Source organism: Brevibacillus gelatini (genome assembly GCF_003710935.1).
GTDB classification, from domain to species: domain Bacteria; phylum Bacillota; class Bacilli; order Brevibacillales; family Brevibacillaceae; genus Brevibacillus; species Brevibacillus gelatini.
In genome coordinates this window covers 54,642-105,843 of sequence record NZ_RHHS01000013.1, presented here as the reverse complement: position 1 = coordinate 105,843, position 51,202 = coordinate 54,642, and the positions used below count along the sequence as shown (strand labels likewise).

Annotated in this window: 103 protein-coding genes and 2 tRNA genes (2 of these 105 only partly in view); all 105 read left to right on the top strand. The window is 34.2% G+C overall.

What is annotated here, in order from left to right:
* Positions 1–101, top strand: partial view of a hypothetical protein gene (locus EDM57_RS05050; RefSeq protein ID WP_122903679.1) — the end only. Its footprint begins 274 nt before the window's first position; only the last 101 of its 375 coding nucleotides appear in the window; its start codon lies off the left edge, out of view; it ends in the stop codon at positions 99–101.
* A gap of 36 nt (positions 102–137) precedes the next feature.
* Complete coding sequence (locus tag EDM57_RS23190; RefSeq protein ID WP_170163388.1) at positions 138–305, top strand: hypothetical protein; 168 nt, start codon at positions 138–140, stop codon at positions 303–305.
* Between the two features lie 48 nt (positions 306–353).
* Complete coding sequence (locus tag EDM57_RS05045; RefSeq protein WP_122903678.1) at positions 354–626, top strand: hypothetical protein; 273 nt, start codon at positions 354–356, stop codon at positions 624–626.
* Between the two features lie 50 nt (positions 627–676).
* On the top strand, positions 677–823 hold the full coding sequence (locus EDM57_RS23185; protein WP_170163387.1) for a hypothetical protein: 147 nt from the start codon (positions 677–679) through the stop codon (positions 821–823).
* Positions 824–981: 158 nt separating this feature from the next.
* Positions 982–1,209, top strand: a complete 228-nt coding sequence (locus EDM57_RS05040) for a hypothetical protein (protein WP_122903677.1) — start codon at positions 982–984, stop codon at positions 1,207–1,209.
* A 35-nt stretch (positions 1,210–1,244) separates the two neighbouring features.
* Positions 1,245–1,382, top strand: a complete 138-nt coding sequence (locus EDM57_RS23180; protein WP_170163386.1) for a hypothetical protein — start codon at positions 1,245–1,247, stop codon at positions 1,380–1,382.
* Between the two features lie 147 nt (positions 1,383–1,529).
* Complete coding sequence (locus EDM57_RS05035; protein ID WP_122903676.1) at positions 1,530–1,814, top strand: hypothetical protein; 285 nt, start codon at positions 1,530–1,532, stop codon at positions 1,812–1,814.
* Positions 1,815–1,894: 80 nt separating this feature from the next.
* Positions 1,895–2,377, top strand: a complete 483-nt coding sequence (locus EDM57_RS05030) for a hypothetical protein (RefSeq protein ID WP_122903675.1) — start codon at positions 1,895–1,897, stop codon at positions 2,375–2,377.
* A gap of 121 nt (positions 2,378–2,498) precedes the next feature.
* Positions 2,499–2,735: a hypothetical protein gene (locus tag EDM57_RS05025; protein WP_122903674.1), complete on the top strand. Its 237-nt coding sequence runs from the start codon at positions 2,499–2,501 to the stop codon at positions 2,733–2,735.
* A 109-nt stretch (positions 2,736–2,844) separates the two neighbouring features.
* Positions 2,845–3,099 (top strand): hypothetical protein, encoded by a 255-nt coding sequence (locus EDM57_RS05020; protein ID WP_122903673.1) that lies wholly within the window; start codon positions 2,845–2,847, stop codon positions 3,097–3,099.
* A gap of 129 nt (positions 3,100–3,228) precedes the next feature.
* Positions 3,229–3,483 carry a hypothetical protein gene (locus tag EDM57_RS05015; RefSeq protein ID WP_122903672.1) on the top strand — a complete coding sequence of 85 codons (255 nt, stop codon included), beginning with the start codon at positions 3,229–3,231 and terminating at the stop codon, positions 3,481–3,483.
* 126 nt (positions 3,484–3,609) lie between these two features.
* Positions 3,610–3,825, top strand: coding sequence for a hypothetical protein (locus tag EDM57_RS05010; protein WP_122903671.1), 216 nt, complete (start codon positions 3,610–3,612; stop codon positions 3,823–3,825).
* A gap of 330 nt (positions 3,826–4,155) precedes the next feature.
* Entirely contained in the window at positions 4,156–4,515 is a 360-nt protein-coding gene (locus EDM57_RS05005; protein WP_122903670.1) for a hypothetical protein, read from the top strand.
* 249 nt (positions 4,516–4,764) lie between these two features.
* Positions 4,765–5,775, top strand: a complete 1,011-nt coding sequence (locus tag EDM57_RS05000) for a DUF262 domain-containing protein (RefSeq protein ID WP_122903669.1) — start codon at positions 4,765–4,767, stop codon at positions 5,773–5,775.
* A 501-nt stretch (positions 5,776–6,276) separates the two neighbouring features.
* The gene (locus EDM57_RS04990; RefSeq protein ID WP_122903667.1) at positions 6,277–8,730 is read left to right on the top strand and encodes a hypothetical protein; all 2,454 of its coding nucleotides are present in this window, start codon (positions 6,277–6,279) and stop codon (positions 8,728–8,730) included.
* A gap of 21 nt (positions 8,731–8,751) precedes the next feature.
* A complete protein-coding gene (locus tag EDM57_RS04985) occupies positions 8,752–9,861 on the top strand; it encodes a zinc-ribbon domain-containing protein (RefSeq protein ID WP_122903666.1) in 1,110 nt (369 codons plus the stop codon).
* 80 nt (positions 9,862–9,941) lie between these two features.
* Positions 9,942–10,094: a hypothetical protein gene (locus EDM57_RS23175; protein WP_170163385.1), complete on the top strand. Its 153-nt coding sequence runs from the start codon at positions 9,942–9,944 to the stop codon at positions 10,092–10,094.
* A gap of 34 nt (positions 10,095–10,128) precedes the next feature.
* Positions 10,129–10,464, top strand: a complete 336-nt coding sequence (locus EDM57_RS04980) for a hypothetical protein (protein WP_122903665.1) — start codon at positions 10,129–10,131, stop codon at positions 10,462–10,464.
* Between the two features lie 252 nt (positions 10,465–10,716).
* A complete protein-coding gene (locus tag EDM57_RS04975; RefSeq protein ID WP_122903664.1) occupies positions 10,717–10,938 on the top strand; it encodes a hypothetical protein in 222 nt (73 codons plus the stop codon).
* Positions 10,939–10,975: 37 nt separating this feature from the next.
* A complete protein-coding gene (locus EDM57_RS23170; protein WP_170163384.1) occupies positions 10,976–11,149 on the top strand; it encodes a hypothetical protein in 174 nt (57 codons plus the stop codon).
* A gap of 194 nt (positions 11,150–11,343) precedes the next feature.
* Positions 11,344–11,559 (top strand): hypothetical protein, encoded by a 216-nt coding sequence (locus tag EDM57_RS04970; protein WP_122903663.1) that lies wholly within the window; start codon positions 11,344–11,346, stop codon positions 11,557–11,559.
* A gap of 66 nt (positions 11,560–11,625) precedes the next feature.
* A complete protein-coding gene (locus EDM57_RS04965) occupies positions 11,626–12,036 on the top strand; it encodes an ImmA/IrrE family metallo-endopeptidase (protein ID WP_122903662.1) in 411 nt (136 codons plus the stop codon).
* Between the two features lie 38 nt (positions 12,037–12,074).
* Positions 12,075–12,350 (top strand): hypothetical protein, encoded by a 276-nt coding sequence (locus tag EDM57_RS04960; protein ID WP_122903661.1) that lies wholly within the window; start codon positions 12,075–12,077, stop codon positions 12,348–12,350.
* A 34-nt stretch (positions 12,351–12,384) separates the two neighbouring features.
* Positions 12,385–12,552 (top strand): hypothetical protein, encoded by a 168-nt coding sequence (locus tag EDM57_RS23165; protein ID WP_170163383.1) that lies wholly within the window; start codon positions 12,385–12,387, stop codon positions 12,550–12,552.
* 56 nt (positions 12,553–12,608) lie between these two features.
* A complete protein-coding gene (locus EDM57_RS04955; protein ID WP_122903660.1) occupies positions 12,609–12,818 on the top strand; it encodes a hypothetical protein in 210 nt (69 codons plus the stop codon).
* 175 nt (positions 12,819–12,993) lie between these two features.
* Complete coding sequence (locus EDM57_RS22960; RefSeq protein ID WP_148039092.1) at positions 12,994–13,569, top strand: hypothetical protein; 576 nt, start codon at positions 12,994–12,996, stop codon at positions 13,567–13,569.
* Positions 13,570–13,730: 161 nt separating this feature from the next.
* The gene (locus tag EDM57_RS04950) at positions 13,731–14,243 is read left to right on the top strand and encodes a hypothetical protein (protein ID WP_122903659.1); all 513 of its coding nucleotides are present in this window, start codon (positions 13,731–13,733) and stop codon (positions 14,241–14,243) included.
* Positions 14,240–14,380: a hypothetical protein gene (locus EDM57_RS23160; RefSeq protein WP_170163382.1), complete on the top strand. Its 141-nt coding sequence runs from the start codon at positions 14,240–14,242 to the stop codon at positions 14,378–14,380. Before EDM57_RS04950 ends, EDM57_RS23160 begins: the two co-directional genes overlap by 4 nt.
* 26 nt (positions 14,381–14,406) lie before the next feature.
* Positions 14,407–14,535 carry a hypothetical protein gene (locus EDM57_RS23860; protein ID WP_281274209.1) on the top strand — a complete coding sequence of 43 codons (129 nt, stop codon included), beginning with the start codon at positions 14,407–14,409 and terminating at the stop codon, positions 14,533–14,535.
* Positions 14,536–14,630: 95 nt separating this feature from the next.
* Positions 14,631–14,706, top strand: a tRNA-Ile gene (locus EDM57_RS04945).
* A 1-nt stretch (position 14,707) separates the two neighbouring features.
* Positions 14,708–14,783, top strand: a tRNA-Arg gene (locus tag EDM57_RS04940).
* Between the two features lie 36 nt (positions 14,784–14,819).
* Positions 14,820–14,990 carry a hypothetical protein gene (locus tag EDM57_RS23155; protein WP_170163381.1) on the top strand — a complete coding sequence of 57 codons (171 nt, stop codon included), beginning with the start codon at positions 14,820–14,822 and terminating at the stop codon, positions 14,988–14,990.
* A gap of 22 nt (positions 14,991–15,012) precedes the next feature.
* The gene (locus EDM57_RS04935; protein WP_122903658.1) at positions 15,013–15,306 is read left to right on the top strand and encodes a hypothetical protein; all 294 of its coding nucleotides are present in this window, start codon (positions 15,013–15,015) and stop codon (positions 15,304–15,306) included.
* Between the two features lie 640 nt (positions 15,307–15,946).
* The gene (locus EDM57_RS04930) at positions 15,947–16,618 is read left to right on the top strand and encodes a hypothetical protein (RefSeq protein WP_122903657.1); all 672 of its coding nucleotides are present in this window, start codon (positions 15,947–15,949) and stop codon (positions 16,616–16,618) included.
* Positions 16,619–16,853: 235 nt separating this feature from the next.
* Entirely contained in the window at positions 16,854–17,258 is a 405-nt protein-coding gene (locus EDM57_RS04925) for a type II toxin-antitoxin system PemK/MazF family toxin (protein WP_122903656.1), read from the top strand.
* Between the two features lie 176 nt (positions 17,259–17,434).
* Entirely contained in the window at positions 17,435–17,701 is a 267-nt protein-coding gene (locus EDM57_RS04920) for a hypothetical protein (RefSeq protein ID WP_122903655.1), read from the top strand.
* Positions 17,702–17,998: 297 nt separating this feature from the next.
* Positions 17,999–18,337, top strand: a complete 339-nt coding sequence (locus EDM57_RS04915) for a hypothetical protein (protein ID WP_122903654.1) — start codon at positions 17,999–18,001, stop codon at positions 18,335–18,337.
* A 202-nt stretch (positions 18,338–18,539) separates the two neighbouring features.
* On the top strand, positions 18,540–18,752 hold the full coding sequence (locus tag EDM57_RS04910) for an AbrB/MazE/SpoVT family DNA-binding domain-containing protein (protein ID WP_122903653.1): 213 nt from the start codon (positions 18,540–18,542) through the stop codon (positions 18,750–18,752).
* A 32-nt stretch (positions 18,753–18,784) separates the two neighbouring features.
* Positions 18,785–19,039 carry a hypothetical protein gene (locus EDM57_RS04905; RefSeq protein ID WP_211338218.1) on the top strand — a complete coding sequence of 85 codons (255 nt, stop codon included), beginning with the start codon at positions 18,785–18,787 and terminating at the stop codon, positions 19,037–19,039.
* Positions 19,040–19,117: 78 nt separating this feature from the next.
* Positions 19,118–19,768 carry a hypothetical protein gene (locus tag EDM57_RS04900; protein WP_122903652.1) on the top strand — a complete coding sequence of 217 codons (651 nt, stop codon included), beginning with the start codon at positions 19,118–19,120 and terminating at the stop codon, positions 19,766–19,768.
* Between the two features lie 377 nt (positions 19,769–20,145).
* Positions 20,146–20,361, top strand: a complete 216-nt coding sequence (locus EDM57_RS04895; RefSeq protein WP_122903651.1) for a hypothetical protein — start codon at positions 20,146–20,148, stop codon at positions 20,359–20,361.
* A gap of 43 nt (positions 20,362–20,404) precedes the next feature.
* Complete coding sequence (locus EDM57_RS04890) at positions 20,405–20,653, top strand: hypothetical protein (RefSeq protein ID WP_122903650.1); 249 nt, start codon at positions 20,405–20,407, stop codon at positions 20,651–20,653.
* 43 nt (positions 20,654–20,696) lie between these two features.
* Entirely contained in the window at positions 20,697–20,975 is a 279-nt protein-coding gene (locus EDM57_RS04885) for a hypothetical protein (RefSeq protein ID WP_122903649.1), read from the top strand.
* Between the two features lie 32 nt (positions 20,976–21,007).
* Entirely contained in the window at positions 21,008–21,199 is a 192-nt protein-coding gene (locus EDM57_RS04880; protein WP_122903648.1) for a hypothetical protein, read from the top strand.
* 29 nt (positions 21,200–21,228) lie between these two features.
* Positions 21,229–21,591, top strand: coding sequence for a hypothetical protein (locus EDM57_RS04875; protein ID WP_122903647.1), 363 nt, complete (start codon positions 21,229–21,231; stop codon positions 21,589–21,591).
* A gap of 24 nt (positions 21,592–21,615) precedes the next feature.
* The gene (locus EDM57_RS04870) at positions 21,616–21,951 is read left to right on the top strand and encodes a recombinase family protein (protein ID WP_122903646.1); all 336 of its coding nucleotides are present in this window, start codon (positions 21,616–21,618) and stop codon (positions 21,949–21,951) included.
* A gap of 51 nt (positions 21,952–22,002) precedes the next feature.
* The gene (locus tag EDM57_RS04865; RefSeq protein ID WP_122903645.1) at positions 22,003–22,440 is read left to right on the top strand and encodes a hypothetical protein; all 438 of its coding nucleotides are present in this window, start codon (positions 22,003–22,005) and stop codon (positions 22,438–22,440) included.
* 246 nt (positions 22,441–22,686) lie between these two features.
* Positions 22,687–22,935, top strand: coding sequence for an AbrB/MazE/SpoVT family DNA-binding domain-containing protein (locus EDM57_RS04855; protein WP_122903643.1), 249 nt, complete (start codon positions 22,687–22,689; stop codon positions 22,933–22,935).
* Positions 22,936–22,966: 31 nt separating this feature from the next.
* Complete coding sequence (locus EDM57_RS04850) at positions 22,967–23,194, top strand: hypothetical protein (RefSeq protein WP_122903642.1); 228 nt, start codon at positions 22,967–22,969, stop codon at positions 23,192–23,194.
* Positions 23,195–23,227: 33 nt separating this feature from the next.
* A complete protein-coding gene (locus EDM57_RS04845) occupies positions 23,228–23,599 on the top strand; it encodes a hypothetical protein (protein ID WP_122903641.1) in 372 nt (123 codons plus the stop codon).
* A gap of 496 nt (positions 23,600–24,095) precedes the next feature.
* Positions 24,096–24,281 carry a hypothetical protein gene (locus tag EDM57_RS04840; RefSeq protein ID WP_122903640.1) on the top strand — a complete coding sequence of 62 codons (186 nt, stop codon included), beginning with the start codon at positions 24,096–24,098 and terminating at the stop codon, positions 24,279–24,281.
* A 36-nt stretch (positions 24,282–24,317) separates the two neighbouring features.
* Positions 24,318–24,461, top strand: a complete 144-nt coding sequence (locus tag EDM57_RS23150) for a hypothetical protein (RefSeq protein ID WP_170163380.1) — start codon at positions 24,318–24,320, stop codon at positions 24,459–24,461.
* Positions 24,462–24,509: 48 nt separating this feature from the next.
* Positions 24,510–24,671: a hypothetical protein gene (locus tag EDM57_RS23145; RefSeq protein WP_170163379.1), complete on the top strand. Its 162-nt coding sequence runs from the start codon at positions 24,510–24,512 to the stop codon at positions 24,669–24,671.
* A gap of 35 nt (positions 24,672–24,706) precedes the next feature.
* Positions 24,707–24,940, top strand: a complete 234-nt coding sequence (locus EDM57_RS04835) for a hypothetical protein (RefSeq protein ID WP_122903639.1) — start codon at positions 24,707–24,709, stop codon at positions 24,938–24,940.
* Positions 24,941–24,971: 31 nt separating this feature from the next.
* Positions 24,972–25,211: a hypothetical protein gene (locus tag EDM57_RS04830; RefSeq protein WP_122903638.1), complete on the top strand. Its 240-nt coding sequence runs from the start codon at positions 24,972–24,974 to the stop codon at positions 25,209–25,211.
* Between the two features lie 28 nt (positions 25,212–25,239).
* Positions 25,240–25,677: a hypothetical protein gene (locus EDM57_RS04825; protein WP_122903637.1), complete on the top strand. Its 438-nt coding sequence runs from the start codon at positions 25,240–25,242 to the stop codon at positions 25,675–25,677.
* 117 nt (positions 25,678–25,794) lie between these two features.
* Positions 25,795–26,157 carry a hypothetical protein gene (locus tag EDM57_RS04820; RefSeq protein WP_122903636.1) on the top strand — a complete coding sequence of 121 codons (363 nt, stop codon included), beginning with the start codon at positions 25,795–25,797 and terminating at the stop codon, positions 26,155–26,157.
* A 33-nt stretch (positions 26,158–26,190) separates the two neighbouring features.
* Positions 26,191–26,439 (top strand): hypothetical protein, encoded by a 249-nt coding sequence (locus tag EDM57_RS04815; protein WP_122903635.1) that lies wholly within the window; start codon positions 26,191–26,193, stop codon positions 26,437–26,439.
* Between the two features lie 21 nt (positions 26,440–26,460).
* Entirely contained in the window at positions 26,461–26,679 is a 219-nt protein-coding gene (locus EDM57_RS04810; protein WP_122903634.1) for a hypothetical protein, read from the top strand.
* Positions 26,680–26,714: 35 nt separating this feature from the next.
* Positions 26,715–26,954 carry a hypothetical protein gene (locus EDM57_RS23650; protein WP_246005738.1) on the top strand — a complete coding sequence of 80 codons (240 nt, stop codon included), beginning with the start codon at positions 26,715–26,717 and terminating at the stop codon, positions 26,952–26,954.
* A 61-nt stretch (positions 26,955–27,015) separates the two neighbouring features.
* Positions 27,016–27,591 (top strand): hypothetical protein, encoded by a 576-nt coding sequence (locus tag EDM57_RS04800; RefSeq protein WP_122903633.1) that lies wholly within the window; start codon positions 27,016–27,018, stop codon positions 27,589–27,591.
* Positions 27,592–27,613: 22 nt separating this feature from the next.
* Positions 27,614–27,784 (top strand): hypothetical protein, encoded by a 171-nt coding sequence (locus EDM57_RS23140; RefSeq protein WP_170163378.1) that lies wholly within the window; start codon positions 27,614–27,616, stop codon positions 27,782–27,784.
* A 113-nt stretch (positions 27,785–27,897) separates the two neighbouring features.
* Complete coding sequence (gene tnpA, locus EDM57_RS04795) at positions 27,898–28,299, top strand: IS200/IS605 family transposase (RefSeq protein WP_122903632.1); 402 nt, start codon at positions 27,898–27,900, stop codon at positions 28,297–28,299.
* A gap of 6 nt (positions 28,300–28,305) precedes the next feature.
* A complete protein-coding gene (gene tnpB / locus EDM57_RS04790; protein WP_122903631.1) occupies positions 28,306–29,409 on the top strand; it encodes an IS200/IS605 family element RNA-guided endonuclease TnpB in 1,104 nt (367 codons plus the stop codon).
* Positions 29,410–29,871: 462 nt separating this feature from the next.
* Complete coding sequence (locus EDM57_RS23555) at positions 29,872–30,627, top strand: SprT family zinc-dependent metalloprotease (RefSeq protein ID WP_211338217.1); 756 nt, start codon at positions 29,872–29,874, stop codon at positions 30,625–30,627.
* Positions 30,628–30,662: 35 nt separating this feature from the next.
* A complete protein-coding gene (locus tag EDM57_RS04780) occupies positions 30,663–31,031 on the top strand; it encodes a hypothetical protein (RefSeq protein WP_122903630.1) in 369 nt (122 codons plus the stop codon).
* 299 nt (positions 31,032–31,330) lie between these two features.
* Positions 31,331–31,513 (top strand): hypothetical protein, encoded by a 183-nt coding sequence (locus EDM57_RS04770; protein WP_122903628.1) that lies wholly within the window; start codon positions 31,331–31,333, stop codon positions 31,511–31,513.
* Between the two features lie 32 nt (positions 31,514–31,545).
* Positions 31,546–31,692 carry a hypothetical protein gene (locus EDM57_RS23135; RefSeq protein WP_170163377.1) on the top strand — a complete coding sequence of 49 codons (147 nt, stop codon included), beginning with the start codon at positions 31,546–31,548 and terminating at the stop codon, positions 31,690–31,692.
* A 107-nt stretch (positions 31,693–31,799) separates the two neighbouring features.
* A complete protein-coding gene (locus tag EDM57_RS04765; protein WP_122903627.1) occupies positions 31,800–33,137 on the top strand; it encodes a helix-turn-helix domain-containing protein in 1,338 nt (445 codons plus the stop codon).
* Positions 33,138–33,488: 351 nt separating this feature from the next.
* On the top strand, positions 33,489–33,980 hold the full coding sequence (locus tag EDM57_RS04760; RefSeq protein WP_122903626.1) for a hypothetical protein: 492 nt from the start codon (positions 33,489–33,491) through the stop codon (positions 33,978–33,980).
* 102 nt (positions 33,981–34,082) lie between these two features.
* Entirely contained in the window at positions 34,083–34,325 is a 243-nt protein-coding gene (locus EDM57_RS04755; protein WP_122903625.1) for a hypothetical protein, read from the top strand.
* Positions 34,326–34,414: 89 nt separating this feature from the next.
* Complete coding sequence (locus EDM57_RS04750; protein ID WP_122903624.1) at positions 34,415–35,029, top strand: homing endonuclease associated repeat-containing protein; 615 nt, start codon at positions 34,415–34,417, stop codon at positions 35,027–35,029.
* Positions 35,030–35,164: 135 nt separating this feature from the next.
* Positions 35,165–36,475: a DNA sulfur modification protein DndB gene (locus EDM57_RS04745; protein WP_122903623.1), complete on the top strand. Its 1,311-nt coding sequence runs from the start codon at positions 35,165–35,167 to the stop codon at positions 36,473–36,475.
* Positions 36,476–36,478: 3 nt separating this feature from the next.
* Entirely contained in the window at positions 36,479–37,507 is a 1,029-nt protein-coding gene (locus EDM57_RS04740; RefSeq protein ID WP_122903622.1) for a phage lytic cycle repressor MrpR family protein, read from the top strand.
* Positions 37,508–37,605: 98 nt separating this feature from the next.
* Complete coding sequence (locus EDM57_RS04735) at positions 37,606–38,298, top strand: hypothetical protein (protein ID WP_122903621.1); 693 nt, start codon at positions 37,606–37,608, stop codon at positions 38,296–38,298.
* Positions 38,276–38,812 (top strand): accessory gene regulator B family protein, encoded by a 537-nt coding sequence (locus EDM57_RS04730; protein WP_122903620.1) that lies wholly within the window; start codon positions 38,276–38,278, stop codon positions 38,810–38,812. Before EDM57_RS04735 ends, EDM57_RS04730 begins: the two co-directional genes overlap by 23 nt.
* Positions 38,809–38,937, top strand: coding sequence for an AgrD family cyclic lactone autoinducer peptide (locus tag EDM57_RS04725; RefSeq protein ID WP_122903619.1), 129 nt, complete (start codon positions 38,809–38,811; stop codon positions 38,935–38,937). The genes EDM57_RS04730 and EDM57_RS04725 overlap by 4 nt, the downstream gene beginning before the upstream one ends.
* 26 nt (positions 38,938–38,963) lie before the next feature.
* Complete coding sequence (locus tag EDM57_RS04720) at positions 38,964–39,302, top strand: LytTR family transcriptional regulator DNA-binding domain-containing protein (protein ID WP_122903618.1); 339 nt, start codon at positions 38,964–38,966, stop codon at positions 39,300–39,302.
* 153 nt (positions 39,303–39,455) lie between these two features.
* Positions 39,456–40,235: a LytR/AlgR family response regulator transcription factor gene (locus EDM57_RS04715; protein ID WP_122903617.1), complete on the top strand. Its 780-nt coding sequence runs from the start codon at positions 39,456–39,458 to the stop codon at positions 40,233–40,235.
* A 110-nt stretch (positions 40,236–40,345) separates the two neighbouring features.
* On the top strand, positions 40,346–41,179 hold the full coding sequence (locus tag EDM57_RS04710; RefSeq protein ID WP_122903616.1) for a sensor histidine kinase: 834 nt from the start codon (positions 40,346–40,348) through the stop codon (positions 41,177–41,179).
* A gap of 286 nt (positions 41,180–41,465) precedes the next feature.
* Complete coding sequence (locus EDM57_RS04705) at positions 41,466–41,855, top strand: hypothetical protein (RefSeq protein WP_122903615.1); 390 nt, start codon at positions 41,466–41,468, stop codon at positions 41,853–41,855.
* A complete protein-coding gene (locus tag EDM57_RS04700) occupies positions 41,839–42,231 on the top strand; it encodes a YhjD family protein (protein ID WP_122903614.1) in 393 nt (130 codons plus the stop codon). Before EDM57_RS04705 ends, EDM57_RS04700 begins: the two co-directional genes overlap by 17 nt.
* Before the next feature lie 152 nt (positions 42,232–42,383).
* Positions 42,384–42,779: a hypothetical protein gene (locus EDM57_RS04695; protein WP_122903613.1), complete on the top strand. Its 396-nt coding sequence runs from the start codon at positions 42,384–42,386 to the stop codon at positions 42,777–42,779.
* Between the two features lie 14 nt (positions 42,780–42,793).
* Positions 42,794–43,150 carry a hypothetical protein gene (locus EDM57_RS04690; protein ID WP_122903612.1) on the top strand — a complete coding sequence of 119 codons (357 nt, stop codon included), beginning with the start codon at positions 42,794–42,796 and terminating at the stop codon, positions 43,148–43,150.
* Between the two features lie 78 nt (positions 43,151–43,228).
* The gene (locus tag EDM57_RS04685; RefSeq protein ID WP_148039091.1) at positions 43,229–43,579 is read left to right on the top strand and encodes a hypothetical protein; all 351 of its coding nucleotides are present in this window, start codon (positions 43,229–43,231) and stop codon (positions 43,577–43,579) included.
* A gap of 39 nt (positions 43,580–43,618) precedes the next feature.
* The gene (locus tag EDM57_RS23130; RefSeq protein ID WP_170163376.1) at positions 43,619–43,789 is read left to right on the top strand and encodes a hypothetical protein; all 171 of its coding nucleotides are present in this window, start codon (positions 43,619–43,621) and stop codon (positions 43,787–43,789) included.
* Between the two features lie 27 nt (positions 43,790–43,816).
* Positions 43,817–43,969, top strand: a complete 153-nt coding sequence (locus EDM57_RS23125) for a hypothetical protein (RefSeq protein WP_170163375.1) — start codon at positions 43,817–43,819, stop codon at positions 43,967–43,969.
* A gap of 35 nt (positions 43,970–44,004) precedes the next feature.
* Positions 44,005–44,403, top strand: coding sequence for a hypothetical protein (locus EDM57_RS04680; RefSeq protein ID WP_122903610.1), 399 nt, complete (start codon positions 44,005–44,007; stop codon positions 44,401–44,403).
* A gap of 38 nt (positions 44,404–44,441) precedes the next feature.
* Positions 44,442–44,657: a hypothetical protein gene (locus EDM57_RS04675; RefSeq protein WP_122903609.1), complete on the top strand. Its 216-nt coding sequence runs from the start codon at positions 44,442–44,444 to the stop codon at positions 44,655–44,657.
* Between the two features lie 30 nt (positions 44,658–44,687).
* Complete coding sequence (locus EDM57_RS04670; protein WP_122903608.1) at positions 44,688–45,047, top strand: hypothetical protein; 360 nt, start codon at positions 44,688–44,690, stop codon at positions 45,045–45,047.
* 320 nt (positions 45,048–45,367) lie between these two features.
* Complete coding sequence (locus EDM57_RS04665; RefSeq protein WP_122903607.1) at positions 45,368–45,553, top strand: hypothetical protein; 186 nt, start codon at positions 45,368–45,370, stop codon at positions 45,551–45,553.
* 631 nt (positions 45,554–46,184) lie between these two features.
* A complete protein-coding gene (locus tag EDM57_RS24025) occupies positions 46,185–46,556 on the top strand; it encodes a hypothetical protein (protein WP_122903606.1) in 372 nt (123 codons plus the stop codon).
* Positions 46,522–46,941 (top strand): hypothetical protein, encoded by a 420-nt coding sequence (locus tag EDM57_RS04655; RefSeq protein ID WP_122903605.1) that lies wholly within the window; start codon positions 46,522–46,524, stop codon positions 46,939–46,941. Before EDM57_RS24025 ends, EDM57_RS04655 begins: the two co-directional genes overlap by 35 nt.
* A gap of 43 nt (positions 46,942–46,984) precedes the next feature.
* Complete coding sequence (locus tag EDM57_RS04650) at positions 46,985–47,482, top strand: hypothetical protein (RefSeq protein WP_122903604.1); 498 nt, start codon at positions 46,985–46,987, stop codon at positions 47,480–47,482.
* Positions 47,483–47,516: 34 nt separating this feature from the next.
* Complete coding sequence (locus tag EDM57_RS04645) at positions 47,517–47,843, top strand: BC1872 family protein (RefSeq protein ID WP_122903603.1); 327 nt, start codon at positions 47,517–47,519, stop codon at positions 47,841–47,843.
* A 24-nt stretch (positions 47,844–47,867) separates the two neighbouring features.
* Positions 47,868–48,188, top strand: coding sequence for a hypothetical protein (locus tag EDM57_RS04640; protein ID WP_211338216.1), 321 nt, complete (start codon positions 47,868–47,870; stop codon positions 48,186–48,188).
* A 34-nt stretch (positions 48,189–48,222) separates the two neighbouring features.
* The gene (locus EDM57_RS04635; protein WP_122903602.1) at positions 48,223–48,630 is read left to right on the top strand and encodes a hypothetical protein; all 408 of its coding nucleotides are present in this window, start codon (positions 48,223–48,225) and stop codon (positions 48,628–48,630) included.
* 36 nt (positions 48,631–48,666) lie between these two features.
* Positions 48,667–49,071: a hypothetical protein gene (locus EDM57_RS04630; RefSeq protein ID WP_122903601.1), complete on the top strand. Its 405-nt coding sequence runs from the start codon at positions 48,667–48,669 to the stop codon at positions 49,069–49,071.
* Positions 49,072–49,104: 33 nt separating this feature from the next.
* Positions 49,105–49,299 (top strand): hypothetical protein, encoded by a 195-nt coding sequence (locus EDM57_RS04625; RefSeq protein WP_122903600.1) that lies wholly within the window; start codon positions 49,105–49,107, stop codon positions 49,297–49,299.
* The gene (locus EDM57_RS04620) at positions 49,283–49,810 is read left to right on the top strand and encodes a hypothetical protein (RefSeq protein ID WP_122903599.1); all 528 of its coding nucleotides are present in this window, start codon (positions 49,283–49,285) and stop codon (positions 49,808–49,810) included. Before EDM57_RS04625 ends, EDM57_RS04620 begins: the two co-directional genes overlap by 17 nt.
* 20 nt (positions 49,811–49,830) lie before the next feature.
* Positions 49,831–50,112 carry a hypothetical protein gene (locus tag EDM57_RS04615; protein ID WP_122903598.1) on the top strand — a complete coding sequence of 94 codons (282 nt, stop codon included), beginning with the start codon at positions 49,831–49,833 and terminating at the stop codon, positions 50,110–50,112.
* A complete protein-coding gene (locus tag EDM57_RS04610; RefSeq protein WP_122903597.1) occupies positions 50,113–50,355 on the top strand; it encodes a hypothetical protein in 243 nt (80 codons plus the stop codon). It begins immediately after the preceding gene.
* On the top strand, positions 50,348–50,599 hold the full coding sequence (locus EDM57_RS04605) for a hypothetical protein (protein WP_122903596.1): 252 nt from the start codon (positions 50,348–50,350) through the stop codon (positions 50,597–50,599). Before EDM57_RS04610 ends, EDM57_RS04605 begins: the two co-directional genes overlap by 8 nt.
* A 32-nt stretch (positions 50,600–50,631) precedes the next feature.
* Positions 50,632–50,832 carry a hypothetical protein gene (locus tag EDM57_RS04600; RefSeq protein ID WP_122903595.1) on the top strand — a complete coding sequence of 67 codons (201 nt, stop codon included), beginning with the start codon at positions 50,632–50,634 and terminating at the stop codon, positions 50,830–50,832.
* Between the two features lie 37 nt (positions 50,833–50,869).
* Positions 50,870–51,202, top strand: the 5' portion of a protein-coding gene (locus EDM57_RS04595; protein WP_122903594.1) for a hypothetical protein. 96 nt of this gene lie beyond the right edge of the window; the window shows 333 of its 429 coding nt (coding positions 1–333); the start codon lies at positions 50,870–50,872; its stop codon lies off the right edge, out of view.

Sequence of the window (51,202 nt, the reverse complement as noted above, 5' to 3'; positions counted from 1 at the left end):
AAAGATTGTTTCAAAAGTATTACTTCCATACTGAAATCAAAAATAAAATTATTGATCTTGCTTTGAAGTTGGAATTATCAACTAATACACTAAACAATTAAAGGCGGTTTTTTATAAAATAAATGGAGGTATGTAAAATGAATGCTGCAATGACTGTTTTTATTAAAGGTAAAAAGGTTGTAATGCCTAGTAGCACAAAATGGAATGTTGGCGATATTTTTAGAGCAAATGGTACAGTAAATGAATGTGTAAGAATAAAACAGTTTGGAGAATACACAAGTTATAGATTTAAGGAAACCAGATAAAAGCGGTTGATTTCGATTTATAAAACTAAAATAAATGGAGTGATAATGATGAAAGTAATTCTTACGGTAGATTTAGCAAACGGTGCCGTTTCAATACGTGAGCATGATATAGAGGATGTACAAAGTTTTATTGAGCAATGTAATAAAAAACAAATGGTTAAATTGGGATACACAATAATGACACCCAACAGAGAATTAATTTACAGACATAAAGGTATTAATTCTAACCAGATAAAAGCGTCGGAAAAATACAAAATAAAAATAATAAATAACTTACGTACACGAAAAGACATCGTATATAATGTAAACAAGAGGAAATAAGTAATAAGTAGCGAATAAACAAGATATGAAAACATAGGGAGGAATTTAAAATGACAGTTGCAGAATTGATTGAGCAACTCTCGAAATGTGACCAGAATGCAGATGTTCTTATCGCCTACAGTAACGGTATCCAGCTTTCTACGATTGAAAAGACGGAGGATAAAGGGAATAGGGTTTATATTGTGGAAAGTAAATAAGGAACTGGAAAGAGCAGCGAAAAAACTGCTCTTTTTCTTTTTGACATGAAATCGGTTTTTATTGGATGTATTAAAAATAAAAATAATAAAAATAGTTGACAACTATAAAATGGCATGGTTTAATATAATTAAAGATAAATTAAAGGGGGAAATGATAAATGGCAAAAACAAACACTGACACATGGAAAAAGCATGTACCATATGAAATCGAAAGTCGATTCATTGAAGTGGGCAACGAAAACTTTACACTATCTGAAGCAATCGAAGAGGCAAAATACATAATAGACATGATCCAATCAGGCGGCAGCAGCTACAATGATGATGAAGATGAAGGAAAAGCAACACTCAAGAAATGTAAAACATTCCTGAAGAAATACAAAGCTTAATCATAAAACATATAATTGAAATGGAGGAAATCAAAATGATTAACAAAAAATCTCAAATCATAAAACAAATTAAAGACTTGAAATCTGCCATCTGGGAAACACAAGATCAAGTTATTAGGGCAAACATGGAAAAAGGGCTTGAAGAGCTTTACAGACAACTTGACGAATTGTAAGAGACTGCTTTATGCAGTCTCTTCCCTTTTTCTCATCAAATCGGTTTTTATTGGATGTAATAAAAATAAAAATAATAAAAAGCTTGACATATATAGCATTTATCCTTTATAATAGAATCATAGGGAAATACTTAGGAGGCGGTTAAAATGGCAGATAAATATGGATGGAATAAAATGCAAAGTAGCTCACAATTTAAAGGGAATGTAAGCAAAGTTAAAAAGTATGCCTTCTATCGGGAAACAGTAAATGAAAATATTACAATGTGGATTGAACCCTCAAAAACAATTGACGCTTACCTTGTAATAAAATCAACAAAAGACGATAATAAACCTTTTGACCAAAGATATGAGAGAAAAGTAGTTGCTCAATTTGACACTGCAAAAGAGGCCAAGGAATGGACAAATAAAGAATATGCACATATGTTTGAATGAGCCACTCATAAAATTGTGGCTTTTCTTTTCCCCAATAAAAGAATTTTTAATTCGATTAAGAATAAATGGAGGTAATACATATGTACAATAAAATTGCGCGGATCAACGTATATAATAAAACTGATGAGGAATACAAGCAAATTAGACAGGAAATCAATACAGACATGAAGCAAAACAATGTTCCAGTATATGATATAAATCTAAATAAATTCGTCGAATTTCGTGGACATTGGGAAAATTGGTGCTTGCCTAATATCCCATACGAAAAAGCCATTGAATACGCTAATAAATATAGTTTAGATGTCGATTTAATTAAAAATATACTTGATAAATCGCAAATTGAACCTTTACAAGTTGGCGATAAAGTAATGTACCAAACAGACAGCATTTTCGGCACTGTCTTAAATAAAGGAACGGTATACGCTAAAACCAATGATACCGTAACCGTTAGACTTTACAGAAGCAAGACAAAAGGACATGTATTAAAAGTTGGTCAAATTGGATCAATCCAAAAAGGCTGGGACGTTTATAGGGGCATGTATAAAGAATTAGGCGTTATCTAAAGAGCAGATAAAAGCGGTCTTCATCGGAAAAATACAAAATAAAAATAATAAAAATATATTGACTTCATTGTAGGCAGTTGGTATAATATCTTTAAAAGATAATACATAGGAGGAATATACATTGAAAAAGTATAATAAAACTCTGTTTGATATAACAAAAGGACTGTCTGAAGAGGTTTATTGGATTGATGTTTTTGGTGATTATCCTGAGAATAAAGAAGAACGCAAATTGATTCGAACTTACTTAGAAAGGGACGAACTGCAAGGTCTTAGAAGGACATTTGACACAGAAGAGGATGCGAAAAAAGCTATTGATGATCTTGTAGAAAAACTCAATCAACTAAAACCAGCAAACTAGGCTGGTTTTAGTTTTTTAAATAAAAATATAAAATAAAAACATTGACATCATTTTGCGAACCCCTTATAATTGTAATCAAGAAGGAAATACATATTTGGAGGCGGTAAAAATGGAATTGAAACTTACTTTAAGTGAATCACAAATGAAGGAAGTCGCCCAAGGCTTAACTCTTGAACAGCTATTAGATATTATAATACATAAGGCATTTTTAACTGGAGAGTACGAACTGGGCTTGAAAATTAGCCAATTGAAACACGAAAAAGATAAAGAAACTGTAGTGATCGAAGCCGAAGGATGCGAACCAGATCAGGAAGCAAGAGAATACGAGGAAGAATTGGAATATCTAAAATATAATCAAGAGTAATATTTACCAGTTAAAAGCTGGCTTTTTCTTTTGATTTTTAAAAACAAAAATATATAAAATAGGTGTTGTAATATGTCATGATGTCAGTTATAATATAATCAACAAGGAAATACATAGGAGGCATTTCAAATGAAAAAGAAATACTGGGAAAACGGAGTAAATGAAATTATTGCATCTGTGTTAAATGGGAAAAGAACAATTCAGCAAGCGAAGTTTTATATGGAACAAAAATATGTAGGAGATAATAGAAGATCTTTTAATCACGCTGCATTTGAGGCGACTTCAGATGATATCACTGCTGAATTAACGGTATATAACCTGTTGAAAGATGCAATAAAGCTAGGTCATGGAAACGATACAAGTCTTGATTGTGTATTTAGATAAGATCAGCTAATGACTGGTCTTTTTTCATTCAGTCTTTTATTAATCAAAAAAATGTGTAAACTATATTTACAACTTAGGGAAAATCCCTTATAATGGAATTAAGAAAACGATGGAGACAGAAATAAAATGATACACAAAAGCAAGTGGGAAGGCGAGTATAAATACAAAGGTTTTATCATATGGAACGCTGGGGAAAGGGATTGGATAGCAGAGCCTGAAAACTGGAGTGTAAAGGCAATAGAGAAGTTAAAATACACATTGCCACAACTTGAGACGATAAGCGCAGCGAAGAAATGGATTAGAGGAGTTGGAGTAAAATTGAATGAGTCGGATTATTTGTAGACCAGTCTAATCATTAGTCTGGTCTTTTTATTTTCCGCTAAAAGAATGTGTTCATTCGAGCATGCAGTCATCAAGGGGAATAAGCCAGCATTTATGCTGGCTTATTTGTTTCCCATGCGCCTAACATAGACACAACTCTAGGGGAAAACTCAAACGGAAGTTAGCCGCTCCCTCCTACTCGATTGATCTGATATTAACTAAGGGGGCGAGATTGCTACTATTAATCATCAAAAATCTATTATTTTTTCATTTTAGTGTTTGACAACATATAACACTCATGGTATATTTGTTATAGACAGTAAAACAAAACAAAACGAAGGGTGATAGGTTATGAAAACGTTCAAAATGCGCAATCAAAATCATCAAGGGCATGTAGCAGGGGATGCAGGGAAGTATTTGAAATTCACTGGCTTGGATTTGATTGATGCTATTAAAAGAAACTTTAAAGAAATTCTTGATGCTTCAGCTTATTATAGTAAACCTTTTAGTTATCCAATGACAGTAACTATTATTCCACCAGATCGTAATCTGATTTCAGACAAAATGCTTGTACATATCAAGCTCGAATGGATGTGGGCTATGCGCTTAGGGGAAGATCCAACAAAACATACTCACTTTTTCTACATTGATGTAGAAGACGAATCAGACATCCCAAATAGTACAGAAACATTTGTAATTTTGGGAAACTAGTTCCCCCACTTGTTGGGGTAGAGGAAGCTGCGGAACTACTCGGATGGTCAAAGCAGCAGGTAAACATTTACAAAACACGCGCGGAAAAATATCGAAAAGAGCTTCTAGAAGGTAAGCGAAAATCTCTACCCCGATATATTTTTCCCGAGCCAATACAATACCTAGCAAGTGGGGCTATATGGAAAAGAGAACAAATTGAAGAGTATAGGGACTTACGAAAGAATATAAACCCAAAAGGAGACGAGTAATATGCTGAGAAAATCCGTAAGCTGGAATGTTAAGCAAATCTGCACCATGATTAACAAAGGGACAATCACATTTGACCATCCGCTGCAACGCCCAGCAGATCAATGGACTATTGCTAATAGTACACTCCTTATTGACTCATTGCTTACCATGTTTATCCCAGATGTTTATGCTGTGCAACTCTCAGAAGAAGTTGACGGCAAGAAAGTAAATAAATACGCAATCATTGATGGGAAGCAACGTTTGACTCGTATCCATGAATACAAGCAGGATTTGTGGGCGTTAGATACCCTGCCTCCAATTGTTTTGGAATCTACTGGTGAAGAATATGATATTTCTGGGTTGAAATTTTCGGAGCTGCCCGAAGAAGTACAAGAAGAGATTAATGGCTATACTGTCACTATCAAAGCGATTGAAATTCAAGAAGGGGAAGATGAAGAGGAGATCATTGAAAAGATTTTCTACAGATTGAACAATGGTGTTAGCATGGCTAGACAGCATCTTTGCCTTGTATCTGCAAGCAAGCAAGTACAAAAATTTGTTAGTGAAATTGTTTCTACTCATAAGTTATTCACAGAAGTTTCGCATTTTACAACTGGAGGAGTTAAAAAATCAGATAAAGAAATGGCAGTTTTGCAAACAATAATGTTGGCTAGTGGATTGGACTTTAAATCATTTGCTTCAAGAGATGTTGAAGATTTTTTCAAAGAAAATAAAGATTTGGATGACAGCGTGATGAATAAGACCAAGCAAGCGTTTGATATGCTTGTAGACGGTTTTAACGAGTATAACAAGTTTATCACAAAGATCAACCTAGTATCATTTGCAGGGTTTATTGTTGAGCATAATTTTGACCAAAAGACAATTGACTTTTTGAAGTATTATGCTCAGACAAGTAAAAAAGGAGATGCTTACCGGAAATATTGTGGTGCAGGCAATGTTAAATTGGATAATGTCAAAAAGAGACTGGCTGCTTTATCAAATTTGTATGCTGAATATATTGGACAATTGTAGTTTAAATAGTGTATAACTCATCTAAGAGTTTATGTGCTTCTTTGTAAACTCTTAGATGAGTATAAAATAAAAATTAAAAATATTGACCAGAGATTTGATAATTGATATAATAAAGATAGTTAAAGAATGTATAGCGCAAAGGAGTAGATCGGTCAGAGAAGATTTTTTAATCACCCAAAAATAAATAAAAATATTAGGAGAAATACAATATGAAATGTCTCGATAGCTGGTTCTACAAAGGATATTTCATCTGGTATTACCCAGGTGGCTACATAGTGGAAGACACAAACGGAAAATTCATTCCAACACTTAAGAAAGCCAAAAGAGCTATAAACGTTAAGTTGCGCCGAGAGAAAAAGCATAAGAAAAACTATTCAAGTTTCCTGAAAAAGTAAAGAACAAAGCAACTGGACAGAGCCAGTATAAACAGCGCCTTAAGCTCTGAGCGTTGAGAAGGTGAATACCTTCTCAGGTGGTAAGTATAAAAGGAGGTTGTCGCATATGAAATATCAAACAGACACAATTGTAAAAATGAAAGGATGTCCAGTTAAAAAGGAAAATGGGGTGTTTGAAATTGACCGCATTTGGATTGAAAATGATACCGCATTCGTCTATAAACTTAAGAAAGATGGCACACGAGCAAAAAACGGCCTGAACATCTTTAAATTCTCCCATATGGATAAATACGGCACAATCATTTCCAAGGAGGAATTGACTTCCGCTATCTCTGAAGTTAACAAGACACTTAAAGAAAGTAAAGATAACGAAACAGTCTATACATATCAGGAGACAGACCGGAAAGAACTGCAAAAAGGTGATTATATCCAAGTAGTAAAACCTATTCAGACATTTAACAGTATTTACGCAATCCCAATAGGAGTTATTTACACTATTTCCGCTTGTGAAGGTCAAAACGCTAATAAATATGTTTGGAAGCGTATCGGCAAAAAAGGACAGATATTGAGCGGTAACTCTGGAGCATTTAATATCATCAGTTTTTCCACTAAGACTGTAGAAAGATTGCTTGCGGAAGGATATATCGTCATTGTTGAACAAGTACAGCAGACACGAAAAAAAATGAATCAACAACAAGAAACAGAACAGTCAACAGTCGAACAGGCTACAGAACAAGAAGAACAAACAGACAACCAAGTAGAAACGCAAGAAGAGCCAGTGAAAAAGCATCACATCCAATCTGTGCAGGTGACACGTTTAGAGGGTTATAAATGGGATTGTAAGACGGTCGCAGTCTCCACAATTGTAGAAGCCAACAAAGTCATTCAGGAAATGGCATGGTCAGCGCCTTCTGATGGTTCATATGACAAAACGCAATTTGTAATAACCTTTACAGATGGAAGCACCTATACAGGTAGAATTGACCTGCAATACAAACATACTAGTGGCTATGACTTAGAAAGGCATGTAATGAGACACATCAGCTACATGATCGAACAGGGAACAGATGAACAAAATGAACATGGCAGAGATTTCCTCACTAGGTACGTGCTTAGTGAAGAACCTGTCAAAATTGAAGAAGTGAGAACAGAACATCCTACGCAAGTACAAGTAGAACAAGAACAGCAAGCCGAAATAACAGGCACTATAGATGACAACGGGCTTATTGTGTTAACTAATGAACAGGCCACTGAACTAGAGAAAAGATTTGTTTATGATAAGGCTACCAAGCAAGAACAAGAACTATTGAAACAGTACCATTTGCAATTGCAAGAACAGGCTATGAAATACGCTCAAACGCTGCCTGATAACTACGAATCATTGATTGATGATAATAAATTATATCAAGTTGTATCTTGCTTCCCTGCTGATGGCGGTTCTGCTGGTATTTATGAAATTGAAGTTACGGGCAGTGAATTAAAACACATGCTCTGGAGAAAGGTAGATATTTTGAATATAATTACACCTTTGGAAGCAGAACAGCAACCAGAACAGCATGAGGCAATGGAACATGAAGAGAACCAAGAACAGCAAACGGAACAAGTACCAGATAACGCTATAACAGTTACACTCAATCAACAATTGCAGGGTATCGAGATTGCTTTCACTGAAAAACCATCGCAAGAAGTCATCGAACAACTAAAAACAAACGGTTTCCGCTGGTCAAAGTTTAAAAAAATTTGGTTCACTAAACAATCAGAAAAAGCGCTTGCCTTTGCACAGTCATTATCCGGTCAAATGCTCAATAACAGCGACACTATAACAGATTCAGCACAAGAACAACAAACTTATTCTTATCCTGAGATAAATATTAATGACCTAGAGAAATACACTGTTTCCGATGAATTGCAAAGAATGGTTCATTCTTCCTCGCTATTTGAAGTTGATTATAAAAAGGATTGTGCAGTAACCTTCCAGCAATTCCAGAACGAAGCATTGGAAGTACTAGCGTTAACGGATGATCCTAGAATGACTTACTACATCAAAAAATATCTACAATCTTTTAAAAAGCGTTATTATGAACAGTATCTAAAAATATTAAATCATCGTGCATCAAATCCATCATGGGCGGTTACGGGTAGAGGGGGATTGAACGTCAGCCGCTATAACAAAATGCAGGATAGATATGACAAGTATCTAGGGGAGGCTGTCAAACTATCCGAAGAGTTCAAGAAGAAAATGCGTAATTTTAGATGGCAAATTAAACGAGACAAAGAACAACAAGTGAAGCAATTCATTGAACAGGAATTGAACAAGACCGAGAACAGCCTCACATTCCAGACCGAGAAACGGGAAATCAATGTAGGACGATATACTGAAATAGTCAGAGCATACATTCATGGCGAATACATGATTGCGAAATCATTCGGCTGTTTCCGTATCTTCAAAAATGGTCAAGAGGTTCACAGCATGAAGACTTCAGACCGCCTAGACGATGCTAAGAAAATGGTTGCATTTATGATCTGTAAGGAGGAAGAGCAAGATAAAATATTGATATAAGTATGAGGGAGGGGAGAAAGTATGGCAATATTAGAAAAAATAGTTGAGGTTACTATAACACCAAATAATATAGCATATTATGAAAAGTTAAATTACATAATACCTAAATATATCGATAAACAGGGAGAAAGTAGATATAGAAGGGGAGCAAAAATATATGTAAATGTGGATCATTTGCCAAAGAATAGTCATATTTTAGTACATAAAATATGTGATTATTGCAATAAGATATTAAAAAATCCCCAAACATACCAAAATGTCATTAGAAAAAGAGGGGAAACTGGAAAAGATTGTTGTGATGAATGTAAGTCTATAAAAATTGTTGAGAGTAAAAGTAAAAAAGTTCCAAAGGGGAAAAGTTTGTTAGAAAAATTCCCAGAGATAGCAAAAGAGTGGCATCCAGTCAAAAACAGTAAATCACCAGATGAAGTATATGCAAGTGGATCAATAGTCGCATCGTGGATTGGCTCTTGTGGTCATGAGTGGAATGCTAGAATTAACGACAGAACATCAAACAACAATGGTTGTCCTTATTGTGCAGGGCAACGAGTATATGAGAATAATTGCTTTGCAATATTACATCCTGAACTATTGACTGAGTGGAACTATGTAAAAAATAAAGAAAGTCCTTTTGAGTATACATCTAAAAGCGGGAAGTATGTATGGTGGAAGTGTAAAGAATGTGATTATGAATGGCACACTTCAATTGCCCATAGAACTATGCTAGGTCAAGGCTGTCCAGTGTGTAAAAGTTCAAAAGGTGAAAAGAAAGTAGTAGAAGTTTTGAAAAAGCATAATATTTTTTACATACCACAAATTAGGATTGAAGATTGCAGAGATACATTACCGCTAATATTTGATTTTGTAATTTATTATAATAATGAACTGATTTTTATTGAATATGATGGGGTACAACACTATAAACCAACTACTTTTGGTGGAATAACAAAAGAGGAGGCTAAAAAATTACTAAAAGAAACACAAAAAAGGGATAAAATTAAAAACAATTATTGTAAAGAGAACAATGTGAAGTTAATTCGAATACCTTATTGGGAATATGACACTATTGAAGATGTTTTATTACGAGAACTAAGAATAAATACTATGGAAAATACTAATATTTTTAAATAGCAAGTAAAAATAATCATCCAGCCTTGTCTTGATTTATCAGGATAGGGCAGGATAACCCAAAATAACAGGGAGGGTTTCAAATGACTGGAATAGCACACAGGAGAGGTATTCTAGGGAAAGACCAGTGGACATATAACGGCAAGACAGGAGACGGACTAGAGATATACGAACACAAGGAGAAGGGCTGGATCAATCTATACAACCCGAAAACAGGGGAAATGATTGAGGATTAAATAAATTAAATTAAATAAAAGGTGGCGTGTATAAATGAGTACTATTTTCAAATACTTGACAACGATGCTACTAGTGGTGGGAATTGTATTTTGTACATCATCTTTTGCATCTGCATGTGGTAATTACGCAGTATTTATCTACAAAATCACCAAAGTCGAAAATGGACAATATTGGGGAAGTGGTGTATCTGACAGCAGCAACATATACTTTGTTGAAGAAAACATTTTCTCAGACATAACCAATAAAGAGATAGCAGTTGGTGATATAGTGATTGCTTATTTTGATCCTGATAACACGGTTGATGGATTGATAGGTATAGAGAGAACAGAAGGTGTAAGAACAGAAACAGCACTAAATAAGAGGGGCTAAAAATGAGTCAAGATAAAGTAGATTATGTTCTCGGTGAAGTCATTATGCCAGTTTTGCTTTTTATAGCTATTATTGCTGCGTGTTTTATTTGAAAATAAAATAAAAATATAAAAAGATTCGGTTGAGTATCTAAGAGCTTTGGTGTATAATAAATATATCAAATAGTCATAACAGCTAAGGAGCATCGCTAATTAATAGCAGAAAAAGCTGAATTAATCTATATTTTTATTCAAAATTGAGGAAGCAATGAAAATGAAAGTGACAAGAGAAATGGCAAAAGAATTATTAAACAAATATGAGGTTTTCAAACTGGATGCTGGAGTAAATGAAATTATGGTAGAGAACAAAAATGACTGTTTATACCTAACGATTCAATGGAAAATCGGTAACAATAGAACTGAAAACAAGTATGTAACTGAAGATGATGTGATTGATTGGCTGCATAGAAACTATGAATTAATTCAAGTATCCTAATAAATTGATCCTTTTAAAGAAAAAAGGAGGGGAAATCATGATTGAGTTTACTGTTGATTGGCTCGGAGTATCCAAAAGAGGTATGGCAAAAGCAGGGGAAGATGGAAAATTTCTCATGGACACAGTGCAGATCGAAGGAATTGAAATGAACAGAAGTAATAAAGCATTATTTGTCTTACATATTGCTGGTGGTAAAGTAAAAATACATTAATAAGGAAGAGATAGATATGGAATATAAATGCTCAGTTTGTCATTCAGTTAAGGATGAAGTGACTCTACCGAATGGATGGAAAAAAGCATTTTATGGCTATGTTTGTGTAAATTGTAGAAATGGTGCTCCAAAGAACAAAACCAATTCAAATTGAGATTTCATGGGAATCTATCTTATAGATAAGGGGTGGTATTGTGAAAAAATACATGGTACATGTAACAATTCGCAATGCAAACACTGCTTTCTCTCATCAATTTTTTGGACATTATAACACGCTTAAGGGTGCAATGAAATATGCTGAGAAAAATGCTAAGAATGGATGGGAAGTTAAAATAACAATGCCTTTTGAGAATCATAAAATTATAAAGACGTATAACATTGTTGATACAGAAGAGCCATCCAATCAATAAATCTCAATAAAAGTGGATTTGATTGGAATAACTCAAATGATAAAATTAGGCTGAGGAGTGGCTATCATGAAGAATAAAAAGAAGTTGATTGCAGATAATCTTGAAATCATTAATACCGACATTTTGAACATTAATCAACTCCCATTCTTGCCTAAAGTTGAGTTTATTCCAGCAAATCTTCTCAAGCAAGATGATGATTGGGTATTGGGTGGCTACTTACCAAATAACAGAACTATTTACTTAGATAGTTCACTTTCAGAAGAAGAAATAGAAGAAATTTTCTTGCATGAGTTTGGTCATTTCTTGCATCACGTATTATTCGATAATAGCAATGTTGGATTGGTCACAGAATATAACGAAACAGATCAAGAAGAGTTATTTGCGAATGCGTTCTATGACCTTGTAATGGGTCACAACAGCAAGAATGTAAGAAGACTGAAAACAATCATATCTTCAAAAGTTGAAACTTATTTTTAGAAACCAAATAAATTGAAATTTTATCAGGGGGAAATGAAATGGATAAAGTAATCCAATTCCTCTTAGAAAATGGTTTTGTTGAAGACGGTCAAACAAAGTTAGCTTTACATGGAGTAGAAACTGCAAAAGAACAGGGGAGAATTGCAGTTATCGGAGGTAGGGCGCGTTTCAGAAATTTAGACTGGTTTGCTACAGTTGGCAAACGCACTACATGTATTTATAAAAAGGTGAACGGTGAAATAATTGAGATGGAGAATTTTAATTCAAGAGACTTAAACAAAATAACTGAATTTGTCATATCGAAAATACAATAAAAGTGGAATTGTATTGAAAATGGAGGGTTGTTAAATGTATTACATAGTTGTAGCAGATATGGATATTGCACCATTGGCTACTGATCCAATATTCGATTACAGCAAGGCAGAATCTAAATACAATCAGTGGAAAAATGATAGTGAAGTTTTCAACGTAAGACTGTATAAGGTAACAGAAGATGGTGAAGAACTAATTAAATAAAAGTAAAATTTAATTAAACTAAGACAGCAGGGCGTTATATGATTGGAGGAATCCAAATGGAGAAAACGAAAATCAGAATTAACTATTTTGCAGATAACACACAGCCCAGAGTTATTGTTCAATATTGGGACAGCGAAGAGAATAAATGGGAAGATGATTGTATGCTAACAAAAACAGATTTCAATACCAGAGAACAGGCGCGTAACTACATAGAAGGTTTGAAACAACTTGACGAGGTTGAAGTGGTTAATGTGGATGTTTATTAAATGTTATTAATGTGAGGTAAAGAATATGGTTGATTATAAACAAGTCAGTTTTGAATCGGATACCGTTACGCTTGATGATGCATATAAGCAGATAACAGGCATGACAAAGCCTGAGTTTGATACCTACATAAAGGGGATTTGAGACAATAGTTGGGTAAAGTGAGGTGTTAAAATTATGGGATGTGAAAATTGCGCAAATTATCATGAAGAATCAGAGTATGGAGAATATGGAACTTGTTACGGCACATGGTACGAATGTACTGCAAAACCGAACATGGGGAATTTGAAAGCGTTCCCCTTCAAAAAAGTGCCGAAATCCTGTCGCGGGGTTTTTAAAGTAGACAGGGAAAAGCTTTCTGGTGGTCGTGAATGGGAGGTTATGGGTAAACTTTGCGATTATGTATGTAGTCGATCAGAGGATTGCAATTTGAAATACGACAAGGTGAATGGTTGCTCTATAATAACGTGTGAAGCGTTTAGATATATCGAGGGGCGAACTGATTTGTGGGAACGTGATAAACTACTTGGATATACACATGTGACAGAGGAGAAGATCAGGGAGGCTTTGAAAGGTAAAAAGCTATCTTTTAGAGATCGCAAAGGTAGAAAACACGATTTTAAGGTTGCAGTTAGGGATACGTGTCCAGATTGCAAAGGAAACAGTTATAAATTAGAAAAGGGAATTCCAATCTGGTTATGCCCAACTTGCAATGGCCGAAGTATTATTCTGAAATCGGTAGAAAGCCCGTGATTTTACGTAACAACTAAAGAAGGTAATCAAAGTCTGGTTTGATTCAAAAGTCACCGAAAAAGGTGGCTTTTATAATATAAAATTAATAAAAAACATATTGCTTAAAAGGTCGTAGAATAGTACAATAAGAATATAAAATAAATGAAGGAGAGGTAATACATATGCAAAATGCTGCGACTATCGAATACATTGGGAGAATGATCATGCATCCAGTAACAAGCCAGATTGTAAAAGAAGATGATTTTCAAATGTTCAGCGATTGGGCAACAACAAACTTCATTTATGCAGAAAATTGCGAAGAAATTGTTACGGAAGACAAAGTTACATTGGTTGGATTCATTGCAGGTGAGAAGTTTGAAATTGAAATGCCAATTGAAGATTATTTTGAAGGTAAATCCTTTACGATTGAAAATGAAATTGAAATGACAACTGATGATGTAATTGAACAAATTGAATACGACACTAGCGCAAAGGTAGTCAAAAATAAAGTAATTAAAAATTATAACCACGTGCAACTGAATGGAGTAACAATCTTTAGTTTCAGGGTAAAAGGTAACAAAATAACGGTATTCCCTACATGTAATCACTTTTCAAATACAGATATTTTCGAGACAGATTTAGAGCAATTAATCAGTATTATTCTAGATAAGCAAAGGGAGGTGATCTGTCAATGAACAAAGTAGAAATTCGTAGGTTTATTGCACTTCTCGAAAAATGGGTAAACAATGAACTAACATGGCGCGAATTAAGGGAGTATAAGTATCAGTTTTCTGACAGCATAGAGCAATATTATCAAGAATGGCAAAGTTAAATACATATTTATAGGAGATGAGGACAATGAATCTCAGCAAAAAGGATCGTATAATCATTGAATCGTCTAAAACAATGCAAATTATAAGAGATGATCGCTACAATGATCCTGAAACCGATTTGCCCATGTTTGGTATTGCAGGTGTAAACGGTTGAATTATTTCTACAATGAAAAATGGCAATGTAGCATTGAAGAGGCTGGATTGCGTCAAGAAGAAGAGTAACAACCAGTACATACTGGCTCCTATCTTGGATCTGTAGCTCAATTGGCAGAGCAAGCTGCTCATAACAGCGAGGTTGCAGGATCATACCCTGTCAGATCCACCATGTCCCAGTAGCCAAGCGGATAAGGCAATTGTCTTCTAAGCGATCATGCACAGGTTCGAATCCTGTCTGGGACGCCATATGATATTTCAAACTGAAAAGGAGGGTATCGATTAATGGAAAAGCACGAGCGTCTGTTTCTTGAAGACACAAGAGATATTTTGATCGGTTATGATGGATACAATACTGTTGAAGGCTTAAAAGCTCTCATCGATGAAACCAGAGAACGACTTACAAAGCTTCTTAATGGAGAAATTAAGCCAGACGATGTTGGATTAATAAAATAAATCCATAGGGATAGGATAACATATGGAAATTGTTCCTGCTGGTGTTGCAAGCTGCTTATATACAGGCATTTCGGAAAGAATTAAATTTGTTATTTTATGTATGGATATGCATGAGCGTAACGCTTCGCCAACGACACCAGAATTGCTAAAACGAGATATAAAAAATATCGAAGAGGCTATGGACTTCTACGCAAAACATTGTGTATTGTCATTTGCTTATCTAGAAGAAAAATTTGAACCAGTCAAAGAACGTTATAATGGGTTCATGCGTGAAAACTTTCCTGAGTGGATAGAAGAAAACGGCACAAAAGCATAGTTTCATGGGAGGCGGAAATGAAAATAAATAACAAGGAATACAGAGAAGAATTACGAATGTGTACCAGTTGTGGTATGTATAGCAATAAAAATTTAATAAGAATATTGAATATTATCGGAGTAGATGAAGAGCTTTGTCTACAATGCTATAAAGAAACGCTAAAGTATATTTGCTCATAAACCAAGCAAAGTCTGAATTTATTCAAATTTAGGGAGGGTGTAATATGATTACAGTTATATGTGAGGATTGCGATAAGTTAATAGAAGTAGATCACCCAGAAGAATGTGCATATACAGTTTTCGCAGATGGTGTACCTATTGGCGAACATGCTTTGTGTCGTACATGCGCAAGTAAATAAAATTCGTTCAAATCGTTATTTGATATAAAGTATTTTTTTAATAGTTGCAAGTGATGGATATTCTCATCATTTAACATTTGGATTAATTGCTGCAAGTCGTCCCGTTTTTTAGATATTGCAAATCAATTAGCCATATTCAAAAAATCAACATTTCCTTTGCAAGAAGACAGATTTATCGAACATATGCTTGCGTCTTATGGTATAATAGAGTTAATGGTGCGCAATAACTATAACAGTCATCGTAGAAAACACCTTATCTATTATGCAAAGGTGTGAATTGACTTGCGATACACGAAAAGAAAAGTCAAAGGTAGACGATCAAAAAAGCCTAATATTTTGGCTATGTTAGCGAAGTACAAGGACGGGGAGATTAGCACAAAACCACGTAAAATAGTAGTTGATAATCTTTTGAGACTAAGTGTAAGTCAAAATTTCGACGAAGCAAAAAGTGAATGGGAATATGTAGACTGGATCGATCAAAATACATTAGATAATATGTCGTATTTTTCTGAGAAGCCTCCTGTTGAATTTTATTCAACTTGTCAGCTATGCGGACAAGAAAATCTTCGATATAACCTTATCATTCAGAATAAAATAAACGGTAATAAGCTGCATGTAGGAACTACGTGTGTAATTAGATTTGGTGTGGGAGCCAAAGATATGGCTTCTGGGAAATCTGCTGTTCAAAGAATAGTGGATGAGACATACACTCTTTCGGAAATTCGAGCTTTATCTGCTGGTATGAAAGTGCTATATCCTTGGGCAAGAGATGTGAAACAAATGCATGGTCACATAAAGCGTTATTTCGAGTTAAAAATGATTAACGAGCCTACCAAAGAACAAATTGCCCAAATAATGTTTGGCAAAGAAAGCTTGAATGATGTTTTTTTGTTAAACCGAGCATTTGATATTTATTACGAACCAGGGAAACTAGATATGAGCAGGTTTTTTTGAACAATTAATAACTTGTTGAAGACTTTGCAAAGATGTAAAGTCTTTTTCTTTTTTAATTTAAATGAAGAAATGTTCGAATTGCACAATTATTAGACGTGATTTTGTTTTGTTGAATTTATTATTTTTAGTTGTAATAATCTCGTCTGCGTGGTAATATATAGATATAAGATATAAAAGTAAATTGCAAAGCGATATATATTAGTGGCATTAACGAAACCATAGGGAGTGAAGATTATTGAGAAGAGTATGTAGGGGAGAAATTTATTTGGCTGATCTATCACCTGTCATTGGCTCTGAGCAAGGAGGCGTGCGACCTGTTTTAGTCATTCAGAACGACATTGGAAATCGATTTAGTCCAACGGTCATCGTCGCAGCAATTACCTCACAGATTTCAAAAGCAAAATTGCCTACGCATGTGGAATTGGATGCAAAAACATTCGGACTTGAGCGAGACTCTGTTGTTTTATCGGAACAGATACGAACCATTGACAAGCTAAGATTGACTGATAAAGTTAGCAGATTGGATGAGAAAACTATGCAAAAAGTAAATGAGGCATTGAAAATTAGTTTTGGTTTGGTATCACCAAGTGAATTTTTTGCCGTTAAAAATAAAAATAAAGAAGAATTGATCGAAGTCTAATTGAATTTCTGAGAGGGCGGATAGTAATAATGAAAATTAAAAAATTTATTAAAAAACTAGAGCGTGAAGGGATTTTCGGCATTGAGAGAGAAATACTTATTAAACAGTACATAAGCTATGGACACTAAGTATAATTAGGTTAGTTAAAACTTTGATTTCATAGGGAGATGATAATTATGGAGCAACTTATGACAAAACAAATGGTAGATGAATTTAATCAACTATTAATTGAGAAAGGAAGTATTATTCGCTTAGTTCTGGTAAAAGAAAATGAAATTCAGGTAAAGAATGTTTTTCATGATCCATTTGTAGATAATAAAATTTGGGTTCATGTTAACGAAAAATTTATACAAATGTTGGAGAGCTTCTTAAAAGATAAAGGGATAACAAAACAACTTTGCTACTATATGCCGGGAAATCATTTTTGGATTAATAATTTTTAAAAAGTCACTTTAAAAATGTGACTTTAACTGGAGGGATATTATATGTTTCTGAAAGAATTAGTATAGTCGCTTACTGATGAACAATTAAAACAAGCATTTGAAGAAATCACCGAATGGAAGTATAACAGCGGTGTTCTGCCAAAAGGGATTGTCAGGGAGATACAAGTGAAATTTGAAGAAAAGTTTGGAGAGAACAATTTGCGTGTGACTGAAGACGCACTGCTTTACGAAATGGCAAGACGATTCGTTTCAAATATTTGAATGAAAGTCAAATTTTGTTAGGGGGAAGACTTTGCTATGACATACATGCATACAATTAAGGTAAAGAAACTTGATGGAAAATGGGCAGCAAAGCTGTTTTGGTTGGAAACACAAGACAATGAAGAGAATAAGGCTATGGGAAAGTTTCGGGGAAATACGGATGGAGTTATTTCCACAACATATTTGGAATCTACACTGTTTCATGCAGTTGAATTAGTATATACGAAAGCTTTTCAATTTGGAATACAAGAATCTCCTCACAAAATCGGATTGTATTACGAGGAGGACGAAAGTGAAAATATGGATGTACCAACCGAACAAGATTTAGAGGAAATTAAAGCGGAGGCACAAAAACGAGGTTGGGATCACGATTAAAGACTTATTGTATCGGATGGTGGCTATCATGAATAAACAAGAGGAAGCCTAAAAAATAGGGCAAGTTATTAAATGGGATGTTGTGTTAGCATCCCATTTGTAGTTAATGTAATAAAATAAAAAACTACAAGTAAAACACTTGCGTTATAACGTCATAACGGTTATAATGGAATCATAAAGAAAGAGAGAGGTGATACATACATTGGAACGTAAAGTCATCAAGATTGGAAACAGCTTAGGGGTGTCCATGACAGAGCAACTAAGGGAAATAGGAATTGAACAGGGAGATACTGTATCTGTTGAGGTTAACGGAGATGAAATTGTAGTGAGAAAAGTAAACAAAATTGAGTTGCCTGATGATCCGAAATTATTGATTGAGATTCAAAGAATGATTGAGAAACATCGAAATAAATGAGTTACAAAAAGTTGAAGAAAGGAAGAAATTTTATGAAGCCAACAGGTTACAAGGATATTAACGGCCAAGAGATCTTAATGAAGTGGGCAATGCCCGAGTGGATGGAGCAATTTTGCGGAACATATCTGTACGAGAAAAATGAAGTGGAACGATTGATGAACACAAAAACAAATGTACTTGTAAATGCTCCTTTGTCGCTCGAATGTGTAAGTATGGAGAGTAAAGTTAGGTTATTGGAGAAGCTTTACAAGGATGGATTACTGACAGTCAATCACTTTGATTGTTAGAAAGGAAGACTAATATGGAACGTGTTAGACAATTTTTATTTGTGTTTTGAGTGAAATATGGTTTAAGGGTGTGTGCATATGCTGCAAGTTATAGTTTTGAAAATGTGTGAAAACTATCAAATTGCTGAAAGTGGTGTGTTTTATGTCGTACCAGATAACTTTGATGCAAGACCAAAAAGTGAAGGTACTTATGAGTTTTTTGATGAACGCGGCGAACACTGCACTCTTAGTTATTCAAAGCGAGGGCCTTTTCTGTCCACCACTGACGGGAGGACGTTTTATCTTAAAAAGGTGTTAGATCCAGTCAGTCCAAAAGTTTGGCAGTCTATGGATGCTGAAAAAAAGAAAGCGTATAAAGCTTGGCGAAAAAAGATCAAAGAACTGCACGAGGAAAGAAAACGACTTAGGGACGAAAGAAATCGCCAGAGATACTTCGAAATTATGGAGGAGAGAAAACAAGAGATCATTAAACTTTTTATTTCACATGGCTGGGATGAACCTTCCGATTACATCCTAAATCTTGCTTTACACTTTTACAAAAAGCAGGAGTTATTGGTTGAGTTTATCAAAACGTCTCTGGATGAGAATGACTTTAGAGATAGGTGCAAGAAAATTATGGACTCTAGAAAGCCAGTGCCTGTGCGAAAGTGCTGGTGGGAAGAAGATGAAGAGGAGGAAGAATCTTGGTGGGAGTGGTGGCTTGAAGATGAATATGAGGATTTTGATTGATTGCATAGAGAGGAAAGAGTATGTGCGACTATTGCGAAAAGCAGATTGAAACCGTGTCGGTAATGCCAATAGGAGGGGTAACTGAGGAAGATGTACTCCGTCTTTGCGAAACCTGCGCTAAGGAGTGCTTAGCACGATAGCTAATTTAAAAAGGAAGTGGAGAAAATGGAATATATAATTTATACTGATATGCACGAATTCAAGATTAAATCTGATATTGTTTTGCACGAGAATGATGTGGTAAGGGTTCCTGAATGTCCATTGTTTTTGAAGCAAAAAGAGGGCGAAAATGTTTTTTACGCTGTTCAAATCGGTAAGATCGTTAATTGCTGATTCTATTTAAAAATTAATATTCGATTGAGAAGGAGACATTCAGTTTGTATAAATTGACTAATGCGCAGCAATTGTTGTTGTTTCAACTTTCAAAACCATATCATGATGGCGAGAAACATCATCCCAAAGATGCTTATAACACAAGAACAGTTGAATCCTTGGTTAAACTTAAGTTAATTGAAGAATATCACTATAACAGGTTCTTACATGGAGCAATACGATTGACGGATGAAGGAAAACGAACATTGATGGATCTATAAATCAAATTCTATAAATTCAATATTTGATTGGGAGTGATTTAAAGTGTTGAGAAAGTATGAAGGTAATGATAACTATGGAAAACCGAAGAGCGAATATTTGAGTAAAATAGCAGGTATGAGCAGAGAAGAATTACTAGAGGAAACTGAACAAAAAATTTGGTTATCAGCATTCGCAGCAAACAACCCCAGATCAGATTATCATTGGCAATGTGATGCTTGTTATGATGAATGGGTTAAACGTAATGATGTGGGTGGTTATGAAAAAGCGTGGAAACGTGCAGCCAATCAATAACACGATAAAAGGAGAAATTTATCAAGATTTGAGGTAGGAACTAATGCAGATTAAAAATCAGCTAATCAGTTGGTTCCCAATATATTTTCCTGTTTCGATTGCTTTACTACTTGGGTTGGTTATTTTCCCACTTGAAAAACGACATGAAGAAGCAGATTTTCTCGCTAAGTCGGAGTCATATTTACAGCACACTTGGCAAAAGCCATACGAAATAGATCGACAAAACAGCAATATGAGACAACTGGTGTTTTACAGTGATCAACAGAAATATACTTTAGAGAAAAATCAAGATACAGGTGAATTTCAAATAGTAATTCGATAAAAGAAGATTTTCATCAGAAAGGAGCGGTTTATATGTTGAAAATTGAAGATATTATTGAAGAGATTGTTGTACGTATTGCTCAGTTGGAGCATTTTGCCGAAGATTTTAAGAAGCAAGGGAATCAACATGGATTTGAAAATGCAAATAACAGAGCACAAGAGTTGAAACGACTGAAACAATTTATTGATGATAGATGGTCATATGGACAACAAGAAACCGAATGAAAGATGGTTTTTAAACAAAAGGTGAGAGTATGAAAGCAAAGTTTGCTTTTTTTGAAAGAGTATTAAATATCGTTGCTGCACTATGCTCAATATTTGGCGTTTCAGCAGTTGCTGTTTTTACAATTATTAATACTTACAGTGAAATTGCGAACCAAATCGGGTTGAAAATCTTGTTGTCAGTGGGTGCGGTATTTGGAGCAGTGTTTCTTACTTTATTAATTGCTTATCCTCTACAGGTGCTTATCAAAGGATCTTTTGATGTCAAGTCAATGACGGAAGAGGAGATAGCTAAGTTAAGTATATTTTATTTTTCAGTTATTGGGTTTTGTGCTGTTGCGGCATTTGTAGGAATAATGTTAATGATTTGGACGCATAATTTTGCCATAAAATGAAGATTTGAAGGGGGAGATGGGATTATGAAAATGATCGGAGTATACTCAAGAACTGCAACAAAAGACGAAGAAGCAATTAAACTCCAAAAAGAGAAATGTCTAATGCTAATTGAAAAAGGTAGGAAAGTCATTTTCTTCACTGACAATGGGGTATCAGGATTAGAAAATGATAGAGATGGAATTGCTGCCATGTTTGAAGTCGCAAGGCACAATGCACTAGAAAGAGTGATCGCGGTTGAGCCTTCTCGGTTTTCTCGTGACACCAATGAACTATCAAGGATCGAATCGGATCTAAGAAAGTATGGAGTAATCATTCAATATGCAGATACGTCTACCAGTGATACTGTGCTTCTTCACTGAGTGATAAGTAATTTTACAAAATGCTCAGTTTGATAATCGGGAGGGGAAAGTATGAGCATCTACACTGAAGGAAAGGCATTTGGATGGGATCGACCGCTCAAAGAAGAGGAACGTAAGGATATCGAGACTCTTTTGCAGTATCACAATCCGCATGGCTCAGTACACAGGGCGTTGATGCGGTTACTGTGCGCTGAGAAGGCAGCAAACGAGCTGAACGAAGCCCGGGCAAGAGTGATTGAATTCTATATGCGGATCGAAAAAGACTTGGAAGACGACTGCAAACTTTATCGGGATGTAGTCAAGCGATTGAAAGCGGAGATCGAACGGTTGAAAGCAGAGAATGTCAGGGTGGTTGCCGCAGCTGACGCCGGATACGAGAAACTTGTCCATGCTTTACGGTGGTACGCTAGTGACGGAAGAGAGATCGGATTGAGTGATTGGGAACTTGCCCGCAACACGTTGAAAGAACTCGGGTTATGGCGGTCTTAACAAACTGTGTATTAAGTAAATAGGGAGGAACTTTATGAGTGTATATAGTGATGCAACTTTCAGCGTGAATCAATACGACAAAGATGGAGACGTTGTTGATGAATGTGTACTTGTTCATATCGGAACAACGATTCTGAGATTTTCAACGGTTTCCCAATTGGATGTTTTCATTGAGCGTTTGCAAACTATCTCGTCTGAGATAAAGGGGTCTTATTACAATAGTTAATTTGAAAAGGGGATGATGCAATGAAAGCAACTGGTATAGTTAGAAAAGTGGATGAATTGGGACGTATTGTTCTACCAAAAGAACTAAGGGACACCTTTGATATCAACATCAAAGACGCTCTAGAGATTTATGTGGATGGGGAGCAGATCATTCTGAAGAAATATCAGCCATCTTGTTTGTTTTGCGGTAATGCAGATGACACAATTTATTTTAAAGGCAAGCTGATATGTAAGAATTGTGCTATTGAAGTAAAAACTGCAACAGCATAAAACGGTGATTTCATAAGGAGGTTTTTTGAAAATGAATTATTTGAGCGAAGAAAAGCAATTTAAAGAAGTATTGAACCAAGATGAAATAAGTCGTATTCAAAATTCAGAGATAAGAAAAATTCGAGAAAAATACTGGAGATTGCAACACGAGGCATTCATGAATGAACGCGACATCTCTGATAGCGAAATAGGCAAGGTAAGTAAGGAATTGATTCGTCAGGAACAAGAAGAATTACAGCGCTTTAAAAACAATAAATGAAAACAAGATTTGATTAAAATGGAGAGTTTGAATATGGGATATATGACTACAATTACTATTCTGAACGATGGATGGGATCAAATTGAAAAGTACCCTAAAGAATTTATTGAAGCAATTGACGAGGGAATGAATGGATATAGAAGATATCTGGGGCGTGTTGAACAAAACAACATTAATTCATTTGGTATTGGTAATCATTGCAATAATGTATTGGTTGCGAAAGCGCATCATGCTGACGATCCACGAATGTTCATTGCTTATCAAAATTCACTAAATATTATCGGATGGGGTAATGATTCAACAAGTATTGAAAACCGCAAACGCATGCTTAAACTTGCAAAACAAATGATTAAACGCGAAGAAGAAGCAATCAAAGAGATAGAAGAAAAACAAATGAAAAGGTAATTTGATTAGGAAGATGGGGTTCAATTTATGTCTAATCATAGTGTTGTAATGAAATGTGAAAAATGCGATTCTCAGAATATTAACCGCATTATTCATTCACGTTGGACAGGTGAATACGAAGTTGAAAAGTTTTATGAAGTGGTTGCATCATGTCTATGCTTGAATTGTGGACATTTTGGGCAGTTAACGATGAATAAATGATCATTAATAAACGCGAGTTGATTATTTTTTAGCGAGGTGAATCCAATGTTAAACCAAAGTCAAAAGAAACGAGATATTACAGAGGCTGTTGAGGCAAGAAGAGCGGCAGCAGATTATTTAAGCGAAGCAAGTTTGCTCATTAAAGAAATTGACTCACAATAAAAGCAATGATGTGATTTTTGATTTAAAACAAATATAAAGTGATCTGAATGAGCAAATTCACACTCTTCGAGATAAAGAAAATGATCCAGTATAATAATCAAATATCGGCTTATGGAAAATAGGAGGTTAATTTATGAGGGACAAAGAAATAAAGTGGGAAATAGTTGGAGAACTAAAAATGACAGAAAGACAACCAATCCTTGTATTGAGAAATGGAGTTTATGAAAAAGACTACTTGGATAATATTAAGATTGGTGAACAAATTCGTGTTCCTTTTAAAGAGGAATGCGTTGGTAAATCACCAGAAGAATGTAAATGAAATATCGTTTTGATTGAAAATGGAGGGGATGTGGGCATGAATCAAATTGTTAAACTATTTGAAGAGGATTTAAGAAAGGAGTTAGAAAGTTTAAAAGAGTATAAAACAATGAATGGCTATGTTGCAGTTCTAGTTGATGAACGAATTCAATATATAGAGAATCTATTGAAGGAAATTTAATCAAATTGGCATTTCATCGAAAAAAACATAGCTAAAGGAGAATGTTATATGAAATTCAAAGTTATTAACCGAGACTCAAATTATTTTAACCAAGTGGGTAAAAAATACGGTCAAGTAACACTTGATGGAATTAAGCTAAATCTACTTGAATTTATTGATGGAGAATATGCTGGATTTACTGATGATGAATTACAATATATATCCTTTTAAAATGGTATTTCATAAGAATATAGGAGTGATTTATCATGGAAAAGCAAACAGTTAAAGTAAGAGTTATTAAGTCATTCTCGCTTAAAAATTTGACCAGCAAGGATTCAGTATTGAGAGCAGAAGTTGGATACGAAGGAGAGGCAATAGTCTTCCCTCTTGGTGGAGGCAAGAATTTTTATTCAATTAAACTTTATAATTTTGATTTAGAGTTTCCTTATTTTGAATTAGACCATGATACATTTGAAAAGTATATAGAGATAATTCGATAAAATGGGGATTTTATAGGAAGGATGGTTATGAATGAATGCGGTAATTGAATGTCTTGAAACTAAATATGAACTCTGGAAAGTTGGAGAACAGTACGAAGTAATTTTAACATGGGACAGCAATAGTAGATTATTACATACAACAGATAGGGACAAATTTGAGCGCTTTTGGAATTATCCAAAAGATAAAAAGGGTTATTATCGACATGATTATAAGACTGGAGAATTAATTGAGGGAGCAGGGGTATTATTTAAGATTATACAATTAGGATGAAATGTTAATTTAATGAGGAAGTGAAAATATGAAGGATTTAGAATTTTTACGACAAGTAGAAATTGGCTTAATTAATATTATTAAAATTTTCGATCCCAATATGAATAATAAGTGCCACACCATATCTAATATGATTGCATCTTATTTTAATACCCATTTTGAAAGCAACCTTTTTCACTATTCTGATCAAGGGAGACATGGATGGGTTGCAAACACTATATTTGCATTTGAATACAGGGATAGTGAGCAAAGAATTATAACTGATCCCAAGAAGCTTAAGCATCGAAATTCTTATTATAAAATGAAACTCTTAGCTATAGAATCGGCAAAAAAGGTGGCTAATCCAAAAGAGGTTAAATCCTTTCTTAATTGGTTTCAAAATAATTTTAAAGAAATTGATAAAGCATGTATTAATGTAGGTATGTATTCTGAAACTAGATGGCATGAATGTATTTTAAGTGAATAAAATGAGTTTGTTAGGAAAAGTTTGATAAAATGAGCGTTTCAGAAAGAAAATAGGGAATAATGATGATATAATAAAATGGGAGCATTAGAGAAATAACGAAAAGGGGGTTATAGTTCATTGAATACAAAAGAATTTGAACAAAGAAAGCGTAATTTAAGCCAGTATTTCAGGAATAGAGAGAAATGGAAAGAAAATGATGAAGGGGAGTTAGTTTATTATAAAGGGAAGCGTAATTTAAAAGAATTAAAATTTATATTGCAATTAGTTTTTGGAGATGAGTTAGAGATTATTTCTGAAGATTATTATATGAATTTTGAGAATCAGGTTATTGGAGGTTCTATTACAGGAAAAATATTTGTTGATGCCGATTTTAATGGAGCTTACCAAGGGACAAGAGGCTCAGATGTTTATATTAGATTTACATTAATTGAAACTGCCTATTTTTGTGACCAATCATCGTCATTAGATGGTTTGCAATAAAAGTGGATTTGATAGGAAAAGGAGGATTTGTTGATGCTCAGAAATTATGAAGGTAAAGATAATTACGGTAGACCAAAAAGTGAATACCTTGAAAAGTTAAGTAACATGGATTACGAATCTCTTCTTAAGGAAACAGAAGATAAAATCTGGCTATCTGCTTATGCCGCTAACAATCCAAGATCTGATTATCATTGGCAAGTTGATGCTTGCTATGATGAATGGAGCAAAAGAGGCGATGTTAAGGGCTACGAAAAGGCTTATAAGAACGTGGTAAGTGGATGAATCAGGAAAGTTGGAGATAGTATGAAATACACTTGCAAAAAATGTGGAGAGTCTAGATTTTTCTATGTTACGGTGTCGGTTGCAGCAAAACAAAGAATTGACTTAAAAGAAGGATCAAGACATGGTATAGTTTATGACATTGAACCTGAAAACATAGATGGATTTTATGAAGATGTTATTTATTGTGGAAAATGTGATGAACAAGTAGATATGGAAGAATGGGAAGAATATCAATTTTAATCAAATGAGGGTTTGATTAGAAAGGAGGGAATTTAATGAAGGCTATAATAGAATGCCTTGAAGATGCATATGGATTTTGGAATGTTGGGGAACGCTATGAAGTAATGCTAACATGGGACAGTAATAGTAGATTATTTCATACAATAGATAAAAGTAATTTTTCACGTTTTTGGAATTATCCCAAAGATGAAAAGGGATATTATCGACATAATTACAATGTTGGTGAATTATTAGAGGGTACAGATGTTAAGTTCAAGATTTTACAGTTAGGATAAAATGTAAGTTGTATTTGGTTTTGGCTGCCCTTTGCCTTATAATCATCATTGAGGTGATAGCATGTCTTTAACAGTAAAAATCAATATCAAAGATGATAAAGGCAAAGAGGTGGAACTTGAACTTAAGGAGGCAGATAACTTATCCAAACTTGTCATCATACAAAATGTATTTAACTTATTCAGCATAGATAAAGATATTTTTGAGATGGTTAAGACATTTGAACAGGTAGGCAAAGCATGTAGCAGTTTCTTTGAGAAACTAAATCCAATCGAAAATGTAACTAAAGAAGATATTGTACATAAGAGTGAAGAAATCAAACAAAGTCTAATCGAAGGATTGCAAAATACAGAGGAGTTAAAGGAAGTATATCAGACAACAGATGATCAACCCGAATGGATTAGGACAGGCATTAAGGTAGATCCAGATGGGCGAAAACGTTATAGATGCAGGTATCATTGTGTAATATGTAATTATAGAGCAAATCATTATATTTATGAAAATTCAACAGAAATAAAGTGTCATTCATGTGGAATGGCAATGCCTGTTTCTCCAGCCCATCCAGATGGACTCCCTAATGCAGACACGCACAATAACTTTTTCAGAGCCGGAGATTACTTTGATTGGAAGTTAAGTTAAATACAGAAAAGAGGTAATGCTTATGTTTAATGTCGATGCAATTGTAGCCAATCTTGAAGCTGCTGGTTTTACTGTGATTGTAGGACATGATACAACCGAAAAAACTCTGCTAAAAGCCATTTATGAATTAGCCGAGAACACTCGTGACTTCAGTCATGAGATGAATCGGCTTCGGACAAGGTGTGTCTTTTGACACGTCAATTGTCCGACATATGTTAATTTGGTGATTGGCAAAAACGCTAATATTTAGAGGTAATAAATTGAAAAACATTTTACATATGTTATCCTATAATTGATGTGGATAACATGGCAGAAGTTAAACATGGTAGAGAATATGTGTACTCTATCCAATACCATATTGTATGGTGTGTGAAATATCGCCATAAAGTGTTGCTTGGTGATATAGATAAAAAGCTAAAGGAAATACTCAATCAAATTGCTACAGATAATGGTTTCACGATTTCAGAAATTGAAAGTGATTGTGACCATGTTCATCTCCTAATTGATTGTAATCCGCAACATTCAATTCCAAATATCATCAAAGCGTTAAAGGGTGTTTCGGCAAGGTTGCTATTTAAAGAGTTCCCCCAGCTAAAAAAGAAGCTATGGGGAGGGAATCTTTGGAATCCTTCTTACTTTGTGGCAACCGTAAGTGAACACACGGAAGCGCAAATACGACAATACATCCAAAATCAGAAAGTGAGGTGAAAAGCAATGTTAGCAAATAAAGCATACAAATTCCGTATCTATCCAACCAAAGAGCAGGAAGTATTAATTGTTAAAACGATTGGTTGCAGTCGATTTGTGTTCAACCACTTCTTGGCGAAGTGGAACGAAACATACAAAGAAACAGGTAAAGGATTATCATACGGAGTATGTTCTTCCGAACTGCCGAATCTGAAAAAAGAATTACCTTGGCTAAAAGAAGTAGATAGCATCGCTATTCAATCATCAATAAAGAACCTCGCAGACGCATATTCACGATTCTTCAAGAAGCAGAATGATGCACCACGTTTCAAGTCAAAAAGGAATAAAGTTCAGTCGTACACAACGAAACACACAAACGGAAATATTGCGATAGAAGGAGATAAGATTAAACTCCCTAAACTTGGACTTGTTCGTTTTGCGAAATCAAAAGAAGTAGAAGGTCGTATTTTAAATGCTACGATTAGACGCAATCCCTCTGGCAAATACTTTGTTTCGTTGTTAGTAGAAACAGACGTGCAACCATTGCCAAAAACAAACAAAGAAGTCGGTATTGACGTTGGGTTAAAGGATTTCGCTATTCTATCTAACGGTGAAGTGTTCGAGAATCCGAAATTCCTACGGAATATGGAACAAAAACTCATTCGTGAACAACGTATCCTTTCCAGACGTGTGAAAGGTTCTTCAAACTGGAATAAACAACGAGTTAAGGTTGCCAGAATCCATGAACGCATTGCAAATGCCCGAACAGACTACTTGCAAAAAATTTCAACGCATATTGTCAAAAACCACGACATCATTGCGATTGAAGATTTGCAAGTGTCTAACATGATGAAGAACCACAAACTTGCCAAAGCAATTAGCGAAGTGTCCTGGTATCAATTCAGAACGATGCTTGAATACAAGGCAAAGTGGCATGGACGTACTGTCGTTGTCGTAGGCAAAACGTTCGCTTCCTCTCAACTCTGTTCGTGTTGTGGATACCAAAACAAAGAGGTTAAAGATCTTAACTTGCGACAATGGAAGTGTCCTTCTTGCTATAGTGAATGGGATAGGGATGTAAACGCAAGTTTGAATATTCTTGCCGAAGGCAAAAGACTACTATCTGCATAATCGCAGTAACCGCAGGAACTGCGGGGATAGCTTGGTGGTACATCATGTACTAATTCTGCTCAGTAGAGCGGACTACCCAAGAATCTCGTGGCTTTAGCCATGAGAGGTTCAAGATTCTGAGAAGAAAAATGGTTCTATACAAACACAAGAAGAGTGGATTATTGAATTAAGGGAATGGCAGCGGGAGTATTATTCTAAAGTACAAGTTGATTATGGTGTTGCGGATTTTGTTAGATATACGAAGTACGGTGAGGCTTATATCTATTTGCTCCCAAACATTAAGGTGGGGATAAAATTTATTGCTGAATCAGAACAGGAAGTATATCCGATTAGAACTATCATTGATGCAAAATGGGAGAATAAAGGGGTTTCGGCAACATTAAAGGTAAGGCTTTTTGATGATTCATTTAGATTGTTTAATCCTTAAGTAAATTGGTTTTATCAGGAAGGAGGATTTGGGTAGTGCCAGAAGTAACTATAGAGTGGCTTGAAAAACAAGCAAAACAATTGACTAAAAAACATTGGAGCATCAATGAAATACCAACGATTCTTTTAGTAACTAGACAATCTCCATTAACCATTGAATGCAAACTCGACTGGGATAATTATGCGGGATATTATTGTAGTGATATAAAGACTGTTGTACTCAATAATGAGAATAATGAAAGATATACTTTGAGACATATTAAAAGAATTCTCTTGCACGAATTATGTCATTGGTATTTGCATACAACAGGGCAACCTTGGCGAGATTCAGATGAGCGATTTGCAAGAGAGTTAATTAGAGTTGGATTAGGCAGAAGGTACAATAGAGATGAACAGGCAGTATTAGCAGCAAAAGAAGCTTGGAAAAGAAAGAAAAATGAATGTTTTGAACTAATTGAAAGAACTGGGAGTGAAATAATCACAATTAGATTAAGACATCATAGGAAAAATCAAGAAGATTTTAAGAAGGATCTGGCTAACACCCTTATTAGAATTCATAATCAAAGGGAAGAAGATGAATATATTTATCCTGCTGATGTAGCTGAAAAGATGTCTGAATGGTATGGGTATAAACTTGAACCAATCGCAGTATATGCAATCGAAATTAGCGCTGGTGGAGGATGGGGAGAAGGACACATTGGCGATAGAGATGATATAGCATGGTTATTAGAAAAACTCGATGTAGAACCAGATATTATTGATAAGAAATTAAAGGACGTGGCAACAGAGTAAACCAAATGAAAGACTGGTTTTAAGGAGAGTATGATATGAAGAGTAAACGGGTAAAGAGGTACGGCGAAGACTTGTTAACTGAATTTGGATTTAACGAAGAAGGAGAGGGACTTTTTTGTGAAGAAATCGCACTTAAGCTCGGAGTATTAAATCATACGAATGATAATCCAAATGGTAGACTTATTAAACAAATTGCTGAATTCCTTAAGTTAAAGCCATCTGGAGTTAAAACCACAGAAGTATATAATCAGACAAAAAATACGGATACTGTAGGATACCATTTTAACCAAAAGCCAAAATACAGCAAAGAGGACGTTGAAAAAATTGAATTTTTTATTCAAGAATTGGATGATGACGGCCAGTATATCTTTAGGGGAATAAAATTCAGATTGAAGTCTAGATGAAAGTTTAGTTTTATTGAAAGGAGGTACATGTAATTGAAATGTCCTAATTGTGGAAAAGAGGAAATGGTTAGACGTTGGCAGCCTCAATTTGAATATGAACAAAAGGTTTTGAAAAGCGGCAAATTGAGCAAAAGGAAACGATTTGTTGCGGATGTTACGTATGCTGTCCCTGAATGGATACAATGTCTGGAGTGTGGGACAGAGTGGGACTATGTGATTAATGACAATGGAAAAATCGAGTTGTGTGATGAAAGAATCTAATGAAATGAACATTTCATGCGAAATGAGGAGAATGATGAATGAAACAATACTATGTTTACACGCATGAACCAGAGAGGCTTAACGAGATTGGTGAGGTATACTATCCAAAAATTAAAATGAGTTTTGTCATATTGACAACCGATAAAGAACTTTATGAAATACGCTCCATTAAGGGAGTATATGATACTAGAGAATGTGAAGTTGGTAGACTATGCTATTAATAAATTGAAAATTTCACAAGGAGGATAACTTCATGACTGATGGATGGAAAAATGGACGTTGCGAGGATTGCGAGAAAGATAATTTGGAGGTGATGTATAGTTACATAATGAGCAAATGGGCATGTTCTCAATGTATTGAAATATTTGATGAGACTTTTAAAGATATGAAATTGGAATAAAACGAAATTTGAACGAAAATAATAACTAAAAATATGTTGTATTATCTAGTTAACCGTGTTATTATAAAGATGTAGCAAGAAAAGGAAATTTGAGGGGAGGAATAAAAATGCTACGTCTTATGATCCCACATGACTTTGATTTAGAAAAGGCTTCATTAAGAGATAAAATACAATATTATTTACGTGCAAGAGGAATGAAGCAAAACGAATTAGCATTGGCATCTGGGATACATAAGACAGCGATGAGCCAAATAATGAGAGGTAGTCGAAATTTTTCAATTGAGCAACTCTCTAAACTAGAAGAAGTTTTAGGACTTAATAAAGGAGAACTTCAGAAGGAATCTTTAAGTGAATGTATCAATAAGCAAGGAAAAATGAGTTTGATTAAGTGCGAAAAGTTATTACGTGAATCTTTGAGTATTGAAAATAATGAATCATTGATAAATGAAATAACAGGGAAGATCTTAGAGACAAACAAAAACTATATTGGAATCATATTTGAGATTGCAGAAGATAAATATAAAAATAACGATCTGAAGCAGATATTGCCACTGTACTCGCTCATTACTTCGAAAATCGATAACAGGTTAGATGAGCGCCTTTCATTGAGTTACTATAGAACATTTATGATTAGAAGAAGTATTATGCTCACTCATAATGAAGGAATCAAAGACTGTAAAAAAGCATTATCTCAACTGATAGACTATCTTGAATTAATGCCAGAAAGATATATACTTGATGCATATCTTGAAGTAATTGTTTTTCTAAACTTGATTGAGGACTATCATGGAACATTGAAATATGCAGATAAACTTGTACAAATTGTCAACGGGCGTATGAATAATTTAAGACAAGACAAATTAGACTATTCTAAATTAAATTATTACCACTGTGAAGCTCTATTGTATAAGGGGTTTGCATATAAAGGAATGGGAGAATTTGAACTATCAAAGAAGATAATTAATCAGTATGCTTCTATAGATTCCAATTACGCTAAGTATGCCATAGGCAATATGCATTTAGTTGAACTTCTTAGTGGGAAATGGAATCACTTAGAACAATATCTCAAGACATCAACAAACTCTAAAAAAATGAATGTAATATTCCCTGTGTTACTTGAAGCAGCGATTAAACATAACGAACACAACCAGATAACTAAGTTTTTAGAAGAAAACGGTACTGTTTTGGAACAATTGGAAAATGATAATTCAGCGGTTGGATTAAAACATAAATTAAAAGCATATCAATATCTCGGAGTGTATCATCTTGAAAAAGGACAAGATCACATAGGAATTGAATATATATTGAAAGCACTTGAAATGGCTAATTTGTTTAATAATGAAACTCGGATTAAAAAATGCTGGTTGATCTTTACTAATAACTCAAACAAAGCTACAATCGAGCAATTAAATAAATTTAATAAAATTATTCAGGACAGTCTATGAGAAAGGGGTATGGTGTCATGAAAGGATTTAATACTAGTTAAAGATTGTTAGTGCGACCTTCTTGAAAGGAGGTGAAATAAATGAAGAAGGTCGCAGTTATTGCATTCGCTATCGCAGTATTGACGCTAGGTGTAGCTACATACACCGCAGTATCCCCATCTGTACAACTTGCAGATGATGGTGAAAGAGGCTAATAACCGAAAGAAGAGTGGAGAAATTCTCTGCTCTTCTTTTTTTATTTTCATATGTCGATTATTGTCGAGGAGTTTACATGAAAAAATGAATGGTAATTTCTATGTAAACACATGGTAATATAAAGATGTAAAGATAAATGACAAGGGGTGTTTTAATATGAGTAACAACTTAAATAAACAACTCGCCAAGTCTATACAAATGATTGAATTAGCAACTAAAAAGATGCACGAGAAAAGGACGGGTAGAAAGTTTGATGTCAATGCAAAAACCACTGCAAACGGGACGATAAAAGTAACAGTTGTAGCTCATAACATTGATACTGAGGATCAGACAAGCTCTCTCATGGCGGCACAGTATATGCTGAATGACATGTATATCAATGACGTTTTGATTCAGTATAATCTTCCAATGCGTAAAATAAAGGTGGATGATTTCTCTTTAGACTGGACTAATTCATATGAAAACAACGGCTCATATACAGTATTGGGGGAGTTAGCGTTGATTGTTAATGTTGAATTGTACAAGCCATATGAAGATTTAATAAGTTATCAGGGTGACGTTATAACATTTCATACAACCAGCGATGAATATATTACCTTAGACTGTGTTGAATGTAATATCACATGGCATCAGGCTAAAGTAGCATAAAAATAAACTATAATAAAGAATAACATGTGATATTGTAACTAAAATAATTATGGAGTATAATTTATATCAAGAGAACGGGACGTGAAAATTAGGGGGTATATAATGAATTTTATTAAATCAATTAAAGGTAATGTAATTACAGCAGATTTCCAGAAGATTGATCCTTCTGTCATTCTAAATAAAGATTGCTTGGATATTTTTTATGAAACGGTAAGTGAGATTGAGCAGTACGGTAAAGTAACAACAAAAGAGTGGAATAGTTTGATTGGATATATCAAGCAACTAGATTATCAATATGACGATTTTACTGATGAAAAAATGTATTATCTAAATATAATAAATTAAATAATTTTTAAACCATGCAATTAAGCATGGTTTTTGTTTTGTTGTTTTTGTTAAATAGCTTCATTATAATTAACTTGAGGTGATCGAGTATGTCGAAAGTATATACAAAGGCTGAAGCAAAGAAATTAATATTAAGAAATTTAAGGGCTTTATCTACTGAAAATAAAGGAAAAGTAACTCCTGAAATCTATAAATCTTCAGGTTTAAAACCATCCTACTCTTATATTAAAGAACACTTTGGGTGGACTAATATATTGCGTGAAGCAAATATTATGCCGCATCCATCAATGCTAACCGCTGAAGAATTGATTCAGCAACTTAAAGACTCAATTAAAGAATTAGGATACATTCCGACCAGCACCGAGTATGATAAGTTAAAAATGAAACCTGATAGTGATTCATTATCAAAGAGAGGGTTAACATGGTCTGAGGCAATGAATGAGGCTGGATTTAGAACATATGGCAAACCTGTCAAAGTAAAAGATCGTGTTTGTTATAATGCTGGTTGCTATAATCAATACACGCCTGAATATGAACATCACTGGTATTGTGATGAATGCCAAAAGGATATTAGGGGTAAGTTCATATCCAAACTGAACGACATGAAAGACGCTAATGCATTAAGAAAGATTGCATTGCAGTTAGCGACTTCAAATAACTCATTTAGAACTATAACTTTTATTATGGGATTGGACAAGAATTAAATGTCCCCTTAAAACAGGGGACATTTGTGTATACAAAAAAAATATAATATCATTGTTATTTTTGCTGATTTAATGTATAATAAAAGTTGGAAATGTCTACAATTTTACTAACTAAATAAAGAGGAAGGTGACTTTATGAAGGTTAATCGTTCTCAACTAGAGGAAATCCTTGTACAAAAATTCGAAACCATTAAATCTGATCTTAAATTTACAGAAGACCTGAAAAATGAATTAGCTAAACATAAAATACTTGCAGGAGATGTTCAAAGGATTATTAGTCAGAATATCCCTATTCAAGAGATTGATGACACAATGCTCTTTTTATTTACAAATGCAATTTATGTCCTTACATCAGAGAATATATTTAATCCCGAATTATATTTCAACGAAAGAGAAATTCAAATTGCTTCAAGGTATGAGGAATATCATGATGACAAAATTAAACTACCTCTTGTAATTGATAACGTATTGTCTTTAAATGATAAAGAATTTATTACTGTTTTGCCGATAAAGACTCTTGTTGAATGGGATAATTCACTTCTCATCGAGTATAACCATGAAACACAACGTAATCCAAAAGAAAGAAAAAATAGAGAAGGTAAAATTGTTCCAATAGCCAACATTAATCCGCAATCAGTAAAGGAGATTACACAGCATATATTAAATAATACATTTAAAGCCGATACGTTAATACTCAACGTTTTATCTGATGGAAATGATGAAATCATGTATGACCCTAAACACGGAAGATTGACAATTGTGTCTGGTGAAATCGACATATTGGATGGATTCCATCGTCTCAACGCTTTTTCTCAAGTAATAAATAATTTTAATCCTGACGCAGATTTAAAAGTACAGGTTGCTATAAAAAATTTTACAATTAAAGAAGCTCAAGCATATGTGGCACAAATTAATACGGTTAATAAGATGCCTAACACCTATATTCAAAAACTTAAGGCTGACAGATACAGCGACATTGTTGCAAAAGAGCTTCAAAAAGAATCTGAACTCAAGAATAGAGTTTCTCCAACTCATTTGGTAAATCACAATGTTGGACATTTAGTGAGTTATAAACTATTGACTGATGAGATCGAAGAACAATTTAAGATCAATTCCAAAATCGAAGCTATGGATTTAGCAGATTATCTAACAGTGTTTTTTGATTATCTGATTGGTTCCTTCCCAGAGGAGTTTGCAAGAGATAAAAGCGGTGAAACAATAATGTCTAAACACTTCATGTTTATTGGATATATTACTTTAGCAAGACATATGTACGAAAATAATATTCCAGCAAGAAGTGTTGTAGAAGTTATATCACAAATTGACTTAACCGAAAGCAACCCGTTCTTTGACGAAGTTAAAAAGATGAATGCTCCATTGTCTAACAAGAGATTCAAGAAGTTTGTTCGTGAGTATTTTAATCAAATTCCGTTGGAGGGAGTTTAAAAAGTGTCTAATAAAAAAGCCCCTAACCAAATTTATGAAGGCGACATGTACAATGAAGGAGTAAAACAAAGATTCATGGAAGTGATTTCTGATGATAGCAAAGGGCCGTATGAAAGAATTTTTATTAGGAGCAGTGTTGTTGAAGAAAGTTTAGGACGAGACATGTACGATTTCAATATTAAAGAAATCGAGAATGTTTTGTTTCATCTTAAACCAAAAACTTTGGCGGCGAGTAAGTCAAATATTAGTATTATTTCGTCGTATTTAGACTGGGCAATTGAAGAAGGATATAGGTCAAACACAATAAATCCCATGAAATATCAACTCGATGACTGGGCAGAAAAGTTTATAGACAAGAATATTAAAATGTTTTTCTCTAAGAAAGAGATAGACGAGATCATTGAAAAATGTAAAAATGCTCAAGATGCTGTGATTATCTCTCTCTTATTTTATGGGGCAAATGGTCGGGAAGTTTCTGAGTTAAGAAACCTTCGCCCAAGCGATGTTAATTTTGAAACCAATGAATTAATATTAACTGATGACAAAGACAATCAAACTAGACGAATAACAACTCCTAAAGAATGTATTACCTTAATAAAAGATGCTATAAATCAAACCGAGTACTTTAAGCGAAATGGTCATATTGCCCCCAACTCTAGAAACACAAAAGAGACAAGCGAATTAATCGAAACAGGGTATGTGATTAAGCCAGCAAAAACTAAGGTAGTTCATATAGATCAAGTTAATACCCATGTTGTTTATGGTAGATTGTCTACAATTAGCGAACTCTTTAATATTGAAAACTTCACGGTGAAAAATATTCAGCGCAGTGGCATGATCTACATGGCAAAACAAATCCTTGATCGGGATGGACACTTTGGAGATAAAGAACAATACTTTGAAATATGTGAACAATTTGGAGTAAGCAAGTTCGATAATCATGGGGTTGAAGAATATAACTGGTCTGCCATGAAGAGTTATATTAACATGGATATGATTAAACAATTTTATGGAGAAGGCAGTCTGTCGTAATGACGGACTGCTTTTAATTTGAAGTTCCAAAAAACTTGTTGTCATTTAGTTACTGGGTGGTAAAATACAAATATATTTTACTGTGAGGGAGATGAAATATGGATCTCGTTCTTTTTGTATTCTTTTCTTCTTTAGAATATGCTGCAATAGTTTTGCTACTCTTGGCTATCTTTAGATTGCCTATGAAGGACTATGTTGTCCCTGTTTTAGCAATAGCAGTACTCGAAAGTGTATTTTCATATGTATTAAGATATAATACTCATTTTGTTAATTTTTCTGTATCATTACAAATAGCTCTTATGATATTATTATTTATTTATTTTTCGAGGATTCAACTTTTTTACTCTTCTATTGCAGTGATATTATCCTATTGCGCATATTCAACTATACAAATTATTTGTTTTGCAATAATGAATTACATTGGGGCGTTTGAGTTAGAGCAACTTACCAAAGAGATTGTCGAAGGCGTTACACTGATTGGTTATATATTGCAATTGATAACGGTAATTGTAACACTAGGTATAGCTGTCATAATAAAAAGAACAAACATGGGATGGCAATTTATACCTGATGCTCATCGTAAGGTAAGCTTAAATGATCCAATTAATTTTGCGCTTTTGATAACAGTAATTACATCATATTTACTTTTGAGTTTAATGGTATTTCTTAGTACATTAGCAAATAGAGAATATATTTTGGTTTTACTTGTATTTTTAACATTTTGTCTTTGTTCATTGGTTCACTTTTCTAACAAAAAGGAGGAAATGAATGATAGAGGCACTAGCCTATAAAATTGCCGTGAAGATTAAGAGTATAAATCCAAATGAAACAAGTAGTATAGAAGTCATGAAATTTTCTTTGATAATGCTCATTGGAACAGGAAGTGCAATTTTCTTATCATTGCTCCTAGCATCACTGCTAGGAAGTGCACTTGAAACTATTATTGTTTTAATATCATTTGTCTCTTTGAGATTTTTTTCTGGAGGATTTCATTTTAAAAGTGCTGAACTATGTACGATATTCAGTGTTATAGGTGCAGTACTTATCCCTTATGTACCAGTTAGTGATAAAAATGTATTTGTAATAACATTGATTTCAATATTTATTACAGCATTATTAGCTCCCATTGGAGTGAATCAATCCAAGTTTTTTACTAAAAAACATGACCCATTGTTAAAACTGATATCTATTTTTATAATTTTATTAAATTTAATTATTGAGTCGGATATACTTGCAGTTACTTTTTTTGTGCAAAGCCTTACATTGGTTATATATAAAACAATGGAAGGAGGTGATTGTAAATGAAAGCATTCCTTGCTAAACAAATCTCTAGGTTTTTGGCTATTGTTGCTGTACTAGTCGTATCTCCATACTCAGCAGCTCTTATTCACCAGCCAGAAGCTCCTCAAGAATTGTACAAGAATAACTAGGTATTAAGAAATGGGTGAGAACAGCAATGATTATTCCATGTGTTCGCAAAGGAAACGAAGAGCAGGGAATAATTTGGTTAAGTGTTACAGATATTACTCACCTAGCAAGAAAAAGAAATGAAGTTGAGTTTCATACAGCCGATGGTGTTTATGTACGCCCAAATGCGCTAGACTACTGGCAAGTAGTATTAAAGGAAAAAGGATTTGAAAGATTAGATTGGGGGGTGTTAGTAAATTTACATAAAATTGCTGAACTTGATGAGAAAGAGCATAAAATCATCATAAAAGACTCAAGAAAATCTATAGTAGTAGCAGAAAAGCATATTGAGAATTTAAAAGAGTTTCTAAAAAAAGGTGAAAGTTGATGAAAGTCCAGCTTTCACCTTTTTCATTTTCTACTTCTAATCACAAATCGAACAATATGTCAAGAAAAATCTTTACATGTGTTTATTTTTCGTTATTTCTGTGAGGACATTTGCTAGAATAAACTTATAACATCTTTGGGAGGGAAGTCACAGATGGATCTACATATCTTGATCGTCGAAGATCAATTTGAAATCAGAAAGCTGCTCGCTACATATGTTTATCATTTGCCCTTTGTAAAAAGTGTGCACACTGCGAAAAATGCTGATGAAATGTTTTTACAGCTTAGTGAGAAGGACAACATAAATGCTTTAATACTTGACCTCGATCTGGGAAGTGAGTCAATCGACGGGATAACTGCATATAACTTGTGTCGTGAATATGGCTATGATTTGCCTGCAATTGTAGTAACTGGTGAAAAACTGCTCGCAGCACATTCTTACACTATTGGTATTACAGATGTTGTTACAAAAGCAATTGATTTTAAAAGACTTAAAAGTGCGCTGGAGAAACTCAAAAATTATTACTTATATAAACGCTTTATTGATAATAATGGGGCTTGTATTCCCATTTGTGGCAATGAATCATATGTTACCTTCCCATCGGAAATCCTTTATATAGAGTCAACCAAGGGTAATGTAAATGTTCGTACAGTTGGACGAGTAGAGCCATACACAACAGAATTGCGATTGAATGTTTATGCGAAACTATTAGAAGATCACAATTTTATCTACATTAGTAGATCATCCATAATAAACCTGGGGTTTGCCAAAGAAGTCAAAGACAATGTATTGATTATGTCGAATGATGATGTGTTGCCAATAAGTGAAGAGAGAGTAAATTACGTAAAAAAGATGGTGACAATGCATAGCGCTGATCTAAAAAATAGACGAGGTATGCTGGGAAGTCTGTTAAAGTTTGTGAATAATTTATAAAGGGTGAAAAAATGAAGCATAGAATAAAAAGATGGTTGTGTCATTTTTTCGGCTGGCTATCAGAATATCATAAATCTCGATACGGAGAAGATAAATAGGAGTTTAGGGATATGTTTATCATTCCAAAGACTTTAGAACAGTTTTATGTATTATTGCTCTATATTATTGGGATCATTGAACTTATATTGATGACAATAGCTGTTATTAATATTGAAGTTATAGAAAAAGTGTGGACATTAAACATTTCTATGACAATTCTATTTGCATTATTGATTTTAATATTTATCAGGTATTTATTTATAGTTATTGCGAAAACTGCCCATGAGACAAGTAAGCAATACAGTCATTCGCAAGAACTCGTATACAATATGTTTGAAGAAACGATAAGTGAGGTATCTAAAAATTACACACTTATCGATGAAATGTTAGAAAACGAACAGTATTCTAATGCTAGAAAATATTTGAACAATATACTTGACCTAAAAGATGAGCACACGTTTATCACAGAAATTCACAATCCTGCATTGTCATATTTATTAAGTGTAAAATTCTATGATGCTTATAAAAGAGGTGTGACAGTAAATTGTGATATTACCAGCAAATCGCAACTTGCTAGTTTCAATACTAAGGATTTGGTTGCTATTGTTGGGAATCTTTTGGACAATGCAATCAAAGCATCTGAACACAGTGAAAACAAGCAAATTACATTTAGATGGTATACGATTGACAAAGAAGATGTGTTAATTTTTGAGAATTGCTATTTAAAGAGTGAAGATGTTTCAATCTCCTGTTGGTTTGAATTAGGATATACGACCAATAAGGACAAGAAAAGAGGAAATGGGTTAGCCATTGTGAAAAAATTGGTTGAAAAACACAATGGGACAATTATCGGTCAAGCAAAAGATAATCATGTGCAATTTACAGTTACTCTTAAAAACCCTTAAATCCATAAGGGTTTTTATTTTTATTAATTGAATTATTAAAATATTTTAGTTTGTCAATAGGAATTCGTTGAAATGAATTCCCCTTCGATTTTACCAATACTTCGTGATTTCAGTGAAATCACTTGATAAAATGTATTTGAAAACGGGTATAACATATTGACGAGAATTTGTGAATCAGTCATAATAAGAACAAGTGTTCTTGTACAAGTTGCTCATACTTTATAATAAGAAAAGAGCGCTTCCGTCCGACCAAAGATAGAGAGCGCTCAAATAGGAGGCATCATAAATGACACCTAATTTCATTTTAGTTCAAGCAGAGCAAAAAGTAAAATCTGAAGTGTTTGGTAATATTGTTTTGAGGGTAGAAACGCTGAAGACTTTTGAACCGCTAACTATTGAATTGAAGATACATACATTGAGTGGGGTTCAGCATGTAGTCAAGGTACATGATTGGAAATGTGAGTGGCAAGACGAAATTGATGACAAATGGTATGGAGAAATGCAATTAGTGATATCATATTCATTTGAAGTAAATGAAGAGGATGCGCTTTATGCCGCTAATTGTTCTATTAGCGAATTGAATGCCATAATTAATGAAGTAATAACAAATGAAGGCTCTCTAAAAGTAAATGACTTCTTGATTGAATGGGGGCATGTGTATGGAGAGCAAAATTGAGGTGAGAAAGATGCAACCGTTTCAAGATGGGGAATTAGAATTATTGAGAGAATATGTTTTGTTACCTATTGTATTGACGATATTTGAACGTGACAAGAAGAACATAGAAGAATCTGAGATTAGCATAAAGCAGCCATATGTCACTGCAATTAATGAAGCTATGTACAGAATCACGAGACAATTGAGTAAACTGAAGAATGAAATGTACCGAAAAGGGTTAAGGGTAGTGAAAGAAACGCGAACTGAACACGGGATCGACTGCCTATTCCTTTGCAGAGGATATTCTCAACAGTTCCAGATGCTATGGGATTTCGTGAAAGCCGAAACGGAAGTAAGAATGCAACAATATCTGATGGGAATGGATAGCCACTCGTGAGAACGGGTGGCTAAAATTGTGGATATAAAATAAAAATAAATAGTAGACAAATATAAATATATGTTGTATTCTTAATTCAGAAGATTACAGAAGATGGGAAACACTATACATAAGTTATTGAAATGAGATTTTTATCGGAAAGGAGTGATGTCATGAGTAAACAAACAGTAATTAACCCAATTGAGTATATTTCAAGCATTTTAGAAAGTAATGGATACGGCAAGAATCTAGTTCTCGGTCATATTAAGTACGATCAAGCTGTTAATGAGGATTATGATTATCAGGTCATTCGCTCTAGTTCGCACGATGGAACAATATTGTTCACCATGATGCTGGTTGACGAGGCATTGAATCCCATTATTAATAAGACAACATATTGCACCAAAACAATTACAGAGGAAGAACTAAAGAAACTCGTTGACATCGAGTATATAATTGGTGACATTAAAATGGAAACTGAGATTGGGGTGCAGGATTTACCAGCAGGAAGGTATATGGGGCAAACGGACACAGTTTACATACCAGTACGTTGTAGATATATTTTCTAGAAAGTGGTGAACCGATGATTACAATTAACTATTGTCCTCAAGGTGTTTCTTGCTCCGATTTTGAGGCCGAAAAAATAGTGCGATTATGGTTTCGAAATCAAGAGCCTTATACTTACAACGTATCAACAGAAAACATCATTTCTTATGTACGAGTACTGGTTGCCGAGGGTGAAATTAACCATACAGATGTGCAGTTACAGTTTAATGGAGAAAATCTTGAAATGAATGAATATGCGATGATTAAAGATTGGCGGAAAGGTTTTTGTGATTACCATGTAGAGAATGCTGCGAGAATTATTAAAGCGCAGAATCAAAAGCGAAGAGCGATACGAGACGCTTTAAAAAGTATGACAAATAGCGAAATTTTATAAATGACGAAATTGAACTTGCAAGACGGTTATTTACATAATAAACAGATACTTTTATCGGAAAGGATGAGTGAGAACGAAATGAGTCCAGAAGAAATTTTAAATGAAGCATCTCTTCCAAGATTACAAATTGAATGTATCAATGTCAGTGGAGATTATACTGAACAACTTTGGAAATACGAGCTAGTGTATAAACATTTTACAGGAGATATTGTAAAAGTAACGATTGGGCAAACAGAAAGGAAAACAGGAAGAACGAAACCTCCTATTGGTGAAGATGGAGAAATAGACCTTCCATTTAGAGACGGAGCACATATTAAGCACGATGCAATTCATTTGAATTTGCCAGCTTACGCTATATGTGATGATATTGTTGAGAAACTTGATTTGAGTAGCTTTAAATTAAAATTTCCAGAAAAATATTCACGTTAAAAGATACTTTTTATATAAAAATAATGGAGGTTTTATAAAATGGACTTGAAGGAAGAAATTAAACAATTTCTGATTAGCAAAGGTGTTGTTCATCCAAGTGATGAAGTTATGAATTATTTCCATGATTTCTTACAACAAAAGATTAAGGAATCATCTAAAAGATTGGCTAAAGTTCTTATTGATGAGTTTGGCGTTCCAGAAAGGGAATGAAATCTGTCATTCATTGGGAGTGAGAAAATGTTAACTGATGAAGAAAAGAAGCGTATGATTGATATTGGAAAACAACTTGGGTTCGAAGTGACATTTGATGAAAATATTAAGGGAATCTATTTGAATGGAGAAGAAGTAAATCTCGAAGAAATTTTTCCTGAATTAAAGGAATTGGATTAAATATGTATTATATTCAAAAAGAGAGGTAGATATAAATGCATACAATCAATAAAGAAATTGATGAGATTCATGTAGTATTTGAAAATGTAGAACATATAAAAATACCGTATAGTGATGTAAGATACATTAGTCTAGCTGGAATTACTGAATCTATATGGGACAACAATATACTATTGAACAATAAATCAGAGCTATTATTGAGTAAATCCGCAAAACATTTATATCTAATAATTAAAGATAAACCAGAGTACCAGAGAATCAAAGAATATAATGATATCACGCACATTGAATTTCTCAGTAACTCAGAAACGGTGTATTACATAGGAATTAAATGGACTGAAGATAGTGATGATTATAGTAATACTGGTCAAGAAGTACGTGTTGAAGGTGGATGGATAACGGTTATTTGTAATCAAGGGGAGCAAGAAAACTAAATAAATCACGAATATTAACGGAAGGTGAGACTGTTGGTATGGAAGAGTTTCTGAGATTCTTTAATGAAATAAAACACAGGACAGGTAGATATACTTTAGAAATTTATTACTCAGGTATTATGGACTGGTGCATTACAATTAATCGTCATGGAGAGACAATCGTTAACGTTCAGAATTGCGACATGGATTATGTGTTTGCAAAAGCACATGTTTTGTTTAAAGAATGGCTGCTAGAAACTCAAGGTGGGTACTGATAAATGTAAAATTTATTAGGAGGTTGGATAATGCCTGTAACTGAAAATGGATATGAGTATCAAATGCCTGATGGAATAAGAAATCAACTCACAAAAGAACTGCTAATTGATTTTCACAATAATCTAGTCAAAATATTTAAACCAACAGAATACATAGATTACATAAATTTTTATATATACATTGAAAGTACATTTGGTTGGGATGAAGCATTTAAAGAAGCATGTAAAGTGCACAATAAAGAATGGCTTTATGAATATTCTAGACATCTTCCTTGGTATGAGCATGACTTGTTTTGTGATGATGTGGGAGAACTCATGGTTCAATTGGAGGTAATTGAAGAAGGCGAACCGTTAGAGTTGGAAGATGTTTACGAAGAAGAGATTGAATAAAATGGCAATTTCATAGGAAAAAGGGGAAGTGATTATGCAGGAATTTTTATCATTTTTTGATAAAGTGAATCAGGCGCATGGACATTAGAAATCTATTATTCAAGTATTATGGACTGGTGTATTACTATTGGCTACAAAACAACTCACCCAAAACATGGAGAAACCATTATCAATGTTCAAAGTTGTGATATGGAGGATGTCTTTGCAAAAGCACAAGTTCTGTTTAAGGAATGGTTGTTAGAACATGAAAGTGGGTACTAAACACCCTGATACAGAGTACACTATTCGACCTAAAATACGGTTTTCGTGGAGTGATTAGTATGAGGAAAGATATTCAGCAAATTGTTAAAGCTGCGGCAGAGAGATACGGTTTAGGTTATAACCCGGATAGCGAGTATGCTACGGTTGTACAAAATGACGGAAGTATTAAGACTTTACAACCGGACGATCTGGTTAATGTATTCAATGTAACTTCGGAAAACCTAAGTTGGGATTCCATAAAATAGTGAATTTATCGCAAAAAGGAGTTTAGAAATGAAAAATAATAATATCGAAATTGAATTCAAAAATGGCAGTAAAATTATCGTTGTACCTACTGAGAACTCAGTAACTGGATCGTGCAAACTGGAGTTTTTAAAAGAATATTCTTGTGAATGGGACGGGCGATGAAGATGAGTGAATTATGTGGGAAGAAGATTAAAATTATTTCCTCTGACCATCATCAAAATTGGTATGCAGATAAGATCGGTCAAGAATTTATAGTACATAGTGAATGCAGTCGAAACAGAAACAACTTAATTGTAAGGACAACCATTGAACAAGCTGGATGGCCTTATGGATGGGTAAGCAAAAGTGATTGCGAGTTTGTTGAATAAGGAGATGAGATGGTGTCTTGGCCTCCAAGGAAACGCTGTGAAAACTGTAAATATGGAGTTATTCAAGGTTTGCAGGTTATATGTGAAAACAAAAATCATATCAAAAATAATAGAAAATTGGATGTAGATTTTGTAATTGAGCGATTAAATTATAGATGTAGTTATTATGTAAGACAGTATACAATGAGTAAGTCATGATAAGTTTTAAAAATAAAAAATAATTGACACACATAAATTAAAAATATAATATTAAGGTGTTGGTATGAGACACAGACGATGGATTAATCTTTGTTTGCGACTCACAAGTAAAAATAATATGCCTGAGTACCGTCACGTTTCATTGCTTATAAAAAATGGTAGAGTAATATCTTATGGATTCAATAACAAGTACAAAGCTGGCAGAATTGCAGATCCGATTTATGATTGTAAAGGATGGCATTCAGAAGTAGATTGTTTATTCTCGGTACATAAGAGGATGGTCAAAGGTAGTATTTTGTATAACGCTGCGGTTACTAAAACAGGAAAATACGCAAACAGTAAACCTTGTCCATATTGTCAGCAATTCATTAGCAAATACGACTTAAAGGGAGTATATTACCATGACGAAAACGGCAACGTCTGCAAATACGCTTGAAGAAATCATCAGAATGATTCCAGTTGAAGTAAACATGATTAAAGAAATCGATTTTGATAGGGAAATTGAAAATAAAAATAATAAGCCTTATGTATATTACAATGTTAATTCAGGCGAATTAAAGGTCTTCCGAGTTTGCAGAAAGAATCTTGAGACTGTATTGGTTGCTTATGATTACGGTCTGCTACAGTCTCCTTATGTAAGCAATTTTGAGGCGCATTTATTCCTTGATAAAGAACGAGACGGAAAGGCTATTAAAGTGTTACCTAGTGAAGTACAGAAGCAGATCAGGAATAGTATGTTTGGCTGTGCCAGCTTTAATAATGCTACTGAATTTCAGACTGTATTGCTACTGATTAAAGATAAGATTAACTGGGTGCTTTGAATAAAAGACGTGTTTGATTGAAAAAGTAAAGGGGATTGATTCTATGGTTGATTTCAAGAAATTGCACGATGACTGGTGGAATAGTTTATCAGAAGACCAAAGGGAGTTTATCAATGAGAGAAAACGCCTAGAAAAAGAACATACATATTATACAACTGAAACTATGCTAGATAATGACTACATTATGATTAAATATGGTAAAGATCGTAAAGAGGAAAAACAAAAAGTAGTTTTGTATCGACCTGTATATTCAGACAATCAAGTGTCTGAAAAAATCCTTTTGTCCTTTGGTGGATATCGAGAATACAGCTTTGATAGACGATTCATAAATAGTATTTTAGAACGACTGAATGATGAGAACAGACGTTTTTGCATTGATGGTGGTGGGGAAGTTTATGTAAAGAACAATGAAATGAAGCGAATTTTTAATGAAGCAATTGAAGCATTGGAGCGGTTAAATATTGAGATTGCAGATGACTATTACCCATCACTTACAAATTCAGATATGGGTAAAATGTTGGAATCTTTAGGGTTGCGATAAAATTATTATACTGCAATGAGGGAAGGTATGTATTATGGTAGAAGTGACCGAACAGCAAATCGTTGGAACGCTGGCAACAAAGGTGATGGGGTGGTCAAAAGGTAAGTACATAGAAGATGGTGCATATATTGCTGACGCTTGGTATGACGATCAAGGTGATTTCATGGAATGGGTCAGAGATTGGCAGCCGACCGAAAGAATTGATCATGCTTGGCAAGTAATGGAGGAAATTAATAAGAGCAATGAACAAAAACGACATTTTAATACATGGATGTTACTTGAAGTAGGAGCCAATGCATTTTCGGCAGTAACGCCAAAAGCAATATGTAAGGCAGCAACCAAAACAGTTGAATCATTATAATAAATCTTTTATACAGAGAGGAGGTTGAATAAATGGAGAAAACAGCAAGTTGTGGTTTTGATGGTTGCGCAACTTGCCCATTTGCATTCACTGATGAATCAGAAGAAGTTCAAAACTTATGGTTGCCTTCCTAGTGCGTATGACATTATTCAAATGAAGAAGAAAAGTGGTCATAATTGGGCTTGTCACGGAAATGAGTCAGTAATGTGTGGTGGATTTGTTCAATATGTAAGGGAATACCACCCAGAATTAGATCTTAGTGTTGGTAACTTGATTTCATATAAGACATGGTATTACGAAGGCGAAGAGGTAGCTTTGATTGAGGTAAGCACAAAATCCAATTAAAGAATGCTTTTAACTAAAAATAACTGGAGGTAACATGGATAAAGTAATTGAGGGTTACAGGCTGGAAGGATATGTGAAACAAAACTATGGATGCATGGATTTGCATTCAAAACCCGAAGAGCAGAAAAAAGAACTTCAATCATTCATTCGTGAGTGCGAGGATCACCTTAATGCAAATAGCAGCAGAACATATACATCGGTACAATTGCAAATTGTGCCTGAATATCGGCAAGACGATAATAAAGAACGCGAAGAATTGGTTTCAAAACTCGCTGAATACTTCGGATTCAATTGGAAAGATGGTACTTATACATATAATCTGACACGAGTAAAGGAAGCATTTGATTATGGAACAATGAGTCTGGATGACTTTCAAGAAATGAATGATGATGATTTGTATGAGTTGGCAGACTTTATTTTGGGCTTCATGAAATTTCGATGAATGTACGATTTGATTTAAAAATGGAGGTAATTTTTAATGGAAAAGAAAAGCAAACAAATACCAATTTATGAAGAGAAAAAAGTTCAGGTTGGGACAAAAGAAGTGGATATTTGGGTTACATTAGATGGCTCTGAATTTTATAATCCAAGTCAAGCAGAAGATCATGAATTTAAATTAAAAATTAAAGAACGTCAAGTGTTCCTCCCTTATGATGTTAAAATTTACTATTTTGAGAACGAAAACCAAGTGAAGGAATGGATTGAAAGGCTAGATGATGGATATCACCAAGCACTCTTTGATAAGTCAAACTACAATTATCCTAATTGGTTTGTAATTTATGATGTAAGTGGAGAACATGATTGGATGACATATTATGACATGAAGCCACTTGAAGATTTTAAACATTTCATTATTCAAGAAATAGATAAATTAACTGAATGAAAGAAGGAATTTATACAAAGGGGAGATGCACAAGTGGATAAAAACAATGATTGGCATCCTAAAGCAAACGAGATGATTGAGGGCAGTGATAATCTTAGCGATACAGAGCAAGAAATGACTGAAGAACAAAAGAAATATATAGATGATGTAAGTAAGTGGCTAGACTCGCATCAAGAATTACTTGAATTAAATAAGAACAACGGAGGCACAAATGAATATACTGACTGATGATGATATTAAGTTTCTTAAAGACTTAGCAATTGAATTAAAAACACAAGACAGAGAGTATACTGCTAAACCAGTATTTTATCAGATTCGTGAAAAGAAGAATGTTGTGGGTATTGACCCAGACTATGCCGATAAAACTTGTATACTTCTGAGCGAAGATTATATTTTATTTACTGATTTCAATGAGGCAATTGAGTGGTGCGAGGATTATCTAGAGGATCTAATTCAGAAAGATATTGACGAATGGTGGGAAGTAAAGTTATCAAAGTCATTTTTAGTTCTTCATGATTTTCTTAAAAATATTGGGTATGAGTTTTCAACATACACAGGCTATACAGAAGAGCATACATATAAAAACTGTTTTCTAACAAAACGTGCATTGGATCAACATGTCACAGAGAATCACTATCATTATAAGCAACCCGATTATTTTATTAACCATGCCTGGAGGAATCCTGAACTTCAACGACTACTTGAAATTGTGGAGAAGTTTGCAGATGTAGAAATTTAAGAAAAGGAGGAAAGATGCATATGTCACTAGAGGCATGTGAACGTGAGACGGCAATTCATTGTGATGATGAAACAAAAACATGGAGTATCTATACAAGGCAACAACGTGTAATTACAAAATTAAAAAGAGCAGGGATTGAGCCTTACAAGATTCAAGAAGATGGTGCGCATTGGTACAAGGATATACCATTTGAGCGAATTTCATTTCGTTCTGAAAGTAAGGGGCGTAATATGACAGAAGAACAGCGCAAAGCTGCGGCAGAACGATTAAGGAAAGCTAGAAAAGCTAAAGGAGGAGAATGAATGTTAAATAATCATGGACGAATAGGTCAAACAATTGCAAAAGGTGTGAAGTTGAATCTTGGTGGAGGGGCGGAAGCTGTAGTTGATCTACATTTAAATGAAGAAGGATTTTTGTTAATTGATGGATTGGGATTAGATCAATTCGACTATAACTGGCACTGGCACACGTTAGAAGACGGTAGTAATCGAGTAGAGTTACAAATTCTATATTGTGAAGATGATGAGGATGACTGGGATGAATAAAGATAATTGCATTTATGTAATACATAAAGATGGTAAACGATGGGAGAAAACAGGGCGAAAGATTGCGTATTTGAAGATTGGTGCAGCAAAGAGTGTCATTACTGCTGAGTGTAATGATTATGCGTATGATGCTGTTCGTCATCTGGATTATTGTGCTCCACAAAGATCAGATGAGTTTAAGAAAGCATTTGATGAAGAGTTTAAAAGGTTTGAGATAGTAGAGTATGTACCAAAGACCAAATAAAAGGATAATTTCATGAGGAAAGGAGAAATGGTATGTTAAATGATAAAGATATTCAAATTGCATTGAAACATTTTAAAGGGAAAAGGCTTGTTGACATTATTCAAACTGATAATGGCAATGACTTCATTTTTGAGGGCGAATTAGTTATCAGAGTATATAACGATGGATACGACAATTATGACACTGAGTTAACAAGACGAGTGCCGACCTATACATATGAAAGATTGCAATGAAATGATGTTTTCCTTGGATTTTAGGAGGTGAAAGTTTTTGAATCCTTTAGATGAAAAGATTACATTCTGCTCTGCATGTTTTGCTACGAATGAAGATGGCTCTTGGGGAAATAACGGCGGGTGGTCAGTTCAAGATGTAGAAGAAAACGGGCTGAATTGTTATTGTATGAATTGTAGCGGTCATGGTGAGATTGTGGTCATGTCACGTAGAGCCGCCAATAAGATTAGAGAAAGTGCTTCATGGGTTGGTAAAAGATATTATCCTCATAAAGAGGACTTACTACATAGTTTTATTGTGAATGATGATAATGGCACTTATACAGTTAAGTGGCGTTTTGAGAAAGGTATTAAAACAACTCCAGAAGGTGTT

Coding starts and splice junctions, on each gene's coding strand:
- EDM57_RS04960 (WP_122903661.1), top strand. CDS start 12,075: ATGGATAAAGTAATCCAATTCCTCTTAGAAAATGGTTTTGTTGAAGAC.
- tnpA (WP_122903632.1), top strand. CDS start 27,898: ATGGCAGAAGTTAAACATGGTAGAGAATATGTGTACTCTATCCAATAC.
- EDM57_RS04670 (WP_122903608.1), top strand. CDS start 44,688: ATGCCTGTAACTGAAAATGGATATGAGTATCAAATGCCTGATGGAATA.
- EDM57_RS04920 (WP_122903655.1), top strand. CDS start 17,435: ATGGAGCAACTTATGACAAAACAAATGGTAGATGAATTTAATCAACTA.
- EDM57_RS04650 (WP_122903604.1), top strand. CDS start 46,985: ATGGTTGATTTCAAGAAATTGCACGATGACTGGTGGAATAGTTTATCA.
- EDM57_RS23150 (WP_170163380.1), top strand. CDS start 24,318: ATGAATCAAATTGTTAAACTATTTGAAGAGGATTTAAGAAAGGAGTTA.
- EDM57_RS04620 (WP_122903599.1), top strand. CDS start 49,283: ATGAATATACTGACTGATGATGATATTAAGTTTCTTAAAGACTTAGCA.
- EDM57_RS04715 (WP_122903617.1), top strand. CDS start 39,456: ATGGATCTACATATCTTGATCGTCGAAGATCAATTTGAAATCAGAAAG.
- EDM57_RS04980 (WP_122903665.1), top strand. CDS start 10,129: ATGAGTACTATTTTCAAATACTTGACAACGATGCTACTAGTGGTGGGA.
- EDM57_RS23170 (WP_170163384.1), top strand. CDS start 10,976: ATGATTGAGTTTACTGTTGATTGGCTCGGAGTATCCAAAAGAGGTATG.
- EDM57_RS04875 (WP_122903647.1), top strand. CDS start 21,229: ATGAAAGCAAAGTTTGCTTTTTTTGAAAGAGTATTAAATATCGTTGCT.
- EDM57_RS23180 (WP_170163386.1), top strand. CDS start 1,245: ATGATTAACAAAAAATCTCAAATCATAAAACAAATTAAAGACTTGAAA.
- EDM57_RS04735 (WP_122903621.1), top strand. CDS start 37,606: ATGGATCTCGTTCTTTTTGTATTCTTTTCTTCTTTAGAATATGCTGCA.
- EDM57_RS04975 (WP_122903664.1), top strand. CDS start 10,717: ATGAAAGTGACAAGAGAAATGGCAAAAGAATTATTAAACAAATATGAG.
- EDM57_RS04645 (WP_122903603.1), top strand. CDS start 47,517: ATGGTAGAAGTGACCGAACAGCAAATCGTTGGAACGCTGGCAACAAAG.
- EDM57_RS23135 (WP_170163377.1), top strand. CDS start 31,546: ATGACTGATGGATGGAAAAATGGACGTTGCGAGGATTGCGAGAAAGAT.
- EDM57_RS04850 (WP_122903642.1), top strand. CDS start 22,967: ATGAATTATTTGAGCGAAGAAAAGCAATTTAAAGAAGTATTGAACCAA.
- EDM57_RS23185 (WP_170163387.1), top strand. CDS start 677: ATGACAGTTGCAGAATTGATTGAGCAACTCTCGAAATGTGACCAGAAT.
- tnpB (WP_122903631.1), top strand. CDS start 28,306: ATGTTAGCAAATAAAGCATACAAATTCCGTATCTATCCAACCAAAGAG.
- EDM57_RS24025 (WP_122903606.1), top strand. CDS start 46,185: ATGAGACACAGACGATGGATTAATCTTTGTTTGCGACTCACAAGTAAA.
- EDM57_RS04750 (WP_122903624.1), top strand. CDS start 34,415: ATGTCGAAAGTATATACAAAGGCTGAAGCAAAGAAATTAATATTAAGA.
- EDM57_RS04755 (WP_122903625.1), top strand. CDS start 34,083: ATGAATTTTATTAAATCAATTAAAGGTAATGTAATTACAGCAGATTTC.
- EDM57_RS23155 (WP_170163381.1), top strand. CDS start 14,820: ATGGAAAAGCACGAGCGTCTGTTTCTTGAAGACACAAGAGATATTTTG.
- EDM57_RS23860 (WP_281274209.1), top strand. CDS start 14,407: ATGAATCTCAGCAAAAAGGATCGTATAATCATTGAATCGTCTAAAACA.
- EDM57_RS04730 (WP_122903620.1), top strand. CDS start 38,276: ATGATAGAGGCACTAGCCTATAAAATTGCCGTGAAGATTAAGAGTATA.
- EDM57_RS05035 (WP_122903676.1), top strand. CDS start 1,530: ATGGCAGATAAATATGGATGGAATAAAATGCAAAGTAGCTCACAATTT.
- EDM57_RS04900 (WP_122903652.1), top strand. CDS start 19,118: ATGCTGCAAGTTATAGTTTTGAAAATGTGTGAAAACTATCAAATTGCT.
- EDM57_RS04700 (WP_122903614.1), top strand. CDS start 41,839: ATGGAGAGCAAAATTGAGGTGAGAAAGATGCAACCGTTTCAAGATGGG.
- EDM57_RS05040 (WP_122903677.1), top strand. CDS start 982: ATGGCAAAAACAAACACTGACACATGGAAAAAGCATGTACCATATGAA.
- EDM57_RS05030 (WP_122903675.1), top strand. CDS start 1,895: ATGTACAATAAAATTGCGCGGATCAACGTATATAATAAAACTGATGAG.
- EDM57_RS05045 (WP_122903678.1), top strand. CDS start 354: ATGAAAGTAATTCTTACGGTAGATTTAGCAAACGGTGCCGTTTCAATA.
- EDM57_RS04810 (WP_122903634.1), top strand. CDS start 26,461: ATGAAATACACTTGCAAAAAATGTGGAGAGTCTAGATTTTTCTATGTT.
- EDM57_RS05015 (WP_122903672.1), top strand. CDS start 3,229: ATGAAAAAGAAATACTGGGAAAACGGAGTAAATGAAATTATTGCATCT.
- EDM57_RS23160 (WP_170163382.1), top strand. CDS start 14,240: ATGAACAAAGTAGAAATTCGTAGGTTTATTGCACTTCTCGAAAAATGG.
- EDM57_RS04955 (WP_122903660.1), top strand. CDS start 12,609: ATGGAGAAAACGAAAATCAGAATTAACTATTTTGCAGATAACACACAG.
- EDM57_RS04780 (WP_122903630.1), top strand. CDS start 30,663: ATGAAGAGTAAACGGGTAAAGAGGTACGGCGAAGACTTGTTAACTGAA.
- EDM57_RS04680 (WP_122903610.1), top strand. CDS start 44,005: ATGCATACAATCAATAAAGAAATTGATGAGATTCATGTAGTATTTGAA.
- EDM57_RS04915 (WP_122903654.1), top strand. CDS start 17,999: ATGACATACATGCATACAATTAAGGTAAAGAAACTTGATGGAAAATGG.
- EDM57_RS23145 (WP_170163379.1), top strand. CDS start 24,510: ATGAAATTCAAAGTTATTAACCGAGACTCAAATTATTTTAACCAAGTG.
- EDM57_RS04845 (WP_122903641.1), top strand. CDS start 23,228: ATGGGATATATGACTACAATTACTATTCTGAACGATGGATGGGATCAA.
- EDM57_RS04695 (WP_122903613.1), top strand. CDS start 42,384: ATGAGTAAACAAACAGTAATTAACCCAATTGAGTATATTTCAAGCATT.
- EDM57_RS04815 (WP_122903635.1), top strand. CDS start 26,191: ATGCTCAGAAATTATGAAGGTAAAGATAATTACGGTAGACCAAAAAGT.
- EDM57_RS04855 (WP_122903643.1), top strand. CDS start 22,687: ATGAAAGCAACTGGTATAGTTAGAAAAGTGGATGAATTGGGACGTATT.
- EDM57_RS04965 (WP_122903662.1), top strand. CDS start 11,626: ATGAAGAATAAAAAGAAGTTGATTGCAGATAATCTTGAAATCATTAAT.
- EDM57_RS04690 (WP_122903612.1), top strand. CDS start 42,794: ATGATTACAATTAACTATTGTCCTCAAGGTGTTTCTTGCTCCGATTTT.
- EDM57_RS23130 (WP_170163376.1), top strand. CDS start 43,619: ATGGACTTGAAGGAAGAAATTAAACAATTTCTGATTAGCAAAGGTGTT.
- EDM57_RS04835 (WP_122903639.1), top strand. CDS start 24,707: ATGGAAAAGCAAACAGTTAAAGTAAGAGTTATTAAGTCATTCTCGCTT.
- EDM57_RS04610 (WP_122903597.1), top strand. CDS start 50,113: ATGTTAAATAATCATGGACGAATAGGTCAAACAATTGCAAAAGGTGTG.
- EDM57_RS04600 (WP_122903595.1), top strand. CDS start 50,632: ATGTTAAATGATAAAGATATTCAAATTGCATTGAAACATTTTAAAGGG.
- EDM57_RS04745 (WP_122903623.1), top strand. CDS start 35,165: ATGAAGGTTAATCGTTCTCAACTAGAGGAAATCCTTGTACAAAAATTC.
- EDM57_RS04630 (WP_122903601.1), top strand. CDS start 48,667: ATGGAAAAGAAAAGCAAACAAATACCAATTTATGAAGAGAAAAAAGTT.
- EDM57_RS04865 (WP_122903645.1), top strand. CDS start 22,003: ATGAGCATCTACACTGAAGGAAAGGCATTTGGATGGGATCGACCGCTC.
- EDM57_RS04615 (WP_122903598.1), top strand. CDS start 49,831: ATGTCACTAGAGGCATGTGAACGTGAGACGGCAATTCATTGTGATGAT.
- EDM57_RS04935 (WP_122903658.1), top strand. CDS start 15,013: ATGGAAATTGTTCCTGCTGGTGTTGCAAGCTGCTTATATACAGGCATT.
- EDM57_RS04830 (WP_122903638.1), top strand. CDS start 24,972: ATGAATGCGGTAATTGAATGTCTTGAAACTAAATATGAACTCTGGAAA.
- EDM57_RS04770 (WP_122903628.1), top strand. CDS start 31,331: ATGAAACAATACTATGTTTACACGCATGAACCAGAGAGGCTTAACGAG.
- EDM57_RS04675 (WP_122903609.1), top strand. CDS start 44,442: ATGGAAGAGTTTCTGAGATTCTTTAATGAAATAAAACACAGGACAGGT.
- EDM57_RS23140 (WP_170163378.1), top strand. CDS start 27,614: ATGTTTAATGTCGATGCAATTGTAGCCAATCTTGAAGCTGCTGGTTTT.
- EDM57_RS05000 (WP_122903669.1), top strand. CDS start 4,765: ATGCTGAGAAAATCCGTAAGCTGGAATGTTAAGCAAATCTGCACCATG.
- EDM57_RS23125 (WP_170163375.1), top strand. CDS start 43,817: ATGTTAACTGATGAAGAAAAGAAGCGTATGATTGATATTGGAAAACAA.
- EDM57_RS04870 (WP_122903646.1), top strand. CDS start 21,616: ATGAAAATGATCGGAGTATACTCAAGAACTGCAACAAAAGACGAAGAA.
- EDM57_RS04880 (WP_122903648.1), top strand. CDS start 21,008: ATGTTGAAAATTGAAGATATTATTGAAGAGATTGTTGTACGTATTGCT.
- EDM57_RS05020 (WP_122903673.1), top strand. CDS start 2,845: ATGGAATTGAAACTTACTTTAAGTGAATCACAAATGAAGGAAGTCGCC.
- EDM57_RS04825 (WP_122903637.1), top strand. CDS start 25,240: ATGAAGGATTTAGAATTTTTACGACAAGTAGAAATTGGCTTAATTAAT.
- EDM57_RS04710 (WP_122903616.1), top strand. CDS start 40,346: ATGTTTATCATTCCAAAGACTTTAGAACAGTTTTATGTATTATTGCTC.
- EDM57_RS04950 (WP_122903659.1), top strand. CDS start 13,731: ATGCAAAATGCTGCGACTATCGAATACATTGGGAGAATGATCATGCAT.
- EDM57_RS04885 (WP_122903649.1), top strand. CDS start 20,697: ATGCAGATTAAAAATCAGCTAATCAGTTGGTTCCCAATATATTTTCCT.
- EDM57_RS04725 (WP_122903619.1), top strand. CDS start 38,809: ATGAAAGCATTCCTTGCTAAACAAATCTCTAGGTTTTTGGCTATTGTT.
- EDM57_RS22960 (WP_148039092.1), top strand. CDS start 12,994: ATGGGATGTGAAAATTGCGCAAATTATCATGAAGAATCAGAGTATGGA.
- EDM57_RS04655 (WP_122903605.1), top strand. CDS start 46,522: ATGACGAAAACGGCAACGTCTGCAAATACGCTTGAAGAAATCATCAGA.
- EDM57_RS04705 (WP_122903615.1), top strand. CDS start 41,466: ATGACACCTAATTTCATTTTAGTTCAAGCAGAGCAAAAAGTAAAATCT.
- EDM57_RS04800 (WP_122903633.1), top strand. CDS start 27,016: ATGTCTTTAACAGTAAAAATCAATATCAAAGATGATAAAGGCAAAGAG.
- EDM57_RS04990 (WP_122903667.1), top strand. CDS start 6,277: ATGAAATATCAAACAGACACAATTGTAAAAATGAAAGGATGTCCAGTT.
- EDM57_RS05010 (WP_122903671.1), top strand. CDS start 3,610: ATGATACACAAAAGCAAGTGGGAAGGCGAGTATAAATACAAAGGTTTT.
- EDM57_RS04605 (WP_122903596.1), top strand. CDS start 50,348: ATGAATAAAGATAATTGCATTTATGTAATACATAAAGATGGTAAACGA.
- EDM57_RS05005 (WP_122903670.1), top strand. CDS start 4,156: ATGAAAACGTTCAAAATGCGCAATCAAAATCATCAAGGGCATGTAGCA.
- EDM57_RS23190 (WP_170163388.1), top strand. CDS start 138: ATGAATGCTGCAATGACTGTTTTTATTAAAGGTAAAAAGGTTGTAATG.
- EDM57_RS04985 (WP_122903666.1), top strand. CDS start 8,752: ATGGCAATATTAGAAAAAATAGTTGAGGTTACTATAACACCAAATAAT.
- EDM57_RS04665 (WP_122903607.1), top strand. CDS start 45,368: ATGAGGAAAGATATTCAGCAAATTGTTAAAGCTGCGGCAGAGAGATAC.
- EDM57_RS04720 (WP_122903618.1), top strand. CDS start 38,964: ATGATTATTCCATGTGTTCGCAAAGGAAACGAAGAGCAGGGAATAATT.
- EDM57_RS04840 (WP_122903640.1), top strand. CDS start 24,096: ATGAGGGACAAAGAAATAAAGTGGGAAATAGTTGGAGAACTAAAAATG.
- EDM57_RS23650 (WP_246005738.1), top strand. CDS start 26,715: ATGAAGGCTATAATAGAATGCCTTGAAGATGCATATGGATTTTGGAAT.
- EDM57_RS04635 (WP_122903602.1), top strand. CDS start 48,223: ATGGATAAAGTAATTGAGGGTTACAGGCTGGAAGGATATGTGAAACAA.
- EDM57_RS04685 (WP_148039091.1), top strand. CDS start 43,229: ATGAGTCCAGAAGAAATTTTAAATGAAGCATCTCTTCCAAGATTACAA.
- EDM57_RS04760 (WP_122903626.1), top strand. CDS start 33,489: ATGAGTAACAACTTAAATAAACAACTCGCCAAGTCTATACAAATGATT.
- EDM57_RS23175 (WP_170163385.1), top strand. CDS start 9,942: ATGACTGGAATAGCACACAGGAGAGGTATTCTAGGGAAAGACCAGTGG.
- EDM57_RS04905 (WP_211338218.1), top strand. CDS start 18,785: ATGAAGCCAACAGGTTACAAGGATATTAACGGCCAAGAGATCTTAATG.
- EDM57_RS23165 (WP_170163383.1), top strand. CDS start 12,385: ATGTATTACATAGTTGTAGCAGATATGGATATTGCACCATTGGCTACT.
- EDM57_RS04765 (WP_122903627.1), top strand. CDS start 31,800: ATGCTACGTCTTATGATCCCACATGACTTTGATTTAGAAAAGGCTTCA.